Here is a 57,128-nt window from a genome sequence, read left to right as displayed (position 1 = left end):
CTCTGCCAGCGCGGCCGCACTCATCGCCAACGCGGCCGGCCCCCGCGTATGAACCGGTACTACGGCCGTCCCCAGCCGCAACTGCTCGTCCCACTCGGACGCGAGCACCAACGGCGTGAACGCGTCAGCGCCCGCGACCTCCGCCGACCACAGATCGGTGTAGCCCAGCGAAGCCAGCTCGGAGACGAGCGGGCGGTGATCCCGCAGCGGGACCCCGGTCAGTGGAACGGTCAGACCCCAGCGCATTCAGATCATCCTCTTCAGCAGCGGCAGCGGTGCGTACCTGAGAACCCTTGCCATCGGCACCCAAGGCCAGGCCGGCACATGGGCCTTGGCCTTCTCGGCCTCGATCGCCGACACCATCGCCCGGACGCCGGGCACGGTGTCCACGATCAACGGCGTGTTCGCGACATGTTCGTTCAGCTCGGACTTGATGTAGCCGGGCAGGATCGCGCTCACCTTGATCGGCTTGCCGAGCAGCTCCACCTGCAGGCCTTCCGCGAGCGTCGCCACCGCCGCCTTCGTCGCGGCGTACGTCGTGACGGCCTTCGGGAGGCCGCGCACTCCGGCGACCGAGGAGACCAGCACCAGATGCCCGGCGTTCTTCGCCCGGAACAGCTCCATCGCGGCCTCGGCCTGGGCCAGCACCGCGACGAAGTTCGTCTGCGCGGTCTGCAGGTTCGCGTCGAACCGGCCGGTGCCGAGCGGCGCGCCCTTGCCGATGCCCGCGTTCACGATGATCCGGTCCAGCCCGCCCAGTTCGGCATCCAGCGACCGGAACACCTCGAACACCTCGGCGTGATCGTTCACGTCGAGCCGGCGGATCACCACCGTCACCGAAGGATGAGCCGCGGCCAGTTCGTCCTGCAGCGCCTTCAGCCGGTCCTCGCGGCGCGCGGTCAAGGCGAGGTTGTGGCCCTTCGCGGCGAACTGCCGGGCCATCTCCTCGCCCAGTCCCGAGCTCGCCCCGGTGATCAGGATGTTGCGTCGCATCAGGTCGCCCTATCTGTAGGAGAGCAGTTCGCTGCCGTCGAGATGGCCGTGCTCGTTGAAGCTGATCAGCGTCAGCCCGCTGCGTCCAGAGACCAGCTTGGTGATCGCGGTGTTGACCGTCACCGGGTTGAGCCGCAGCCACAGGTCATCGCCACCGCTGAGGAGCCGCCCGACCACGGCCGTGATCGGACCACCCGAGGTGAACACGATCGCGGACTCCCCCCTTGGCCAGGCGATCCGCAGTACGGCGTACTGCGTCGTCCGAGCGGGCGCAGAACGCGGCGAAGGGCTCGGGGTACCCAGCGCCGTCGCTGCGGGCCCATCGCTCGGTCGCCGCGCCGAACATCTCCTGGAACGCGCGCGCAGGATGCCCGGTCCTGGCGAGATCGGCGAGCAGCACCGCGCGCCGTTTGTAGGCCGGCTTGTACGCCACGATCACCTGGTCGTGGTCGAACTCGTTGAACCCTTCGTCGACCTCCACCGGTACGTCGAGCCCGGCCGCGCGCAAGGCGATCTCGGAGGTCTGGGCGTGCCGCCGCATCGCTCCGGTGACGACGAGATCCGGCTTCAGGCCGCGCGTGGCCAGCGCTTCCCCGAGCCGGACGGACTGTTGCTCACCTTGCGGCGAGAGGCGGTCGTAGTCGCTGCGGCCGAACGACGCCTGCGCGTGCCGGATCAGGTAGATGGTCGGCACTCAACGACTCATGATTCTGCGGCAGCGCCGCTCCAGGAGGTTGACCGGCAACCAGAGGTTCTTGAACCGTGGGTTCCGGGTCTGCTTGTGGTGGTAGCGGTAGTAGATCTGCTGGGCGATCACCGCGAGCCGGAACAGGCCGAACACCTCGTAGAACGCCCAGTTCGCGGGTTCGAGGCCGGTCTTCGCGCAGTAGTAGCGGACGATCTCGTCCCGGCCGATCATGCCCGGTACGTCGGAGGGCTGCATCCTGAACCGCCGGAACGCCCAGTCGTCGTCGGCCTGCACCCAGTACGCGAGCGCGCTGCCGAGATCCATCAGCGGATCGCCGAGCGTCGCCAACTCCCAGTCGAGCACGCCGATGATCTTCAGCGGGTCGTCGGGGGCGAGCACCACGTTGTCGAGCCGGAAGTCGTTGTGGATCACGCAGATCCGTACGTCGGTCGGCCGGTTCTCCTCGAGCCAGGCCATCACCTTCTCGTAGCTCGGCACGTTCCAGGTCTTCACCTTGCGGTAGCGGCCGGTCCAGCCGGAGACCTGGCGCTCGACGTACCCTTCGCCGCGGCCGAGATCCGCGAGTCCTGCTGCCTCCGGGTCCACCTGGTGCAGGTCGACGAGCGTGTCGATCAAGGTGTAGCCGAGTTGCTTCGTCTGCTCAGGTGTCAGCTCGACGCCGAGCTCGGACCGCCGCGGGATGGTGCCGGCGATCCGCTCCATCACGTAGAACTCCGACCCGAGTACCGCGTCGTCCTTGCAGTGGGCAACCATCCTCGGCACGTGCGGGAAGACCGGCGCCAGGCCCTGCTGGATCCGGTACTCCCGGCCCATGTCGTGTGCGCCCTTGGCTTTGGTCCCCACCGGAGGGCGCCGCAGGATCAGGTCTCGGTCGGCGTAGCGCAGCAGATAGGTGAGGTTGGACGCACCGCCGGAGAACTGACGGACCTCAGGCAGGCCTTCCGGCAAGACGGTAGACGCCCTAAGCCAGGTGTCGACCGCGGGCACGTCGAAGGCGTCCTCGTCCCGAACCGGTCGTGCGCCTTCCACCGCTGTTTGGTCTACTCCCATCACCGCTCTCCGGCAGCAGCCTCGGCGCTCGGCTGGGGTGCTTCGGCGCGGTCGCGGGCCCGGGCGGCGATCTTGCGCATCTGCCGGTCGTAGAGCGGCCGGGCGAAGCGCTTGGTTCGCCAAGCCAGCAGGGCGGGCCGGTCGGGGATGATCAGGAACTGCTGCTTCTTGATCCCGGCGATCACGTTCGCGGCGATCTCGTCCGCGGTCCGGGGAGACTTCTCGATCAGCCGGCGGGCGCTCGCGCCCATCTCGGTGTCGTCGCCCTGGATCGAGTCCGCCAGGTTGGTCCGGAAGAACGACGGGCAGACGACGGACACGGTCACGCCGTACGGGTGCAGTTCGTGCGACAGCGTCTCGGACAGCGCGACCACGCCGGCCTTGACCGTGTTGTACGAACTCATCATCGGCGGGTGCACCAGCCCGGCCGCCGACGCCGTGTTCACGATGTGCCCTGAGCGCTGCTTCTTGAACACCGGGGTGAACGCGCGGCAGCCGCGGACCACCCCCATCAGGTTGATGTCGACGACCCGGTCCCACTCGTCCAGGGACTCGACGTCGATCCGGCCGCCGGTGGCGATCCCGGCGTTGTTCACCAGGATGTCCAGCCCGCCCCAGTTCTCCTCGCACCACGCGACCGCCGCGTCCCAGTCCGCCGCATCGCGCACGTTCAACTGCCGGTACTGCGCTCCGTCGGGCGCGGCCGACTCCGCCGCCACGTCGGTACTGAGCACTTGGTGGCCCTCAGCAACGAATCGGGCGACGAGGGCGGCGCCGAGTCCGCTGGCTCCACCGGTGACGAGAACCCTGCTCACTGCGACTCCTTCGGCTGATCCCGCGGTTGGTACTTCGCGAGCTCGATCTTCGCGACCACTCCACGATGCACCTCGTCGGGCCCGTCGGCCAGACGCAGCGCCCGGGCACTCGTCCAGGCCGCGGCCAGCGGGTAGTCGTCGGACAGCCCGCCGCCACCGTGCAACTGGATCGCCATGTCGATCACGTCCTGCGCCATCCGCGGCACCGCCACCTTGATCTGGCTGACCTCGCTGAGCGCGCCCGCGAGCCCCTTCGTGTCCAGCAGGTACGCCGTCTGCAGGACCAGCAGGCGGGCCTGGTTGATCGCGATCCGGGCGTCGGCGATCCGCTCGCGGTTGCCGCCGAGGTTGACCAGCGGCTTGCCGAAGGCGGTCCGGCTGGTACCGCGCTGGAGGGCGAGCTCGAGCGACCTCTCCGCGAGCCCGATCAGCCGCATGCAGTGGTGCACCCGGCCCGGTCCGAGCCGGCCCTGCGCGATCTCGAAGGCGCGACCCGGACCGACCAGGATGTTGGCGACCGGGACCCGGACGTCGGTGAAGGAGACCTCGCCGTGGCCGTGCGGTTCGTCGTACCGGCTCATCGCGGGGAGCAGGCGCTCGACCTTCACGCCGGGGGTGTCCCGCGATACGAGGACCATCGTGTGCCGGGCGTAGCGGTGGGCTTCGGGATCGGTGAGGCCCATGAAGATGAGCAGTTCGCAGTCCGGGTGACCGACGCCGGTGCTCCACCACTTGCGGCCATTGATCACCACCTCGTCGCCCTCGACGATCGCGGTCGCTGCCATGTTCGTGGCGTCGGAGGAGGCGACGTCGGGCTCGGTCATGCAGAACGCCGAGCGGATCGCGCCGTCCAGCAACGGCTCGAGCCACCGCTGCTTCTGCTCGGCGGTGCCGTAGCGGAGCAGGACCTCCATGTTGCCGGTGTCGGGCGCGTTGCAGTTGAACACGTACGGCGCGAGGAAGGACCGGCCGGTGAGCTCGGCGATCGGGGCGTAGTCGAGGTTGCTCAGCCCTTCGCCGTACGCCTCGTTGCCGGGCTCGGCGGGCGGGAGGAACAGATTCCACAGCCCTTGCTTGCGAGCCTTCGCCTGCAGTTCCTTGAAGGCGGCCTGCGGCTGCCACGGGTCTTCGGAAGCGCGGATCGCGGCGTGCAGGTCCGCTTCGACCGGCTCGATCTCGGTCCGGACGAACTCGTCGACCTTGCCGATCAACTCCTGCGCCCTGGCGGACGGCTCGAAACCCATCAGCTGCTCCTCGACCTCGGCTGAGCATTGACGGTAGCGCACTTACTGAGCAATGCTCAATAGTGTGAATGCTCTGGATGCGGAGGGCGAGGCCGGTGCGCCGAACGGGCGTCGGCGGCGGCTCACCGCGGACGATCGCCGCCGGCAACTGGTCGGCATCGGGTTGATGATGCTGCGGACCCAGCCGATCCACGACCTGTCGATCGACGCCGTGGCGGCCGAGGCGGGGATCTCTCGCGGGCTGCTGTTCCACTACTTCCCGACCAAGCGCGATTTCTACATCGCGGTGGTCAGCGCGGCCGGTCGCCGCCTGCTGCGGGTCACCAAGCCCGACCCGTCCCTCCCGGCCGACGAGCAACTCCGCCAGATGCTGCTGTCGTTCGTCGCCTTCGTCACCCGCCGCCGCGACTCCTACATCTCCTTCGTCCGCGGCGCCGCCGGCGGCGACATCTACGTCGTCGAGATCTACGCCGAGACCCGCGCCGCCCTCACCACCCGAGTCCTCAATCTCCTGGACCTTCCCCCGGAGACCGACCAGCCCGCCTCACGCGACCGCCTGACCATCCACGCTTGGCTCGCCTACGTCGAGGACCTGACGCTCGAGTGGTCCAGCCTCCCCCCGGCCGACCGCCCGTCAACAGCCGAACAACTCGTAGACCAGTCAGTCGCCGCCCTGCACGCACTCCGCACACTCTGAAGTCAGTGGTTGGGGCCGGCTGTCGAGGCGCGCGGGATGAGTTCGGTGGCTAGTTCCACGTGGAGGGCCTCGAGCTCGTGGCGGTCGAGGAGGCGGATGAGGAGGCTTACGGCCATGCGGCCCATCTCCTGCAGGGGCTGACGGACCGTGGTGAGGGCCGGGAAGGTGGCCCGGCTGAGGTCGATGTCGTCGAAGCCGGCGACGGACAGGTCGCGCGGTACTACGAGGCCGCGGTCGGCTGCGGCTTGGAGGGCGCCGACCGCGGCCTTGTCGTTGAAGGCGACCAAGGCTGTCGGCGGGTGGGCCAGGTCGAGTAGCTGACCGGCCGCCCGGCGGCCTTGGTCGATGGTGGGCTCGACCGGGCGGACGAGGGCCGGGTCCGGCAGGATTCCGACGTCGGCGAGCGCGGCGGCATGGCCGCTGAGGCGGGCGTCGCTGGCGAGCCACTCGCTGGGGCCGCCGATCACGCCGATCCGGGTGTGGCCGAGCTCGACCAGATGCGCGGTCACCTGGCGGGCGCCGGAGAAGTGGGCGGCCGATACCGCGGCGATGTCGCGCGGCAGCGGAGTACGGGGGTCGACGACGACGAAGGGGAAGCGGCGCGAGCGCAGTTGGATCAGTTCGTCGCTCGTCTCCGGCGGCAGGATCAGGATCGCGCCGGCCAGATCGCGCTGCGCGGGGAGCCGGGCGAGGACCTGGTCGTGCTGTGTCGCCTCGCCCGCGTTGAGGACGAGTTGACGTCCGTGCCGGTCGAGCGTCTCGGCGATCGAGGAGACGATCAGGCCGAAGTAGTCGGTCAGCACGTACGGGCAGCGCAGGTAGACGGCTCCACCGACGGGTTTCGGCGAGCCGCCCCGCGGGCTCGGCGCGCGGCCCCCGAGGCGCTGGACGGCCTGCTCGACCAGTTCACGGGTCTGCGGCGCGACGCTTCCGCTCTGGTTCAGCACCCGGGAAACAGTCGCGATCGAAACCCCGGTCTCCGCCGCGATGTCCCGCACGGTGACCCGGCTAGGCATTTGTTACATCGCTCTGTTTCATATCTCGCACTCTAGTTCACCTTGACAGGCCACGGTAGGCGTCGTTTCCTGAGGTCCGGATGTTGCGGACTTGTTTCATTTGTTTCATCGGGGTTGACCGAAGGAGTGCGATGAGGAGACAGGCGATCGGGGCGGCGTTGGCCGGTTCCGCGCTGCTGGTGAGCGGAGTGTTGAGCGGCACCGGCGCGCAGGCCGAACCGGCCGGCAAGTCCACGACGAAGGCGCGGGTCTGGGTGACCACTCCCGACCGGGCCGAACTGCTGCACGAGCGAGCGCCCGTCGCCTTCCAGAAGGGGCAGAGCGCGGAGACGACGATCACGGTCGACCCCGGCACGAAGTACCAGACGATGGATGGCTTCGGCGCCTCGATCACGGACTCGTCCGCGAGCGTGCTCTATCGGCTGACGCCCGCCGAGCGGGACAAGACGATGTGGTCGCTGTTCGACCCGGCTCAGGGCATCGGCGTCAGCTTCCTGCGCCAGGTGGTCGGCTCGTCGGACTTCACCGCGGCCCCGCAGCACTACACGTACGACGACAGGCCGGCCGGGCAGACCGACTTCCCGCTGAGGCACTTCAGCATCGCCCACGACCAGGCCCAGATCCTGCCGCTGTTGCGCCGCGCCAAGCAGCTGAACCCGTCCCTCAAGGTGATGGCGACGCCGTGGAGCCCGCCCGCCTGGATGAAGACCGGCGACTCCCTGGTCGGTGGCCGGCTCAAGGACGACCCGGCCGTCTACAACGCCTACGCGCGCTACCTGGTGAAGTTCGTGAAGGCGTACGAGGCGGCCGGAGTACCGGTGGACTTCCTGTCGGTGCAGAACGAGCCGCAGAACCGCAAGCCGAGCGGCTACCCCGGCACGGACATGCCGGTGCGGCAGCAGGCCGCGGTGATCTCCCAGCTCGGCCCGATGTTGCGCGCGGCCAGCCCGCGGACGAAGATCCTCGGCTACGACCACAACTGGTCGACCCACCCCGGCGACATCGGCACGACGCCGCCCGGTGAGGACCCGGAGACCGACTACCCGTACCAACTGCTCGACAGCCCCGCCGGCAAGTGGATCGCCGGTACTGCGTACCACTGCTACTCCGGGAACCCCAGTGCGCAGACCGCGCTCCACAACACCTTCCCGGACAAGGGCATCTGGTTCACCGAGTGCTCCGGCTCGCACGGGCCCAACGACACCCCGGCGCAGATCTTCCGCGGCACGCTGACCTGGCACGCCCGCACACTGATGCTCGGTACGACGCGCAACTGGGCCAAGTCCGTCGTGAACTGGAACATCGCGCTGGACGACAAGGGCGGTCCGTTCAACGGCGGCTGCGAGACCTGCACCGGGCTCGTCACGGTCCAGCCGGACAACAGCGTCACCACCGACGCGGAGTACTACACGATCGGGCACCTGTCGAAGTTCGTGAAGTCCGGCGCGGTCCGGATCGCCAGTACGTCGTACGGGACGACCGGGTGGAACGGGCAGCTCATGTCATCGGCGTTCCGCAACCAGGACGGCTCGACCGCGCTGCTGGTGCACAACGAGAACGACGACCCGAGGAGCTTCGCGGTAGCGGTCGGGGACGAGTACTTCGAGTACACGCTGCCCGGTGGCGCCATCGCAACGTTCACCTGGCCGCGTTCGCGCTCGCTGGAAGGAAACCTGTCACCCGTGTCGCTGACGGGTGGCACGGCGAGCGCAGTACCGGCTGCTGATGCGGCGCTTGCCTTCGACGCGGACGGTTCTACGGTGTGGCAGTCCAAGGCCGCGCAGGCTTCGGGGCAGTACGTGCAGGTCGACCTCGGTACGGCGAAGCAGTTCCGCCGCGTCGCGATCGACAGCGGCGGCAACGCGGGCGACTATGCGAAGAGTTGGCAGGTGTCGACCAGCTTCGACGGCACCAGCTGGCATCCGCTGGCGAGCGGCACGGGCGCCGGGCAGCTCACCAACGTCGACGTGAAGCCCACGCGCGCACGCTTCGTCCGCATCTCGTCGACCGGTACCAGCGACCACTGGTGGACCGTGGCCGACGTACGCCTCTACAACTGACGTTCGATCCAGGCGGCGACCGCACCGGCCGTTTGGTTGTCTCTGGCAATGATCTGTAGTCCGACCGGGAGCCCGGCCGTCGGTAGAGGGATGCTGACGGCCGGGAAGCCGGTGACGTTGGTGAGGCGGGTGTGGCGCATCAACTGCGCTCTGACAGCCGCCTCGTCGACCAGTGATTCGAGCAACGGGGCCACTACCGGGACTGTCGGCAGCAGCACGCCATCCACTGTCTGCAAGAGGTCGCCGAAAGCAATGGTGAGGTCAGCGGCCTCGGCCTGTGCCTGGACGTAGCGCCAGGCGGGGACCTCGGCAGCGTCGCGCAGCCGTTGCTGGACGTCGGGTTGATAGGTGGCGATAGCCCGGCCCGCATGGTTCGCCACAGCCTCCGGTCCCTGCAGGTCCACTGCCGTCTTGAGTGTCGCGGCCCAGTCAGGGAGCTCCACAGGAGTTGTCTCGAACAACTCCATCGCCTGGGACCAGGCCTTGCCGACCTCTTCGTCGTAGTCGAGGTACTCCGGGTTCGACGCCAGTCCGAGCCGTGGGCGGTCGACTGTCGCAGTTGTACCGCCGGTTAGTGCGTTCACGGCGTAGACGGCGTCAGCCACGGTGCGGGTGAGCACGCCGACGTGGTCCTGGCTCTGGGACAGCGGGAACACGCCATCGACCGGCAGAGTGTCCCGTGCGGGCTTGTAGCCGACTACACCGCACAGTGCCGCCGGAATCCGCACCGAACCTGCAGTGTCCGTGCCGATCGCCAGCGGCACCACGCCGGCCGCCACAGCAGCGCCTGCGCCCGAGCTGGATCCGCCAGTCATCCGGGATCGGTCATGCGGGTTGCGGCAAGGTCCAACGCGGTTAGACGTACCCGTGCAGCCGTAGGCGAACTCGTGGCTGTGGCTGAGCCCGATGATCACCGCTCCGGCGGCTCTCAGTCGGCTGACCACCTCGGCGTCCCGGCCGGCGATCCCGTCCATCGCAGCGGATCCGCAGCGATACGGCATCCCCTCGACCTCGATGATCTCCTTCACCAGCACCGGTACTCCGGCCAGCGGTCCGTGCCTGGCCTGCTTGGCGGCTCGCCGGGCACCCTCGGCATCGAGGTGCACGACGGCGTTCAGCCCGGACGTCTCCTCCGCACGCCGCAGCGCCTGCTCGACCAGCTCGACCGGGTCCAGCTCACCCGCACGGACTTGGGCCGCGATCTGCTCCAGGGACCTCACGCCCCCATCAGATCACCTCGACTGTGGAGCTGCCGCGCGCAGTACGAACCTGGTAGTTGGTGCTCACCGCAGCAGCACCGTTCTGCGGGTGAGGTCAGCCATGCAGAAATGCTGAGAGGTATAACGAATCAGGGAAGACCTCAGCGCGATCAATGGGTGACGGTAAGTAGACCTCACTGCCCTCCGCGGGCCCAGTGAGGAAAGCGAAACAGCAGCGTCACCGCCGATTGCTACCGTCCGGACCATGACCGATGCGCTGGAACTGATGGAGGGCGTCGAACTCCGCCCGGCCGCGCGGACCGACCCGGCCGTGGTCGCGCTGACGACCGCCCAGCAGGCCGAACTCGCCGCGATCTACGGCGAGGACCAGCCCTTGGTCGCCCTCCACCCCGACATCGAGTTCATCGTCCTCCTCGTCGACGGCACCCCCGCCGGCTGCGTCGGCCTGCAACCGATCGGCCCCGGCCTAGGCGAGATCAAACGCATGTACGTCGAACCGTCCTCCCGCGGCTGGGGCCTTTCCCGCCTACTCCTAGCCCACCTGGAGACCCAGGCCCGCGCCCAGGGCCTGACCACCCTCCGCCTGGAAACCGGCACCCAGCAACACGAAGCCATATCCCTCTACACCCGCCACGGCTACACTCCCACCCCGCCCTACCCACCCTTCGAACACGAACCAGCCTCCCTCTGCTTCGCCAAGCAGTTGGGCTAGAGGGCGCTGGAGTAGAGATCCTCGAGCCCGACAGTCAGGACCTCTGAGCCGAGATCTTCCTCGAAACCAGCGCCGCTGTAGCAGGCAAGAATCGTGTCTGCGGTGTCGTAGTCCTTGGAAAGCAACTGGCGTGCCCGCGCGAGCCGATCGAGATGACGCCGCCCCATCACCTCGCCCCACTTGACCTCACCGAGAGACAGGATCTTCCGGCGGCGGCCTGGCTCAGCCGGGGCCAGCACGACCACGCCGACCTCGATCTGGCTCCTGTTGTAGTGATCCGCCACGACGCCCGCACCGATCTCACCCGGGAGCTCCCCGAAGAGTTCGACCGGCGCTGCCGTGGCGTACTCCCGGCAGATCTGCTCGAAGTGTGGACCGACCACCTGCGAAAAGAATCGCGCTCTGGCAGCCTTCCAGACGTTCGCCGCCCGGCCACTCTCGAGCAGACCCCACTGCGGTCGCATGACCACCTGATAGAAGACCACCAGGGGTTCGGCCACTTGGTAGCCCGAGCGACCTGACCTGAACACGTCCTGCTGCCGGCGAAGAAGTCCACTGTCTTCCAGAACCGCCAGATGATGACCGATGTCGGTCGCTTTCCGGCCGACGTAGTTGGCGATCCCGCCTCTCGTACTGTTGCCTGAAGCCACGGCGGCGAGCACGGAGTGGTACAGGGCACTGTCCCGGACGTCCATCTCCTCCTGCAGGAGATACCTCGCCTCCCTGAACAGCGGACTTGCCGGGCTCAGCGCCGTTCGCAGTACCCAGTCGTCGAAGTCCTCCATCGACCGAGGGCTGTCGTCATTGACGAATCTCCGGTACGCAGGGGTGCCCCCGACCACGGAGTGCAGAAGCACGGCAAGACGCGGATCAACTGCTCCCCAGAACTCGGCGGCCAGCAGGTAGTCGAACGGCCGGACCACCAGCTCCAGGGTGGCCCGGCCTCGCAGCGGAGCCGTTCCGGCCAGGAGTCCCCCCATCACCGACATCACCGATCCACAGAGCAGCAGCCTGGTCTGCCGCCCGGCGGATGCCGCCTGGTCGATCTCTCGTTGCAGGATCGAGGGCAGTGCGGGCGACACCGCGCTCAGGTACGGGAACTCGTCGATGACGAACGGGCCGGGCGATCCGTCGATCGAGAAGAGGAAGCGGATGGCGGCGTCCCAGCTGTCGAACCGCGGCGGCGACGGCGCGCGCAGGTGCTCACCGATCGCGGTCGCGAAGAGCGCGAGTGATTCGGTCTCCATCGCCTGGGTCGCGCCGAAGTACAGACCTTTCGTCTGCTGTGCCAGCGCCTCGACGAGATAGGTCTTGCCCTGCCGGCGGCGCCCGCTGACCACACCCAGCTGAGGATGCTCGGACGAGGCCGTCGCGAACCGCTCCAGGTGGGCCCACTCCTGATTGCGAGCGAAGATGCGAGCAGGTTTCCTCATGACATAGAACTATACTTATAATAAATACAGTTCTACAACGTTGGGAAGCTAGTGGGGGAGGTTGAGGACGAGGTTGGGGCCGTCTCGGTGGAAGCCGAGTTTGGTGAGGTAGGGGGTTGAGTCGCGCATGCGGGGTGGGGCCATTACCTGGTGGAAGCCGTGGTCGGTGAAGACGTCGCTGCGGCGGTAGACGAACTCGCCGGGGGTGAAGTCGCGGTATTCCGGGAGCACGTAGTCCAGGTCGATCTGGGCGCGGCCCTCGCCGGCGTCGTGGGCCAGGACGACGCCGACCGTGCGCTCGCCGTGCTGGACCAGGAACGCGTACGGGCTCGCGGCCGAGGTGAAGCCGGGGTTGAACTTCGAGATGTCCTTGTGGTGCGCGGTCAGCACGTGGCCGAGGTACGCGTCGGTCGAGTTGACCTCGAGCACGGCGTACTCCGCGTCGTCGTGCCGGTGCCGGAGCAGCCGCCACAACTGCACCACGTTGATGACGGCCAGGACAGCGTTCATCCCGACCATCGGCCAGACCGGGATGGCGAGGTTGAAGCCGACCAGGACGACGCAACCGACCAGGTTCAGCAGCCGCAGTCGCAGGATCCGGGTCTGCAACAGCGACACCACAACCAGCGCCGATCCGCCCCACCCGATGATGCTCAAGAGGTCCACGCCGTGAGATTAGACCAGGCACCACGCTGGACTGGTTCGTCCAGACTGGCCGTGTGTGACCGACTTCGTGCTGCTCAACGGCGAACCACTGGAGTTCCAGCGGATTTAGCCGTCGCCGCCGCCTCCGCCGCCTTCCATGCCGCCGCCGTAGTCCCCGATTCCGCCGAGGTCGCCGGTGTAGGCGCCGCCGCTGTTCCAGTCGCCCCAGGTTGTCGCACCGGTCTGGCTTTCGAAGGTTGCGATCGCGATGTAGGACGCGCCGGCACCGCTGGCGAAGTAGCCGGCGCCGTACGGCGCGACTGCGGCGCCTGCCTCCCAGTAGGGCACTCGGCGTGAGTGGAAGCGGACGTAGCGCACCTCTGGCTCGTCCCCCGCCTTCAGCCGGGCAGCATCCTGGGCACAAGCCGGCACCTTGCGCGTGCCGTGCCCGGCCTGGGTCCAGAGCACGTCCGTGGTCGACGGGCCGTGCTGCGGATTGAAGAAGCAAGGCACTCTGCGTTCGGGAACCGGCTCACCGGCCACTCGGGCGCGGACACAGATGATCGCGTACCGGCCCGTCGCCAGGGTGTCCGTCACCGTGCTGATCGAGTCGGCGGACTTGATCCCACGCACCGTTCGCTGAGCAGCCTCGTAGGCGTCCAGCCCGCGCTGGTAGTCCAGCCGGGTCTCCGCATCCAGTTCGCGACCGTCCACCGCCTCGCCGAGTCTGCTCAGCTCCTCGCCGAGCAGGGTGACGTCCTCGTCGGCGAGCCGCTTGATCTCCTCGAGTTCCTCGGTGTCACCGCGCTTGGCGGCTCTCCGGTCCCACCAGTACCGCCCACCGAGCGCGATCCCACCGCCGCTCAGCACCGCCAGAAGCCACAACATCTCCTGACGGTACCGCCGCGGAACCGCGCCGGGGAGCGCTCAGGAACGGCTGTTCCACCAAGCCAGCAGCTTCTCCCGGGCCTGCTCCTCGCCGAGCGGGCCCTCGTCTATCCGGAGCTCCATCAGGTAGTTGTAGGCCTGCCCCACGTCACGGCCGGGACCGATGCCGAGGATCTGCATGATCTGGTTGCCGTCCAGGTCCGGCCGGAGCGCGTCCAGCTCCTCCTGCTCCTGCAGCCGGGCGATACGAGTCTCCAGATCGTCGTACGCCGAACGCAGCGAGTCCGCCTTCCGCTTGTTGCGGGTGGTGCAGTCGGCCCGGGTGAGTACGTGCAGCCGGGTCAGCAGCTCGCCGGCGTCGCGGACGTACCGGCGTACGGCGGAGTCGGTCCACTCGCCGGTGCCGTAGCCGTGGAAGCGCAGGTGGAGCTCCACGAGCTTGCCGACCTGGTCGATCTGCTCGTTGCTGAACCGCAGCGCCTTCATCCGCTTCTTCGCCAGCTTCGCCCCGACCACGTCGTGGTGGTGGAACGTCACCTTGCCCGCGCCCTCGAACTTGCGCGTCTTCGGCTTGCCGATGTCGTGGATCAGCGCGGCGAACCGGGTGACGAAGTCAGGACCGTCCACCGTCAGCCGCGGCTCCAGGTCGATCGCCTGCTCCAGCACGGTCAGTGAGTGCTCGTACACGTCCTTGTGCCGGTGGTGCTCGTCCAGCTCCAGCCGCAACGCGGGCAGCTCGGGCAGCACGTGGTCGGCCAGGCCGGTCCCGACCAGCAGGTCCAGCCCGACCCGCGGGTGGTCCGAGCAGACCAGCTTGATCAGCTCGTCCCGGACCCGTTCGGCGGACACGATGGTGATCCGATCGGCCATCGCCGTCATCGCCGCGACCACCGCCGGGTCCGGGGTGAAGTTCAGCTGCGCCGCGAACCGGGCCGCGCGCATCATCCGCAGCGGGTCGTCGGAGAACGAGTCCTCGGGCGATCCCGGCGTCCGGATCACCTTGTTCGCGACGTCCTCGAGGCCGCCGTACGGGTCGACGAAGCGGTGCGACGGGAGCAGCACCGCCATCGCGTTCATGGCGAAGTCGCGCCGGGCCAGATCGCCCTCCAGGCTGTCGCCGTACGCGACGTCCGGTTTGCGCGAGGTGGGATCGTAGGACTCCGACCTGTACGTGGTGATCTCGAGAATCCAGTCACCCTTCCGACAACCGATGGTGCCGAACGCCTTGCCGATATCCCAGACGTGGTCCGCCCAGCCGGCCAGCAGCCGCTCCACCACCTCCGGGTGGGCGGAGGTGGCGAAGTCGAGGTCCTTGCTCCCCCGACCCAGCAGAATGTCCCGGACAGGACCCCCGACCAGGGCGATCTCGTGCCCGGCGGCAGCGAACCGGCTGCCGAGCTCGTCGACCACCGGCGCGATCCGCAGCAGCGACTGGACACCTTGTCGCTGCACCGCGGACAACGATCCGGAAGAGGCTGAGCGGTCGGGAGTAGGGGACACAGGGAACTAGTGTGCCGCTGAGGGGATTGCTCGAGTGACGGGGGTGTCCAGGATGGTGCATCGCAAGGCGGCGGAGCTGCCTCGATGCGGGGTTCATCGCGGCTGCTTCGCCAACGCCGCGAGGTGCCGTCCTGGGCGGCCCCGGCGCCGAGTAATCCCGTCAGCGGCACACTAGGTTACGGTGACGGCGTGTTGAGACGGCGACTGAGGCTCTCCGCGGCTGCGGCGACGGGCCTGCTGCTCGCTGCGGCGTCAGCGGTTTCCGGCCCTTCCGCGGCGGTCGCGGCACCCGCTGCCGAGGATCCGGCGGTGGACGTCAGCATCGATTCGTTCAGCCCGGCGGCCCCGGCCCCGGGCCAGGCCGTGACGATCACCGGGCGTGTCACCAACACCAGTACGACGACCTTCGCCAACCCGCAGGCCGGCGCCTGCATCAACCGCGAGCGGCTGACCACCCGCGCCCAGCTCTCGACCATCGACATCGAGGCGGACGAAGCACTCGACAACCGCAACGACTGCGTCGGCCTGACCACCTCCGAGTCGACCACCTTCCAGTTGCTCGGACCGCCGCTGGCGCCGAAGGCGTCGGTGCCCTTCAAGCTGGTCGTGCCCTGGAACGAGTGGAAGATCGGCAAGAACACCGGCGTCTACACGGTCGGCGTGCGGTTCCGTGGTGACGTCACCGAAAGGGACCGCACCACCGGCGGCCTGAGCCTGACCCTGATGCCGGTGATCGACGCCGGCAAGGCGCGCAAGGTGAGCACCGCGCTGGTGCTGCCGCTGCGGCACCGCCCGACGCTGCTGAAGGACGCCGTCTTCGCCAACGACTCGCTGGCGGAGTCGATGGCGCCCACCGGTCAGCTGGGTCGGCTGCTCCAACTGGGCCGGCAGCGGAAGGTCACCTGGCTCGTCGACCCCGCGATGCTCGAGGAGGCGCGGCTGATCCAGACCGGCAAGTACCAGGTCCAGGACCCCGACGGCCGGACGAAGCCCGGCACCGGACAGAAGGTCGTCTCCACCTGGCTGCGGGAGTTCGAGCTCAGCCACCAGCCCGGCAAGAACCAACTGGTGATGCTTCCCTGGGGTGACCCGGACGTCGCCGGTCTGTTCGCCGCCGGCGACCCGCTGAAGGGCCTGGTCGCCAACTCGCGGTCGTTCACCGAGCAATACGTCGTGGGCGGCCCCCATCCGAACTTCACCCCGGGCCTCTGGCTGGAGAACGGCGCGGCGAACAGCGCCAACCTGGCCCGGGCCTCGACCGGCTACGCGGGCGACTGGGACCTCGACGTCACCCTGGTGAACAGCTCGGCCTGGTCCCCGGCCGACCGGCCGAACCTGCTCGCGTCGCCGCGGTTCAACGTGGCGACGCCGCAGGACCCGGTCAAGTCCGTCGAGACGATCGTCTCGGACGACAGCCTGATCGCAGCCGGTCCGGATCCGGCGACGGCCGACCGGCCGGTGCAGATCCAGCAGCGCTTCGCGGCCGAGACCGCCCTGACGGCCGCCGGCCGGAGCCGCGCGACGGTCGTGGTCGTACCGCCGCGCGGCTGGGACGACGAGGGGACGAAGACAGCCGCGCTGGTCCAGAGCATGGCCCTGCCGTGGATCACGCCGGTCGATCTCCAGCAGGTCAAGACCCTGAGAGCGCTGCCGGCCAAGCCGATCACCCAGAAGCCGGCCGCGGCGCTGCCCGACGGACAGCTCGACCAGCTGAAGAACCTGAGCCAGGCGACCGCGACGTACCGGTCGTTGCTCGCCGACCCGAACCCGGCCGACCAGGACCTGAAGAAGTCGTTGCTCCGGCTGAGCTCGTCCAGCTGGGCCGGGTTCCCCGACGAGGCGCAGCGGTACGGCACCTACGAGCAGGCCGCGATGGCGAACCAGCTCGCCAAGGTTCACCTGGTCAACTCGGCCGTCGACAGCGGCCGGCGCAAAGAGATCAAGGTCAACCTCTCGGGCAGCAAGGGCACCTTCCCGCTCACCGTCGAGAACGAACTGCCGTACTCCGTCCGGGTCCGCATCGAGGTCACCTCGGCGAACCGGACCGACCTGCGGATCGCCCGGCTGGAGACCCGGCTGCTGGCCGCCCGGCAGAAGGCGACCTTCCAGATCAACGCGAGCGCCGAGCAGAACGGCCTGATCAAGGCCAACGCCCAGGTGGTCTCCGCCGAAGGGCTCCCGATCGGCAAGTCGCAGGAGTTGCTGATCGAGGCGGCGCAGTACGGCAGCGTCGGGTGGGTCCTGGTCGGCGCCGCCTGCGCCCTGCTCTTCGGTACTTCGGCCGTCCGCATCTACCGGCGGGTCCGCTCCGAGCGGCGCAACCCGTCGACGCCCGAAGCCGGCGCCGACCCGCTGCACCCGGCACCGCTGGAACCCCGGGACCTGGCCGCGTCCGACTCCGCCGACCCGGTCCAGGCCGGGGCCGGGGCCGAGACCGAGGCCGGGGTCGAGCCGAACCCGCTGGAGCCGGTCGAGCCGCTGCGGGTCACCCCGGACCGGGGCGCCGGCGTACCGGAGAACGGGCACACCGAGCCCGGCGAGAGCCTGAAAGAAGGAGTCGGTACGAAGGATGGCTGACCGCACCCTGCGCTCCGCGGCGGTGATGGCAGCCGGAACGGTGCTGTCACGCCTGCTCGGATTCGTCCGGATCGCCCTGCTCGCGGCCGCCATCGGCACCGCCCTGCGCGGCGACATCTTCACCGCCGCGAACACCATCCCGAACAGCCTCTACATCCTGCTGGCCGGCGGTGTCTTCAACACCGTGCTGGTGCCGCAACTCGTCCGGGCGATCAAGAACCACGACGACGGCGGCCGCGACTTCACCAACCGGCTGCTCACCTTCGGCTTCGTCGTCCTGGCCCTGGTCACCGTGCTCTGCGTGCTGCTCGCGCCGCTGATCGCGCAGCTCTACCTGCCGAAGGAGCTGCAGGACCCGTCCCGCGCCGCCGAGAAGGCGTCGATGGTGATGTTCGTCCGGCTCTGTCTGCCGCAGATCTTCTTCTACGGCGCGTTCGTGCTGGTCGGCCAGGTGCTGAACGCCCGCCGCCGGTTCGGCCCGATGATGTGGGCGCCGATCGCGAACAACGTGGTCGCCTGCGCCTCGATCGTGATCTTCCTGCTGGTCTACCGGGCCGGGGACAACCCGCCCACCTTCAGCCACGGCGAGGAGTTGCTGCTCGGCCTCGGCCACACCGTGGGGATCGCGGTGCAACTGCTGGTGCTGCTGCCGTACCTGAAGGCCAGCGGCCACACCTATATGCCCAAGTTCGGCCTGCGCGGTACCGGGCTCGGGCACACCGCCAGGCTCGGCATCTGGACCGTGCTGTTCGTCGCGGTGAACCAGGTGACCCTGGTGGTCGTCACGCAGCTCGCCATCGCGGGTAGCGCCTCGGAAGATCCCGGCGCCAAGGCCGGTCTGTTCGCCTACAGCACGGCGATGCTCATCATCCTGGTGCCGCACGGCATCGTGACGGTGTCGCTCGCGACGGCGGCGCTGCCGCAGATGTCGTCGCTGGCGTCCGAGGGCGACGTGACGGAGGTGGCCCGCCTGTCGGCGCGGTCGATCCGGCAGACGCTGGCGATCGTCGTACCGGCGGCGGCCGCGATGGTCGCGTTCGCGTATCCGATCGTGACCGTGATCGCCGGCTACGGGTCCGGCAAGAACAACCTGACGCTGATGGCGTACACGCTGATGGCGCTCGCGCTGGGAATCATCCCGTTCACCGTGCAGTACTTCCAGCTGCGCACCTTCTACGCGTTCGAGGACACCAGGACGCCGTTCTTCCTGCAGTGCGTGATCGCGACGACGAACATCGCCGCCGCGATCATCGGCGTCCGGGTGATCCTGGACGAGGAGCACCTGCGGTTCAGCGGCGTGATGCTGGGTGGCGCCTTCGCGCTGTCCTACCTGGTCGCCGTACTGCTGTCCCGGCGGGTCCTGGCCCGGAAGGTGCCGCGGGTCCGCGGCGCGGGGATCGGCCTGCCGCTGCTCGCGATGGTGATCGCCGCGGTGATCGGCGCCGCCTTCGGCCGGGGTGCGCTGCTGCTGCTCGACTCGGCGGTCGACTGGAAGGGCCCGCTCGCCGCGATCCTGCAACTGGCGGTCGCCGCGATCGTGATGCTCCCGGTCTACGTCGGCGTCGCCCGGGTACTGCGAATTCACGAGGTCATCGACGTCGTGTCCATGGTCACATCGAAGCTGCCGGGGCGGCCCCGGCGGTCCTGATCGGGCCGCTTGTGCACTCGTGCACCACTTCTGGGCTGACGGGGGCACTAGCATGGGGCCTGCGATCGGACCGCCAACCGCTCGCAGCCGGGTCCTGCGCGACTGGATCCGGAGCGGAGACGCAGGACGACCAGTGCATCGAGGAGGGCGAGAGACACCGTGTCGAACCAGACCGTCAGTCCTGGTGCCCTGCTCGCAGGCCGCTACCGGATCGCCGAGTTGCTCGCGGAGATCGACGGTGCGCGGGTCTGGCGGGCAGTGGACGAAGTGCTCAGCCGGGCAGTGGTCGTGGACGTCCTGCCGGTCGGCGACCCGCGGACGAACCTGCTCTTCGACGCCGCCCGGCGCGCTGCCGCCGCGGCCGACCCGCGCTTCCTGCGGGTCCTCGACTGCGACATGCACGAGGGCGTCACCTACTGCGTGCGGGAATGGGCCGGAGGCCGTCCGCTCGAGCGCATGCTCGGCGCCGGACCGCTGACCGGCCAGCAGGCCGGCTGGCTGGCCCGCGAGGTTTCCGAGGCCCTGGAGAACCTGCACCGCACCGGCCACTCGCACGGCTCGATCAGCCCGTCCACCGTCGTCGTGACGGACGCCGGCGCGATCAAGGTCGTCGGCCTCGCCACCGAAGCGGCCCTGCGCGGCACTGGCCCCGGTAGTCCGGAAGCTGACGTCCGCGCGCTCGGGGAGTTGCTGTACGCCTCCCTGACCGGCCGGTGGCCCGGTCCCGCTCCAGCGTGGGGGCTCCAGCCCGCACCGGTCGAGCACGGCCGGCTGCTGAGTCCTCGCCAGGTCCGCGCCGGGGTGCCACGCTCGCTGGACGACATCTCCGACCGGCTGCTCGGCAACCCTCCGCGCCACCACGCCGCACCGATCACCAGCGCCGCGGGTCTGTCGGCCGCTCTGTCCGGCGTGATCGGCAGCTCGCACGAGCCGCCGAGCCAGATGGACGAGACGGTGGCCGTCGCCCGGCAGAACGGCAGCGTCGACGACGCCACCCAGGTCGCGCCCGCGCTGCAGGTGCCACCCGCGCTCGATCCGACGCCGCCGGCGCCGCAGTACCCGCCGAACGGGCAGACGGCCCCGCAAGCGGCGTACTCGGTCGCTCCGCCGACGGAGCCGATCCGCCGGCAGGCGCCGAACCAGAACGGCAACGGCCGGCGCAAGCCGCCGGTCGACGAGCCGAGGCCGCGGGGCAGTTGGGGCGGCCGGATCCTGATCCTGCTCGCCATCCTGGCGCTGCTGTCGGTGATCGGCATCGCGCAGTTCCTGGTGAAGGGCGCGATCAACAACGACCAGGGCTCCGACGACACCGGCGCGAGCAACCCGCCGCAGACGAGCGGTCCGCCGCCGGTGACGAACGAACCGGTCAAGATCGTCGCCGCGAAGGACTTCGATCCTGAGCCGGACGGCAACGGCGAGGAGCACCCTGAAGAGGTTCCGAACACCTTCGACGGCAAGGCCGGCACCACCTGGACGACGATGTCGTACAAGCGGCGGCCTGACCTCGGTGGTACCAAGGACGGCGTCGGCATCGTCTACGACCTCGGCGCGCCGACGAACGTGTCGCTGGTGACGGTCAACCTGGTCGGTGACAAGACCAGCCTCGAGCTGATGGTGCCGAAGGGCGACACCGGCAAGTCGCCGGCCGCGGTCAGCGGCTGGACCTCCGTCGCCTCGCTCAAGGATCAGGGTGAGAAGGCGGAGCTGAAGCCGGCCGAGCCGACCCAGACACGGTACGTACTGGTCTGGCTGACCAGCCTGCCGAAGGAAGGCAGCGGCTTCCGCGGCGAGATCTCGGAGGTCACGGTCCAGAAATGACCTCCCTTGACTCGAGCCCCACGCCACCGTCCCGGTCGGGTGTCACCAGGATCGGGCCGGCGGGCGACGGGGCGGCCCGACCGCCCGGGTACGACGCGATGGACGACCACGAACTGCTCCGGCTGCACGTGGCCGGCAACCCGGACACCTTCGGCATCCTGGTCAAGCGGCACCGCGACCGGATGTGGGCGGTCGCGATCCGCACCCTGGGCGAGCCCGAGGAGGCGGCCGACGCGCTGCAGGAGGCGTTCATCTCGGCCTTCCGCCGGGCCGACTCGTTCCGCGGCGACGCCAAGGTGACGACCTGGCTGCACCGGATCGTCGTGAACGCGTGCCTGGACCGGATCCGCCGCCGCCAGGTGCGGCAGGCCGACCCACTGCCGGAGGACGAGGACCGCGCGGCCGAGTTGGCCGGACCCGCCGAGGACGACCCGGCCGAGGTCCGCGAGCGCCGGCTCGACGTCCTGAACGCGCTGAAGCAGATCAATCCCGACCAGCGCAGCGCGCTCGTGCTGGTCGACATGGAGGGCTACTCGATCGAGGAGGCGGCCGCGATCCTCGGCTGCGCGCCCGGCACGGTGAAGAGCCGGTGTGCCCGCGGCCGGGCCCGGTTGCTGCCGCTGCTGCGGCACTGGCAGACCACCCGCGGCGGCTCCGACGTACCGGCGAAGACCGCCGCTGAATCGGTGGGAACCGAATGACCGGGCCGTCCGTCGAAGCGTGGTCGCCATCCTGCGACCTCGCGATCGTCTACCGGAGCACCTCACCGATGACCACACTGCGCACCTCCCGTGAGGAGGCGAGTTCCCGATGACCGAGTCAGGTCTGCCGACCAGTGAGCATCTCGAGCACCTGGACACCGACACCATCGCCGACCTGATCGAGAACCTGCTGCCCGCGCCCGAGGCGCATCGCGCTCGTGAACATGTGAAAGCCTGTCCGGACTGCCAGCAGACCTACGACGCGCTGCTGCAGCTGACCGAGGACCTCGCCGACGAGGGCCGGGCCGACATCCCGATCCCGACCGACGTCGCCGACCACCTCGACGCCGTGATCGTCTCCGAGTCCGTACTGCGTTCCTCCACCGTCGGCGTGCACTCCCTGGTCCAGTTGCGGGAGCAGCCGCGCCGGCACCTGCCGAAGCTGGTGCTCGCCGCGGCCGGCGTGCTCGTGGTCGCCGCGGCCGGCGTGGGTGTCGTCGTCAGCACGGCGGACCACAGCGACGAGGGCGCCGCCGGGATCAACCCGACGATCGTCCCGACCGACGTGCCGAGCCTGACCACCGAACAGGTCGGACCGAGCGTGCAGAAGTGGCTGGAGAACGCCGGCGGATCGGTGCTGAACGGGGACGCGTCCGAGATCGACTGCGCCCGGATCTTCGCCTCCGGCCGGCCGAACCCGCAGCTGCGACTGGTCCAGCCCGCGAAGGTGGACGGCAAGCGATCCACCGTGATCGGGCTGCAGGGCGGGTCGCCGCAGGACATCCAGATCTCCGTCGTCACCGGCTGTAACACCTCCGGTGGCGTCGCTGCGCCGTTCTACGACACCTCCATCACCTTGCGTAACCGCTGAGCCCGCTCGGTGAGCCACCGGCATGGCGCGTACGGGCGGTGGGTACGGTATTCACACTTCCCCCGCCCCACCGCCCCGGTCAGGAGGGAATGGTCGGCCTCTAGGATCCGTTGAGTACGACGTAACCACCGTCTCGACGACACCGAGGAACGCCTGAATGAGCGACGCAGAAGTCCGTAACGTCATCGTCATCGGCTCCGGCCCGGCCGGCTACACGGCCGCGGTGTACGCGGCGCGCGCCCAACTGGCGCCGCTCGTCTTCGAAGGTTCCGTCACCGCGGGTGGTGCGTTGATGACCACCACCGAGGTCGAGAACTACCCGGGCTTCGCCAACGGGATCATGGGCCCGATGCTGATGGACGAGATGCGTACCCAGGCCGAGCGGTTCGGCGCCGAACTGGTCCCGGACGACATCGTCAAGGTCGACCTGACCGGCGAGATCAAGGTCGTCACCGACTCGGGCGGCACCGAGCACCGCGCCAAGACCGTGATCCTGGCGATGGGCTCCGGCTACCGCAAGCTGGGGCTGCCGCACGAGGAGCGGATGTCCGGGCACGGCGTGTCCTGGTGTGCGACCTGTGACGGTTTCTTCTTCCGTCAGCACGAGATCGCCGTCGTGGGTGGTGGCGACACCGCCATCGAGGAGGCGACCTTCCTGACCCGGTTCGCCGACAAGGTGACCATCGTGCACCGCCGCGACGAACTGCGCGCCTCGAAGATCATGGCCGAGCGGGCGTTCACCAACGACAAGATCGAGTTCGCCTGGAACAGCGAGGTGGCCGAGATCCACGGTGACGACAAGCTGACCGGGATCACCCTGCGGGACACCGTCACCGGTGATACCCGCGAGCTGCCCGTCACCGGCCTGTTCATCGCGATCGGTCACGACCCGCGGTCCGAGCTGGTCAAGGGCCAGGTGCACCTGGACGAGGACGGCTACGTGCTGGTCCAGACCGGCGGCACCCACACCAACCTGCCGGGCGTGTTCGCGGCCGGCGACCTGGTCGACCACACCTACCGTCAGGCCATCACGGCCGCCGGGACCGGCTGTTCGGCCGCCCTGGACGCCGAGCGCTACCTCGCGACCCTGGAGCACAACGCCGCCGGCGCTGCTGCGGCGGCCGCCACCGAGCCCGTCTCCGTCTGACCTCACACTCAAACTGAAGGAGTTACGCCCGTGGGCGAGAAGATGAACGCCGTCACCGACGCCGAGTTCGACGCGACCGTGCTGAAGAGCGACAAGCCGGTCCTGGTCGACTTCTGGGCCGAGTGGTGTGGCCCGTGTCGCCAGGTCTCCCCCATCCTGGAGGAGCTGGCCGGTGAGCACAGCGACAAGCTCACCTTCCTCAAGATGAACGTCGACGAGAACCCGGTCACCCCGAGCAACTATCGTGTTACCGGTATCCCTACCATCAACGTCTACGTGAACGGTGAACTGGCCAAGTCCATCGTCGGCGCCAAGCCCAAGGCCGCGCTGCTGAAGGAGCTGTCCGACTTCACTGCCTGAGTGTCCCGGTCAGGACATTCATTTCCGCCGCACGGCAAGGAGCATTGATGGCTAGCCCGACGTCTTCTGGCCCCCACGGCCTGTATCGAGTCGGCGACAGCGGTGAGGCCGTTGCCGAGATCATCGGGAAGCTGCAGCGGTTAGGCCTGCTGCAGCCGGGCGATCACTACGTCTACGACGAAGCGACCGCCCATGCCGTGCGGGGGTTCCAGCAGCAACGCGGGCTGATGATCGACGGCATCGTGGGCCCGCAGACGTACCGGGCTCTCGACGACGCCCGTTGGCGGCTGGGCGACCGGCTGCTGACGTACGTCGTGTCGCACCCGCTCACCGGGGACGACGTGCAGGCCCTGCAGGCCAAGCTGCAGGAACTCGGTTTCGCCGTGGCGCGGGTGGACGGCATCTTCGCCGCCGACACCCAGCGCGCGGTGACCGAGTTCCAGCGCAACATGGGCCTGCCTGCCGACGGCACCTGCGGCCCCTCCACCTTCAAGGCGCTGCAGCGGATCCGCCCGATGGCCACCGGCGGCCGGCCGGACGCGCTGCGCGCCTCGGAGGCCGTTCGCGCCGCCGGGCCGCGGCTGTCGGGGAAGACCGTGGTGATCGATCCGGGTCACGGCGGCTTCGACTACGGCTGGGAGGGGTTCGGCCTGCGCGAGTCCGATGTGGCCTACGATCTGGCCTCGCGGATCGAGGGCCGCCTGGGCGCGACCGGAGTACGGGCTTATCTGTCCCGGGGGCGCGACCAGGGGCCGGATGAGTTGGCCCGGGCCGCGTTCGCCAACGAGACGGACGCGAACCTGTGCGTCTCCCTGCACACCGACGGGTCGATGAACCCGGACGCGCAGGGCGTCGCGACGTACTACTACGGAACGGATCTGCACGGCGCGTCCTCCAGCGTGGGTGAGCAGTTCGCCGGGCTGGTGCAGCGCGAGATCGTCGCGCGCACGGACCTGTTGAACTGCCGCACCCACCAGAAGACCTGGGACCTGCTGCGCCGGACGAAGATGCCCGCCGTACGGCTCGAGATCGGCTACGTGACGAACCCGCACGACGCGTCCCGGCTGGCCGACCCGGCCTTCCGCGACGTGATCGCCGAGGCGATCGTGGTCGCGATCCAGCGCGTCTACCTGCCGCCGGAGCAGGACGCCGCGACCGGCATGCTCCGCTTCGGCCAACTGACCGTCTAGTCGACCGGGTCGTCGCGTTCCAGCGCGACGGCCGGCAGCAGCCGGTCGAGCCAGCGGGGCAACCACCAGGCGCTGTCGCCCATCAGTCGCAGGATCGCCGGCACCATCACGCAGCGGATCAGCACGGCATCCAGCAGTACTGCGACCGCCAGGCCGAGGCCGAACTGCTTCAGCATCCGATCCGGGCTGAGCAGGAAGGCACCGAAGACCACGATCATGATGGCGGCGGCTGCCGTGATGACGCTGCCGGTGTTCGCCAGTCCCTCCCGGACGGCTTCTCTCGCATCGCCGGTCCGCCGCCACTCCTCGTGGATCCGGGAGATCAGGAACACCTCGTAGTCCATCGACAGCCCGAACACGATCGCGAAGATCATCACCGGCACGAACGCCTCGATCGGGCCTTGCTGGGCGCCGAACCAGCCCTGCTGGAAGACCAGCGTGATGACGCCGAGCGAGGCCCCGATGCTGAAGAGGTTGAGCACGGCCGCCTTCAGCGGGATCAGCACCGAGCGGAACACCGCCATCAGCAGCAGGGCGGAGAGACCGACCACGACCAGGACGAAGATCGGCAGCCGGTTGCTGACCGCTCCGGCGAAGTCGTCGGCCGCGGCGGTGGACCCGCCGACCAGGTAGGTCGCATTGGTCTTCGCGGACAACTGCGGCAGGGTGTCGTCCCGCAGCCGCTGGACCAGGTCGCTGGTCGCCGCATCCTGCGGAGCCGACGTGGGGAACGCCATCACGGTCGCGACCTTGCCGTCGGCCAGCAACTGCGGCGGTGTGACCGCCGCGATGCCCGGATCCGCGGCCAGCGTGCGGTTCAGCGCCTCGGCGGCGGCCTCATCGCCTTGTGAGACGACGATCAGCGGACCGTTGAAGCCGGGCCCGAATCCCTGTGCCAGCAGGTCGTAGGCCTTGCGGCTGGTCTTGGCCGGATCGTCCGTCCCGGAGTCCGCGAAGCCGAGACGGAGATCGAGGGCGGGAAGGCAGAGTGCGACGAGCGCCACCGTCCCGAGTACGAGCGGAACCCACGGGCCGCGCTGCACCCGCGCCGCCAGCTTCCGCCAGCCGTCGCCCGGGTGTCGGCGCGACTTGGCGGCGTGCTTGCGAACGCTGCGCTCGATCCTCTTGCCGAACAGGGTGAGCAGCGCCGGCAGCAGAGTGATGGCGGCCAGCATCGTCATCAGCACGGTCACCGTGACGCCGAGGGCGAGACCCTGCAGCGAGCCGAGTCCGAGTGCCAGCAGACCGAGCAGAGCGATCACCACAGTGCAGCCGGCGAAGAGAACCGACCTGCCTGCGGTGTCCAGGGCGATCCGGCCCGCCCTGGGCCGATCTGCTCCCTTGAGGAGTTCGCTGCGGTAGCGCGAGAAGATCAGCAGTGCGTAGTCGATCCCGACGCCGAGCCCGACCAGCATCATCACGGGGGCGGTGTAGTCGGGGATCGTGAACAGGTGCGAGGCCAGGACCAACAGTCCGAGCGTGCTGCCGACCGCGAAGACCGCCGTCAGCAAAGGAAGACTGGCCGCCAGCAGCGAGCCGAACAGGAACACCAGGATCACCAACGCCGCCAGGATGCCCGCGCCTTCGGCGGCCCCGCCCTCGCTCTCCGCGGCGGTGCGGACCAGATCGCCACCGAGCTCGACCTGGAGGCCATCCGTCGCGCTCTCCTGCGCCTTGTGGATGATCGCGCGGACGTCTTCGACCGGCATGTCCGCTGCCGCCACGTCGAGATTCACGGTCGCGTACGCCGTATCGCCGTCCGTCGACACGGAGCCTTGCGCGGTGAACGGGTCCGCCACTGCTGCGACGTGCGGTAGTTTCCCGACCTCGCCGAGCATCTGGCTGATCCTGGTCCGCGTCTCCGGCCGGCCGAGTCCGTCCTCGTCGTGCAGGACGATCTGGATCGACTCGGTGGATCCCTGCGGCTGGTGCTCGCGGAACACGTCGATCACCCGCTGCGAGTCCGTCCCCGGCAGCGAGTTGTCATTCTTGTAGGCGTCGCCGATCACTGTGGAGCCCACCGTCACCGCGACGAGCGCGAGCAACCAGAGGAAGACCGCGATCCCCGCGTTGCGCATCGCCCACCCGGAGACCCGGTGCAGCAGCCCACCGCGCCCTTGATCGCCTCGCGGACCGTCTCCTGGCCGCCGTACCGACGTGTCGACCGTCATTGCGGTCCCTCCCTGCTTCATCTGGCTACATGTAGCGTTTCTACATGTTGGCTATCGACGGTAACAGGTGTATGGGTAGACTGCCTACATGAAGGCAGACGCGCTGCGGGGACACCTGGACCCGATGATCCTGGCGGTGGTCGAGGCAGCACCCCTGCACGGCTACGCGATCATGGAAGCGCTGCTGGAGCGCAGCGGCGGCGAACTGGATCTGCCCACCGGCACGCTCTATCCGGCCCTGCGCAGGCTCGAGCGAGCCGGCTATCTGGCCAGTGAATGGAGCACGGTCGGCGGCCGCAAACGCCGTACGTACCAACTCACGTCAGCGGGCCACAAGATGCTCGCCACCGGCAAGACCGAATGGCAGACCTTCCGCGCCGTGGTCGAAGGCGTACTACGCCCCGACACCCCCTGAGCTGATCAGGCCAGCCGGAGGCAGCGGTGCGCCGAGCGGCTCACCAGCAACAGCGGCGCGACCACGAACACGGCCACCGCGAGCAGACCCTGCGGACCGGAGCCGTCCGCGACCCGGCTGGCCGACGCGAGCACGATCGCGGTACCGCTCACCAGCGCACAACTGAGCAACGCGAACCGCGCCGTCGACCTGGTCGCCCGCTCCCGGACGGCGGGACACCGAAGACCGATGCTGGAGGCAACCAGCGCGAGCACCGAGCCGATCATCGACAGCGTTCCCACCAGCATCACCAGATCGTTGAGGAAGGCAACAAAAGAGTCCGGGGACGGCGGATGCTGGTTCCAGCTCCAGAGGCCTTCCTTCCAGACGATCGGCTGCGCGAGCATCACCGAGACCAGCAGCACCGCGGTACGCCGTCCCTGCGCGATCCCGAGCTCGGCCCGGTACCCCGGGACCACGTCCGCCAGGTCGCCGAAATCCGCGACCGCGCGTTCCGCCGCCTCGGCCGCGCTCATCCCTTGCGCCTCGAACGCCTCGGTGGCGTCCACCAGGCTGTCCCGGGCCTCCGCCAGCAGGTCCGCCTTCCGCCGGCGCGGGCCGTACAGGGCTCGGCTCAACCCCGCGAGGTACACCTCGACCGGGTCCTGGGTGGCGACGCTTCCAGAGCTGGGCACGGCTACCAGTATGGGGAAGAACCCCGCCGAACCACGTCCGGGGGACCACTGAACGATCCCTGGTTGTCCGTCAGGGACTCGTGGTGGCGGGTCGCTTGGCCTTGGCCCTGGACCGGCGCCGCAGTACGAAGAAGCCGATGTAGGAGATCACCAGCAGGGCGAAGCCGACCTTCTCCGCCGTCGGGGTGCCACCCTCGGGCCAGATCGTGCCGTCCAGGTAGTGGTTGATGTAGCCGGTGGAGTACGGCTCCTCGCCGCCTTTGCGGAGGAAGTACTTCTCCACTCCGCTCAGCGGGCAGTCGAAGTCGAGGAGCACGATGGTGATGCTCCACACGCCCACGGCGAGATGAGCCCAGATCACCTTGGGCCAGCGCCAGGCCAGGAAACCGCCGCCCACGAAGAAGAGCAGGAACGCGGCGTGCAGCACCATCACGACATCGGCGAGGAAGCGATACAGCACGCCGGCCACCTTTCGTCGTCAGAGCGGTTTGCGGGTGAGCGCGTCCCTGACCGTGACCGGAGCGGGCGGCGCGGGCTCGGGACGGATCGCGCCCATCAGTCGCTCCACCGCCGCCTCCATCTCACTTCGCCACGTCACCGCCGACCGGAGGTCGAGCCGCAGCCGCGGATGGCGCGGATGGTCCCGCACCACCGCGAACCCGACCGCCTGCAGGAAGTCGGTCGGCCAGACGCACCCCGGACCGTCCCAGCGTGAGTCACCGAAGGCCTCCACGGCCCGGAAACCACGCTTGAGGACGTCCTTGGCGACAGCCTGGACCAGGATCTTGCCCAGTCCCAGGCCCAGGTAACGCGGCTGGATCCGGCCGATCGCCAGTACGACGGCGTCCGGGCTGACCGGAGCGGTCGGAAACGCCTGGATCCTCGGCAGGTACGCGGCCGGCGCGTAGAGGGCGTAACCAGCCGCCTCGTCGTCGACGTACAGGACGACGCCGGCGGTACCCCAGTCGAGCAGCAACTGGGAGAGCCAGGCCTCCTTCTCCAGCCCGATGTCCCCGGTCCGAGCGGCACGCCTCGCGGCGACCGGGTCGAGCTCCCAGAAGACACAGGAACGGCATGGCGCCGGCAGCTCGTCGAGATTGGCGAGCGTGAGCGGTTCCAGCCGTCGCGCCATCAGGGCATCCGCTGGGTCACCGAGCGGAAGCCGGTGCGGGTGCCGGCTTGCGCGCGTCGGGGGTCTCGGCCGCCTCGGGGGCGACGTACCGCTGCTGCACCTTGGCCGCGGGCTGCCGCCGGAACAGCTCACCGGCGAACCCGGCCAGTACGCCGAGCAGTAGCCCGCCGAACGTCCATCCGAACGCCTTGCCCACGCTCATGCCGTCCCCTGCCTTCCGCAGCACTCCGAGTCGTGCCGGGGCGGCGGCCCGTCACGGGCCGTCTCAGCTGCCAGTCGGCAGCATGGTCGAACCTGCCCCTATAAGGCATGGTAGTGAGAGGTGACGCCGATCGGCAGTCCGGGCTCGCGAACACGCTCGGCTACTTCGGCGTAGCCTTGATGTCTTGCCCGTCAAGGCATGCCCCTCGTCCTCCGTCCAAGGAGCCGCTCCGTGAGTGCTGACCTGCCCGACGTCCGGCAGACCCGTCTCGACAACTACGTCGACCGGTACGCAGCACGGACCAAGGGCATGACCGCATCGGAGATCCGGGCCCTGTTCTCGGTGGCCAGCCGCCCCGAGGTGGTGTCGCTCGCGGGCGGCATGCCGAACATCGCCGGGCTGCCGCTCGACGTGGTCGGCGGCGCGGTCCGGGACCTGGTGGTCGAGAACGGCTCCGTCGCGATGCAGTACGGCTCCGGCCAGGGTGATCCGGTCCTCCGGGAGCAGATCTGCGACGTGATGCGGCTGGAGGGCATCGACGCGCATCCCGACGACGTCGTGGTGACGGTGGGTAGCCAGCAGGCGGTGGATCTGGTCACCCGGGTGTTCTGCGATCCCGGCGATGTGGTGATCTGCGAGGCCCCGTCGTACGTCGGTGCGCTGGGCGTTTTCCGCGCGTACCAGTGTGAGGTCGTTCACGTCGCGATGGACAACGACGGCGTCCAGCCCGAGGCGCTGGAGCAGGCGATCGCCGCGGTCCGGGCGGCCGGCAAGAAGATCAAGTTCTTCTACACGATCCCGAACTTCCACAATCCCGCCGGTGTCTCGCTCTCGGCCGAGCGTCGGCGCAAGGTGCTGGAGATCTGCCAGCGGGCGGACCTGCTGGTGCTCGAGGACAACCCGTACGGCCTGCTCGGCTTCGAGGGCGACCCGTACCGGGCGCTGCGCGCCGATGATCGCGAAGGCGTGATCTACCTCGGCTCGTTCTCGAAGACGTTCGCCCCGGGATTCCGGGTCGGCTGGGCGGTCGCGCCGCACGCAGTACGGGAGAAGTTGGTGCTGGCGCAGGAGTCGGCCACGCTGTGTCCGCCGGTGTTCAGCCAACTGGCGGTCTCGTCGTACCTGAGTCGGCACGACTGGCTCGGCCAGGTGAAACAGTTCCAGGAGATGTACCGCGAGCGCCGCGACGCGATGCTCGCGGCGCTCTCCGAAAAGATGCCTGCAGCAACGACCTGGACCCGGCCTGGTGGCGGTTTCTACGTCTGGCTGACGCTGCCGGAAGGTCTGGACGCCAAGGCGATGCTGCCCCGGGCGGTCACCGCGCGGGTCGCATACGTCCCCGGAACCGCCTTCTTCTCCGACGGTTTCGGCTCCCAGTGCATGCGGTTGTCCTACTGTCATCCGACCCCGGCGCGGATCACCGAAGGCGTCGCCAGGCTCGCCGCCGTGATCAACGAGGAGCTCGAGCTCCGAGAGACCTTCGGCCCGCTGAAACCGGGGGCCGGCCGCGACTACGACGCTCCGGGTCCGGAGCTGAGCTAGGGCGCTCCACCCGGGGCGCCTCGGTGCCGGGCCGGTTCTGCTGGGCTCACGCTCGGGCGGACCGGCACTAGCGGTACCTTTCAAATGGGCCTCGGGACCGGCGCCCCGCCGGAGTCGCCCACGAGTGATCGGGAATGTTCTATGAGTGATCTGGGTCGAGTGCTGGTACTGGCCGGCGGACTGTCGCACGAACGGGACGTCTCGCTGCGCTCCGGCCGCCGCGTCGCCGACGCCCTGCGCAGCGTCGGGGTGGAGGTCGAGCAACGCGATGTCGACGCCAGCCTGGTCGAGCGCTTGCGCAACGATCCACCCGACGCGGTCTTCCCGGTGCTGCACGGCGTCACCGGCGAGGACGGCGCCCTCCGCCAGGTCCTCGACCTGTACGGCGTGCCGTACGTCGGCGCCGATGCGGCCGCTTGCCGGACCGCCTTCGACAAGCCGGTCGCCGCGACCATGGTCAGCTCTGCGGGACTGCGCACGCCGGCTTCCGTAGTACTGGGGCATGACACGTTCCGCGAGCTCGGTGCGGCCGCGTTGATGGAGTCCGTGATCGGTCAGATCGGTCTGCCGCTGGTGGTGAAGCCGGCTCGGGGTGGCTCGGCGCTGGGTGCGTCGATCGTACGCTCCGCTGACGAGCTGCCTTCGGCGATGGTGAATTGCTACGCGTACGGGCCGGTGGCGCTGATCGAGCGGTATGTCGATGGGACTGAGGTTGCCGTCACGGTTGTGGATACCGGTGATGGGCCGCGTGCGTTGCCGGCGGTGGAGATCCAGCCTGACTCGGGGTTCTACGACTACGAAGCCCGCTACACGGCGGGGGCCACGCAGTTCGTAGTACCGGCTCGGTTGGAGAGTTCAGTGGCTGCGACCTGTGCCGAGGCTGCGGTCACGGCGCACAAGGCTTTGGGGCTGCGCGATCTGTCTCGCTCGGACCTGGTGGTCGACGCTGACGGCGTGCCGTGGTTCCTCGAGGTGAACGTTGCTCCTGGCATGACCGAGACTTCGCTGGTCCCGCTCGCCGCTGAGGCTGCCGGGATCGAGCTTGGCGTTCTCTGCCGCGATCTGCTGGCCGCGGCCGCTGCGCGTTGAGGTCCTGATGCCCGTCGCGCCACCCACTGAGCCCGTGACCACCGACCCCGCAGCCGCCGCCCCTCCGGTGCGACCGCTCTGGCGGACGATCCTCACTCCGCGCTGGTCGGGGCTCTTGGTGCTGGCGCTGGCGATCGCTGCGGTGATGAGTGTGCTCGGTGTCTGGCAATTGGACGTCTACCAGTCGAAGACAGCCGCAGCGACCGCCAAGCGGGCGCAGGGTGAGCCTGTCACTCTGCAGTCGCTGTTCTCGATCGACAACGGCCTCCCCTCGAAGGCAGTAGGCCGCAAGATCACCGCTTCCGGCACCTGGGGACCTGCCGCGGACCAACTCTTCATCTCCGACCGCCGCCAGGGCGACCGCGACGGCTTCTGGGTTGTCACCCCGCTGATCCTCGACTCCAGCGGAGCAGCCGACGGTTCGACCGGCGCGGTGATGATCATCCGCGGCTGGGTCCCAACAGTCGAAGACCCCGCGTCGAAGGCCCCAACCGGCCACGTAGACCTAAGCGGCGCGGTAATCGCCTCCGAAGCCCAAGACGCCTCCGGTGACGCCGCCAAGGGTCGGGTCCTCCAGTCCCTCCGGATCCCCACCATCGTCCACCTGGTCGACTACCGCATCTACGACGCCTTCGTGATCTTGTCCTCCATCGACAAGTCCACCCCCGCTCCTGGCTCCGCCACCCCCGGGCAACCTTCCCAGCCCGCCTCCACCACAGCCGACCCAGCTCCCGCCCTGGTTCAGCCCCCAAGCCCACCCACCGACCACGCCGGCCTCCGCAACGTCGCCTACGCCTTCCAATGGTGGATCTTCGCCGCCTTCACCCTCTGGATGTGGGGCCGAATGGTCCTAGACGCCCACCGAGACAAGGCAACCCCCCAGCCCGCCGCCCTCGCGGACCAAGCCGACTAGCCCTCCACCCCCGTTGGCCCGAGCGACTACCCCCTGCTGACGCGAGCGACCTGTCTTCACCCCCGCGGACCCGAGCGACTTGTCTTCACCCCCGCCGACCCGGCGACCTGTCTTCCACCTCCGTGGACCAAGCGTCCAGCCCTCCCACCCCGCCGGGCCCAAGCGGCCCCCCGTGGCTGTCCGACGTCGCTTCATTTCGCACTTGTCCTCCGCCCCCGTGCAGCCAAGCACCCAGCCCTCCACCCCAGCGGACCCAAGCACCCAGGCCTCCGCCACCGGAACCAAGCGACCAGCCCTCCGACCCCCTGAAGCCAAGCGGTACCGTTTCAGCGTGACCTCCCCCGCTGACCCCGCCGCTTCCGCCAGCACCACCTCGCCACTCACCCCGGCGATCCAGGGCGCGCTCACCCGCTACCGCGTGATCGCCTACATCGTCGGCGTCATGCTCCTTCTCCTGCTCTTCCTAGCCATGCCCCTGAAGTACTTCGCGGACAACCCAGCGGTGATGAACGTAATCGGCCCCCTCCACGGCTTCCTCTACGTCATCTACCTCCTAGGCGCCTTCGACCTCTCCCGCCGAGTCCACTGGTCCCTCGCCCGCCTAGTCCTGATAGCCCTAGCCGGCACCATCCCCTTCCTCTCCTTCTACGCCGAACGCAAAGTCACCAAAGACCTAACCCACCCATAGCCCCACCCCGCCCCGCCCCCGGACCCCGACCCCACGGCGACCTAGGTCTTCACGACCACCCTCGGCCCTCAGCCCTCGGCCCTCAGCCGCTCGGTCCCCGGTCCCACGCGGCCCCTCGCCCTGACTGCCACATCGATCGCGGCCAGGCAATCTCATACGTTTCGCGGCGCAGCTCGGCTTCACAGCTACTAGGGCGTGTGGATCAAGTCAGATCTGATCCAGGTCAGCGATGAGCGGACCGTTGCAAGTCTCAGCGTCGGTGGCGGGGCGTAATCTCGGCCCGGTGGCAGTGAACAAGACAGGACGACCTCGCGTCGTGATGATGTGCGGGCCAGGTGGTGCCGGCAAGACCACCTACGCCAAGGGCTTGGAGCGCGAGGGCTGGATGCGTTTGTCGTTCGAGGTGGAGTTCTGGGATCGCGGAATGACGACGATGCCTTCCGCCGAAGTGGTCGCCGAGGTGGCTGCAGATCTGAAGGCGCGCTTGCTGCGCCATGTCGCGGCGGGGAACGATGTCGTGCTCGACTTCGGATTCTGGTTCCGGCGACAACGCGATGAGTTCCGCGCACTGCTCGCACCGCAGGGCATCGTGCCGGAGACTGTTTACGTCGCGACGAGTCTTGAGACCATCCTGAGCCGGGTCGGCGAACGACACGGCAGGCGACCGGACGATTGGCCGCTCACCGAGCAGACGGCGACGGAGTACTTCGAGCGGTTCGAGCCGCCGACGCCCGAGGAGGGACCGCTCGAGGTGGTCCGCTAGGCCGTGTGAATCACGTCGGTCTTGATCCAGATCAGCGTGGCGGCGAGGGTGATCGCGGCGCGGTAGGCGCGGGCGGTCTTGTCTGAGCGCATCGCAATGCCTCGCCATTGCTTGAGCTTGTTGAAGCACCGCTCGACGACGTTGCGGCCTTTGTAGCGCTCCTTCTGCTCGTCGCCGAACTCGATCGGTCTGCCCGGCTTCTTCCGGCGGTGCCCGATCTGGTCATCGCGTTCGGGGATCGTCGCGGCGATCTTTCGCTCCCGCAGCCAAGCCCGGTTCTTCTTCGACGGGTAGCCCTTGTCCGCGATCACACGATCGGGACGCTGACGCGGTCGGCCGACCGGTCGCGGCACCCGTATCTGATCGAGCGTGGCGGCCACATCGTCGTGTCGTTGGTGTTCCCGCTGGTGATCACCCAGCTCAACGGGCGCCCGCGGCCGTCGCAGACGAGATGGACCTTGCTCGTCAACCCGCCCCGCGAGCGGCCGATTCCGTGATCAAGCGGCTCTTCTCGCAGATTCTTGTGATTCGACAGAGCCCCCTGTGTCGCGGGCGAGGGTCGCACCGTGCTGATGCACGCGCGCGATGGTCGAGTCGATCGACACCAACCAGTCGAGCTTCCCGGCCGCGTCGGACTGCTTCTGCACCTCGGCGAGAAGCTTCTCCCAGGTGCCGTCCTCAGCCCAGCGCGCGAAGCGCTTATAGATGGAGTTCCACCTCCCGAACCGCTCTGGCACGTCCCGCCAGGTCGCGCCTGTGCGGTACTTCCAGGCCATGCCTTCGACCGCGAGACGATGATCCGTCCACGGTCGCGAACGCCCCACCGGCACCGGCATCAACGGCTCCAGAACAGCCCACACCTCATCTGAGATCTCCTGACGCGTCACACCATCGAGACTCGCCGACCACGAGCCCAGACCTCTTGATCAACACGCCCTAGGACCTGCACCGCCCGCTGAGCGCACTCGCCACCCACCCGCGCGCCTCCACGCACCCGGTCCCGCACGCACCGGCGCCCGCCCGCAGCCCGGTCACCCTCCGGCCGTGCCCGTCCGTCTGCCGTCGGCCCCGCCTGCTGAGCGCACCCGCCGCCCGCCCGCACAACTCAGCGCCCCCTGCAGGGGTCACCCCCCACCCCGACCCGCCCCGACGCGGCGCCGCTGAGGCCCACGGGCGACCCGGTCCGCCGCTGTAGCCGGCCCGCGCCCTCCGCGCCCTCCGCGCTCTCCGCCGCGCCCTCGCCTCAACGCAGGCAGCGCTCACCCACCCGCCGGCGGCGCCCCGCGGCCTCCGGCCGCCGCACCTGTTGTGAACCGCCGCGCGAACACCTACGCCCCAGCGACGGCACCTCCCTACCCCGCCCACCCAGCCACCAAAATTGCCTCGCCACCCCACCGAAGCTGATCTAGCTTGCTCCGCATGACCACCCCGCTGCAGAGCATCACCGAGGCCAACCGCGCCAGCTGGAACCAAATCGCCCCCGCCCGGCACGGCCAACCCGCCGATTTCTTCAAATCCGGTGGCCTCGTCCTAGAAGACTTCGAGCAAGAACTAGCCGGCGACGTACGAGGCAAGCGCATCCTCCAACTCGCCTGCTCCTGCGGCGACGAAGTCCTCTCCTGGGCGAACCTCGGCGCCACCGCAACCGGCATCGACATCTCCGAAGTGGCCATCCAGTTAGCCCAGCAAAAGGCCACCGCAGCAGGCATCGACGCCGACTTCCGCCAAGCCGACATGTATGACCTACCGCCCGACCTCACCAACCTCGACCTCATCTACCTCAGTTGGGGCGCAATCTGCTGGGCACCAGACCTCAACCTCCTGGCCCAATCCCTCACCACCTGCCTAAGCTCCGGCGGCTCCATCCTCATCGCCGACCACCACCCCATCTGGGAAGTCCTGGCAGTCCGCAACGAGAACCACCTAACCGTCACCGCCGACTACTTCGGCCGCACCATCCCCCGCCCCCACATCGACGACGCCAAACTCCCCGTAGGCGCCCGGGGCACCGACGACCCACCACCCTTCACCGCCTTCATCTGGCCAACCAGCGACGTAGTCATGGCACTCCTCACCGCAGGCCTCCGCCTAGACACCTTCACCGAATCCCCCGCTCCCGACCTCTACCCCACCCTCGGCCCCACCGCCTCCCACCTCCCCGCCTACTACGTCATCAAGGCCACCAAACCCTGACTCACCCCACGATGTTTCACATGAAACATCGCACCGCACATCGCCAAATCCCTTTGTCGACAAATTCCGCAGATGGGTTGATGCAGTCGCGACGAGCGGCCGACGCACTGGCAACTGACAAGTGGCGACGCGTATAAGAGCTCCCAAACCCTGTACTGGCATACGAGCCGGCGCGCACCTTTCCCGCAAGACCTGCGGCACCACACGCCCAGAACCGGCAATCGCTCTGGCGCCGGAGCCACCGACGCTCCACAGCGAAGTCCGCTAGGCGTCGGGCCGGCGAGCAGCCGGGCGGGACTGCTGGACCGGACTGCTGGACCGCCGACGGCCGCCTGCCGCCTGCCGCCTGCAAGTAGATCGACCGACCGCAGGCGGCCAAGCCGACTACCGCCAGCTTGAAGCAGACAGACGCGGCCGCGTCGGCTGCCGCCGGCTGCGGGCAGCCATAGGCGGCCGTGCGGATGCCCGCTTCGTACAGGTCGAGGCGCCTCCCGTATGTCGCCAGCTTCGGGCCGATGCGTCTGATGCAGGCGAGTAGCTGCAGGCCGCCCCGGCCAGGACCGCCGCAGCAAGTGGCTCGGAGGCAGCGATAATCGTCGACCCACAGATGCGTCTAGCCCGAAGCACCAGAACTCGTCGAGCACTGGCTGGCTCCGCGAGCTTCGTGCACGCGGCTGCCCAGCCCTCGGCCTGGATGCGTCGAACGGTCGACCGGCACTGACGTTCCCACGTCGATCACACGCCTTCTCCTCCGCCGAGTTGGCCTCTAGCTGGAAGGGCGCGCGGACCCGGGGGCAGACAGCACAGGACGGAGCGGCCAGGTCCGGCCTGAGACCGCGCCAACTGCTCTGACTGCGCCTCAACTGCGGCCTTGGCCACTCGGTGCAGCCAACCGGATGCGTCGCACTGTCGGCTCTGCCCCTCACCGAGGTGGCCGATCTGCAGCTTCACCAGGCCTCGGCCGAGCCGGTCGCGGCCGGCGGAGAGGTAAGGAGGAACGGCGCGTACGGCTTGTGGGTGTACGGCTTGGACTCGATCGAGCGGACGGTGAAGGAGGAGTTCCGCAGCGCCGCGGCCAGCGCGGCCGTCCTGCAGCGGTTCGGTCTGGAGATCGACCGCGTCGTTCTGCGGTCTCGTCAACGGAACGGCAGGAGCGAGTTTGGCTGGGGCGGCTGGGCCTCATCCGCTCTTGGGCTCGTCGGTGCAGTTGGAGCCACCTAGCCTCTGCTCTGTCGCCTCACCGAGCTAGCTGACCTGTGGCCTCACCTGGCAGGACTGTCGCCTCACCTGGCAGGTCGGTGGCTCCACCGGGCAGGCCGGGAGTGGCGGGCCTTGATCGGGTCAGGTCAAGCCGACTGCACGCCTCGACCGCGGGTTGGGCTCGTCGGTTTCGGAGGTGCTGTGCAAGTTGCTCGGTCACCTCGCCCGTGAGTCCCTGGCTGTAGTGGTCACCGCAGAGGTCGTCGTCGTCCGTGCCGCCGAACACGGTGTCGTCACCGTCCTGGCCCCAGATCCCGTCGTCACCGGCTTCGCCGTACAGGGTGTCGTTGCCGAAGGCCCCGGCGCGTCGACCGCGAAAGCGGATGGGGGTTTGCCGGGCAGGTCGAGCAGCTCGCCGTGCGCGCGTCAGGCTGGGGGCTTGTTGGGGTCCATTAGGCCGACGATTCGTTCTAGATCGTCGATGGAGGCGAACTCGACGGTGATCTTGCCCTTGGTTTTGCCGAGGTCGACCTTTACTCGGGTTTCGAAGCGGTCGGAGAGGCGGTCTGCCAGGTCGACCAGGCGTGGGGCGACTGGCTTGTTGCGGCGGCGGGCGGGGGTGGGGTCGTCGGCGGACATGTCGCCCATCGCGACGATCTCCTCGACTGTGCGGACGGAGAGTCCTTCGGCGACGATGCGCTGCGCAAGGCGCTCGATTGCGTCGCCGCTCGGGAGACCTAGGAGGGCGCGGGCATGTCCTGCGGAGAGGACTCCAGCGGCAACCCGGCGCTGGACTGAGGCAGGGAGCTTCAGGAGGCGCAACGTGTTGGAGATCTGCGGACGGGAGCGACCGATGCGCGTGGCGAGGACTTCCTGGGTGCAGCCGAAATCGTCGAGCATCTGCTGGTAGGCGGCCGCTTCTTCCAGTGGATTCAGCTGGCTTCGGTGGAGGTTCTCCAGGAGGGCGTCGCGGAGCATGACGTCGTCGGAGGTCTCGCGGACGATCGCCGGGATGGTGGTTAGCCCGGCCAACTGGGTGGCGCGCCAGCGGCGTTCGCCCATCACCAGTTCGAAGTCGTCCTCGCTGAGCCGGCGGACCACGATCGGCTGCAGCAGGCCGATCTCCTTCACTGAATGGACCAGCTCCTCCATCGCGTCCTCGTCGAAGACGCTGCGGGGCTGCTTGGGGTTGGGGCTGATCTTCTCGACGTCGATCTCGGCGAACTCGGCGCCGGGCACAGTCGCCAGTTCAGGCTCGGCCTTGGCGGGCGGCGCACCCGGAATGGAGTTGGACTTGCTTCCCAGTGTGTTGCTGGTGCCGGGAGCAGGCGTGCTGGGAATCAGCGCACCGAGTCCGCGTCCGAGTCGGGTGTTCATCCGCCGCTCCCTCGAGTTCGACTACCTGGTTCGTTCGACTTCTAGTTCTACCGTCTGGTGCCGCCGACACAGCGCATTCCGGGCAACTGCGCAACCGTAGCCTGTCCCCCGCGAATCTCGGAGATCCGGTCCCCTTCCGCCGAAGTAGCCCGGCCCGTCTCCGAGATCCACGCATCAATTCGCTCGGTCCGTTTCACGTGAAACGCCCACGCTTCGAGCAGCCGTTTCACGTGAAACACGCGTCTCCGTGTCATGAGTCTCCTTCGGGAGTTCGACAGTGGGACTGCCGTCCGGGCCGATGTCACAGGGATCTGCGCGATCCGAGGTCCCCGCCAGACACAAGCCGGGAGACGGCAGCAGCCGGCAAGGAGCGGGTCCAACAGACAGGGTGCGGACTACACGCCCGCCGTGGGGTGGCCGAACTGCCGCTGACTGGTGGGAGAGGACAGCTTCCTCTGGACCGCGCCGAGCTGCCGTCCTCGGGTGACGAGCCACCGTCCGACGGCGCCGCCGACGACAAAGTTGCTGGCGATCACCGTTTGCGGCTCACGCCAGAGTCGCCGGGATCGCCGGGGTCGCCGACGTGTTGGGGCCGGTTGAGCCACCAGGGGTAGGCGGGCCGAAGCGGCGTTGGTGAACTGCCCGCGCGTGGGCATAGGCGGGGAGAGGCGCAGGTGGAGTACCTGCGCAAGCGGAGCGCTGTGTCGGCGGCGCAGTGGGTTGGTGGGTTGGCGGTTGGCCCAGGCCGCCTGAGGCGGTGGAGTGGCCCGGCGGTGGAGTGGCTGGTGCGGCCGGATGGTGGGGTCGTGGGACGGCCGGTGGGCGGGTGGCTGGCGGATGGATGACCGGGGCGGCGGGTGCTAATCGCCGGTCGCAGGTCCCACGTTGCCGGGGGTGGCGGAGTGGCTGAGGTGGCGGAGTGGCCGGGGTGGCAGGGGGTGGCGGAGTGGGGCCGGGTGGCCGGGGTGGCGGGGTGCTCGCGGCCGCAGCCGGGGTCCCAGGACGCCGGGGGTCGCGGGATGCCGGGGGTCGCAGAATGCCAGGGGGTAGCGGGATGCCAGGGGGTAGCGGAACGCCGGGTCGCGGGGTGGGCGCCGGGGCGTCCGGATGAGGGGGGCATAGGCGCTGTGTGGGGAGCGCAGAGGTGTGGGGTGGCGGAGTTGTCGGTGGTCGCGGAGGGCTCCCCCGACGCTGGGGTTCCGCGTTTCATGTGAAACCGCGATGTTCTGGTTGCGGGTATTGGCGATCCCGCAGGTCGTATCCGCCGCGCTGTCGGGCAATCGCCGGCAATCGGCCTCGTGGTTGCTTTGGCCGCGGACATCCGCGTGGCAGTCGGTTGGGGCCGGGGCGGCCAGCCACCGGCGCTGCGCTGGGTGAGTACGACGCCGTGTTGTCGCGGGCGTCGATGCTGGTTGAGAACTGTGCTTGGGATCATCGCTGACCGCGGGCGCGATAGCGGGCCGGGACAGCAGCCTCAGGTAGGCAACTGCGGACGTCGTCACTGGGACCGTGCTTGCTGGGCCGTTCAAGGCCGTGGGTCGGGGCTGTCGTCGTTATGGAACTGGGCTGCCGGGGCCGGTGGCGTGGCGGTTGGTGGTGTTGGGGCGCAGGTGCTGGGCGGCGTGGGTGTGCTGGCGTTGCGGGCGGCTGAGGGCGGGCCAGCGGTGGAGCGGGTGGCTGAGGGCGGGGCCAGAGTGGAGCGGGTAGGGGCGGTGGACGGGTGGGCGGGCGGCAGGCGCGGGAGGCGGGCGGCGGGCGTGGGAGGCCGGCGGCCGGCGGCGGGCGCGGGAGGCGGGGAGCCAAAACGAAACGGCTCGCCGGTTGGGGCGGCGAGCCGTGGGGTGGTGCGGTGGGGGTTAGGAGGCGGTGTTGCGCATGGCTATTTCTCGGGAGGCTTCTAGGTAGGAGAGGGCGCCGGCGGAGGCTGGGTCGTAGGCGAGGACTGTTTGGCCGTGGCTGGGGGCCTCGGAGATTCGGACTGAGCGGGGGACGGCGGTGCGGAGGACCGCGTCCTGGAAGTGGCCTCGGACTTCGGCTGCCACCTCGCCGGCGAGCTTGGTGCGGGCGTCGTACATGGTGAGCAGGATGGTGGAGACATCGAGGGTCGGGTTCAGGTGGGACTTGACCATGTCGATGTGGCGAAGGAGTTGGGAGAGGCCCTCCAGCGCGTAGTACTCGCTTTGGATTGGGACTAGGACTTCCCGGGCGGCGGTGAGGGCGTTCACCGTTAGGAGGCCTAGGGACGGCGGGCAGTCGATGAAGACGTAGTCGTACTTTTCGCCGGCGGCCTCGGTCTCGGCCAGGTGGGTGTCGAGTGCCTTCTTCAGGCGGCTCTCGCGGGCGACGATGCTGACGAGTTCGATCTCGGCGCCGGCGAGGTCGATCGTGGCGGGGACTACGACGATGTCGGGGTGCTCGGCGCAGGGGGCCAGCAGTTTGCTCAGCGGCTCTCCCTCGATGATCGCCTCGTAGATGCCGGGGGTGCCTTCGGTGTGCTCGATGCCCAGCGCCGTCGACGCGTTGCCCTGAGGGTCGAGGTCGATCACCAGGATGCGGGCGCCGTACAGGGCCAGGCCTGCGGCGACGTTGACGGTCGTGGTGGTCTTGCCGACGCCGCCCTTTTGGTTGGCGACCACGAAGACCCGGGTCTCTGCGGGCAGCGGGAACTCGCGGCCCATCGTGCGTCCTTCATTCACCAGCAGGGTCCGTTCGGTGGCGGCGGCGATCGGAGTTTCGAGAAGTCGTCGTTGAAGCTCGTCCGACGTGGCCCGCGCGGCGATCTGTGCGGCAGTCATGGCGCCCATTCCGATAGGTGCGGTACTTGGCCCGAAGAGGATGTCGGTGGGGGTCGGGGCAGGTTTGCCCCCAGGTTCATCCACAGGCCTCTGTGGATGAATTCCCGCGTGAGGAGGTGTGTCCAGGGGATAGTCATCCACAGGCCGGGGTGATTCGGGGAACTCTTCGTCGTCCGGCTGCGGGGTGGTCGTTTCGGGTGAAACGGGCTCTTGGGTTTCACGTGAAACGAGGTTCTGAGGGGAGGCGATTGGGTCGTCTCCGAGGCCGATCGACGCTGCCGCGCGGAGGGGTGACTGAGCTCGTTCGAGCGTTGAAGTGCCGGCGCTCACCGAACCGTCGGAAGTCGACAAGCCGACAGCTGTGGAGGAGGCGGTCAGGTCTGCGGCTTGCGTCTCGGACGCAGGTCCGTGGACGGCGGACGGCTCTGTGGCATAGGGCCGCGCCTCAGGCCTAGACGGTTCAGATGCCGAGGGCTGGACCGCGGGCGCAGGTGGCTCTGTGGCGGCGGTGGGGATGGGGTTTTCTGAGGGACTGGAGGTGACGGCAACCGGGGTGGGCACCTGGGGGGTGGCGGGCGGGTCTGCCGGCCAGCCGATTGCTTGTGATGGCCGGGGTTGACCGGTGCTTTTCTCTGGCCATCCGAGGGCACGACTCACGAACCCGCTCACCTCCCGCGTCTTCTGTGCTGGGATCCCCGCGCAGCACGTCCGGCCACAATACTCACGACTGTCGTCGGCTGGGCCAGTTCATCCACGCCGAGTTGATGAACATGCCATTCATCGGCGCCGAGAGCTTCCAGATCACCTTCGGAGGCAGCGAGTTCCTCCTCCGCGGAGGCGCCCTTCATCGCCAGCATCAGGCCGCCTTCGGCACAGAGCGGCAAGCACCAGCCGGCCAGTTTGCCGAGAGGCGCGACGGCCCGGGAAGCGACTACGTCGTACAGCACGGTTCCGCCACGGGCGGGCGTCAAGTCCTCGGCCCGGGCGCGTACGACCTCCGCGTTGGTACAGCCCAACAGGTCCACGGCTTCCTGCAGGAAGGTGGTGCGCCGGAGCAACGGCTCGACGAGCGACACCTGGAGATCAGGGCGGACAAGGGCGAGCACGATCCCGGGCAGTCCGGCGCCGGTGCCGATGTCGGCAACGGTGGCTTCCTCGGGGATCAGGCGCTCGAGCACAGCACAGTTCAGCAGGTGCCGGTCCCAGAGCCGCGGCACCTCGCGCGGGCCGATCAGGCCGCGCAGAGTTCCTTCGGTCGCCAGCAAGTCGGCGTACGCCGCCAGCCGGTCCGCCGCTCGTGGATAGAGCTTCTCCACGAGCGGCGGTGTTTCACGTGAAACGTCATCGGTCACGAGCAGAACACGGCGATCACGCGGGCTGGACGACGACCCGGCGACGCGGCTCCTCGCCCTCGGACTCGCTGGTCAGGCCAGCGGCCGCGACGACGTCGTGCACGACCTTCCGCTCGAACGGGGTCATCGGGCCGAGCTTCACCGCGGCACCGGAAGCCTTCACTTCCTCTACCGCCTTGAGGCCGACCTGCTCCAGTTCGGCCTTCCGGTTGGCCCGGTAGTTCGACACGTCGAGCATCAACCGGGACCGCTCGCCGGTCTCCCGGTAGACGGCCAGCCGGGTCAGTTCCTGCAGCGCCTCGAGCACCTTGCCGTTCTCGCCGACGAGGTCGGTCAGGTCGGCGCCCACGATCGACACCGCGGCCCGGTCGCCGTCGATGTCCATGTCGATGTCGCCGTCCAGGTCGGCGATGTCGAGCAGTTCCTCCAGGTAGTCGGCCGCGATGTCGCTCTCGGCCTCCAGCGCCTTCAGGCGGTCGCCCGCCTGGTCCGTCGACGGAGCGGACTTCTCCGCTGCCTCGGTGTTCTGCATGCCGTCGCTCACGGCCACTCCTTCACGGTTCGAGATCCGCCCCACGGGGACCCAGTGGTACACAGCAGAGAAAACAGGGGTGCCGGCCTCGGCCGGACTCGATCATCCAGCGTCAGGAACGGCCGGACGAGCCACCGCCGGGCTTCTTCTGCGCGGCTTTCTTCTGGGCTGCCTGACGAGCGGCGCGCGACTTCGCGGCCGGCTGGCGCTTGGTGTTGGAGCCCGAGGTCTGCTTCGCGGGCGTCTTCTTCGCGGCCGGCTGCTGCCCGTTGCTGGCCGACTTCGGCGTCGTCTGTCCGTTGCTCGCCGGCGGGTCGCTCGGAGTGGAGCCGGTCGAGGCGGACGGGGCGCCAGTCTTCCGGTTGCTCCGCGACTGGCGCTTCGGCTGCTGCCGGTTGGCCGGGCGGCGGTCGGTCGCGACCGAACCCTCCTCGCCGTCGGCGCCGGCCAGGCCCTCGTCGGCCGGCTTGCCCGCGCGCAGGTTGTGCTCGCGCTTGCGCGCTTCCATCGCGTCGAACGCCGGGGTACCGGGCGCCGGGTTGCGGCGGATCACGTAGAACTGCTGGCCCATCGTCCACACGTTCGAGACGAACCAGTAGATCAGCACACCGATCGGGAAGTTGAAGCCACCGATCAGGAAGAAGATCGGGAAGACGTAGAGCATGATCTTCTGCATCTGCGCCGCCTGGCCCTCGAGGGCCTCCTTCGGCATGTTCTTGCGCATCAGTTGCAGCTGGGTGATGAACATCGTGGCGGTCATCAGGATGATCAGCACCACCGCGACGATCTTGACGTTGGTGGAGCCGTCACCGTTCGCGCGCAGGAAGGTCTGGGAGATCTCGGCACCGAAGATCTTCGCGTGCCGCAGCGAGTCGACGTGCGGGGCGATGAGGCTGCTGTGCGCCTCACCCTTCGACGCGCCGTCGAGCACCCGGAACAGGGCCAGGAAGACCGGCGACTGCAGCAGCAGCGGAAGGCACGAGGAGAACGGGTTGGTACCCGTCTCCTTGTACAGCTTCATCATTTCCTGACCGAGCTTCTCCCGGTCGTGGCCGTACTTCTTCTGCAGCTCCTTCATCTTCGGCTGCAGCAACTGCATGTTCCGGCTGGACCGGATCTGCCGCACGAAGAGCGGGATCAGCAGGGTCCGGATGACGATGGTCAGGCCGGCGATCGACAGCGCCCAGGCCCAGCCGCTGTCCGGATCGAGCACCTGTGACAGCAGCCAGTGCCATCCCACCAGCAGCGCCGACACCGCCCAGTACAGCGGAGTCATGACGGCGTTGAAAACGTCTACGATCCCGTCCCACAACGCGAGTTCGGGGATGGCCAGATGAATCACTCAAGCACCTCGCTGCACAGGCCCGGCGTCGGCTGACGGCCCGGGCTGGTTGGCGGAGACGGCATCTCCGCGCTGGTCGACATCTGTGGGTGGAACGGGGTCGTAGCCGCCGGGGTTCCACGGGTGGCAGCGGGCGAGTCTCCTCGCCGCCAGCCAGGTACCGCGCACCGCGCCGTGGCGTTCGACCGCTTCCAGGGCGTAAGCAGAACAGCTGGGGTAGAACCGGCACACCTGGCCGTACATCGGGCTGACGAACTTCCGGTACAGCTTGAGGAAGCCGATGATCCCGTACTTGACGGGCGCGATCTTCATCGCACATCTTTCAACGGCACCGTCAGAACCCGCCGCAGCGCGCCGTGCACGTCCGCCACCAGCTCGTCGTACGACGCTGCGGCCGACGCGGGCAGGGCCCGAACCACGGTCAGGCTGCCAGGCGGAAGGCTGGGAAGCTGCGCCGCCATCACGGCACGCAGACGGCGGTGGACACGGTTCCGCAGAACCGCATTGCCCACCGCCTTGTTCACCACGAATCCGACACGAGCGGGTTCGTCAGACGAGCCGGACCCCGGCAACAGATGGACCACCACGGCACGCCGCCCCGCACGCCGTCCCATCCGGACGGCGCGACGGAAGTCGTCGGACCGACGCAGCCGGTTCGACGCGGGTAGCACGAGGTGGTCACCGTCGCCAGCTCAACGGCGTCAGGCCGCGAGGCGCTGGCGACCCTTGGCACGACGCGTTGCGAGGATGGCGCGACCGGCGCGGGTCCGCATCCGAAGACGGAAGCCGTGCTTCTTGTGCCGACGACGGTTGTTCGGCTGGAACGTCCTCTTGCTCACTGGAATGACTCCGGTTACTCGAGATCACATTTGTCGACAAATCCACTGATAGATCTGTCCCTGGTACAGGTCCTGCCTACCGTCGGAGAACCTTCGCAGTCACAGAAGGGTCCTGTAGGGAGCGCAGCACGAAACGGCCGGCTCAACACCGACTGATCCACGGTACGTGGCCGCCTGTGGACAGGTCAAACCAGTCGTCCCCATAGTTTTCCACAGGCTTGTGGATGACGGCCCGTCGGCACACCCTGCCAGAGGCTCGTCACAGACTGGTCATCTCGGCTACCAAGCGCGACAATGCGCTGCCCGCACACCACGACTACGCTCCGACGTCTACCCGACACGCCGGAGGTTGCCCCCAATTTAGGCCCCATAGCCTGTGGATGACGGCTTGAAGCAGTGTGGGCGGACTTGTTAGCGTCAGCCCCTCACACCAGAGGTCCCACACCCCCGCGACCGGTAACCAACTAGCTCCGCGCTTCGTTCACAACTGTGGACAACGATGTGGACAATGAGGAAACCGGTTGAGGAGAACAGCTACTGCGACGTGCGGCCGACCGGCGGCACGAGTGGCAGCCGGGTACCGGGCCCAATGGTCGCGTTGCCTCGGGGCGATCCCCGGAGCGCCGGCCACCGCAGCAGAGGATTCGGGGAGCAACGCGTGGTCGAGGACCAGTCCGGCAGTGCGGAACGCAAGGCGGAAGTGAAGGATCTGGACGAAGCCTGGACCAGGGTCCTCGCCGGGCTGCCACCGAACCAGCGGGCCTGGCTGACGAACTCGCGCCCGGTGACGTTGCACGAGAGCACCGCGATCGTCGCGGTCCCCGACGACTTCACCCGGGGCCAGCTCGAGACCCGGCTCCGGCCCGACCTGGAGCGCATCCTCACCGAGAGCTTCGGCCGCGACATCCGGATCGCCGTCACGGTCGACCCATCGCTGGATCCCGAACTCCGCGAACCGGTCGCGCCGGTGCAGCCCGTAGTACAGGAGTCGGCGCCGGCGCTGCAGCCGCCGAGCCACGCTCTGGGTCAGCCGATCCACCAGCCGTTCGGGCAGCCGCATCAGCCGATCCATCAGCAGCCCCTTCACCAGCAACAACCCAGTCACCAGCAGTCGGCCATCGCGCAGCCGGTCCAGGAGACCTCGCGGCCGCTCGGCTCGGTCGCGCCGCCGCCGAACGGTTCCGCTCCGACCCAGCCGGCCACCGAGGCGCAGGGTGAGGCGCGGCTCAACCCGAAGTACACCTTCGAGACCTTCGTCATCGGCAGCTCGAACCGGTTCGCGCACGCCGCGGCCGTCGCGGTCGCCGAAGCGCCGGGCAAGGCGTACAACCCGCAGTTGATCTACGGCGACTCCGGACTGGGCAAGACCCACCTGTTGCACGCGATCGGGCACTACGTCCGCAGTCTCTACACCGGGGCGCGGGTCCGGTACGTGTCCAGCGAAGAGTTCACCAACGACTTCATCAACGCGATTCGCGACGACAAGGCCGCCCAGTTCCAGCGCCGGTACCGCGACGTCGACGTGCTGCTGATCGACGACATCCAGTTCCTGGAAGGCAAGATCCAGACCCAGGAGGAGTTCTTCCACACCTTCAACACGCTGCACAACGCGAACAAGCAGATCGTGATCAGCTCCGACCGGGCGCCGAAACGCCTGGAGGCGCTGGAGGACCGGCTGCGGAACCGGTTCGAGTGGGGCCTGATCACCGACATCCAGCCGCCCGACCTCGAGACCCGGATCGCGATCCTGCGCAAGAAGGCCGCCACCGAGCGGTTGACCGCGCCGCCGGAGGTGCTGGAGTTCATCGCCAGCAAGGTGCAGACGAACATCCGTGAGCTCGAGGGCGCCCTGATCCGGGTCACCGCCTTCGCCAGCCTGAACCGGCAGCCGGTCGATCTGTCCCTGGCCGAGATCGTGCTGAAGGACCTGATCCCCGAAGGCAGCAAGCCCGAGGTGACGGCCAGCATGATCATGGGCCAGACCGCCTCGTACTTCGGGCTCTCGATCGACGACCTGTGCGGATCGAGCCGCAGCCGCGTACTCGTGACGGCTCGGCAGATCGCCATGTACCTGTGCCGCGAACTGACCGACCTGTCGCTGCCGAAGATCGGCCAGCAGTTCGGCGGCCGCGACCACACCACCGTGATGCACGCGGAGCGGAAGATCCGTCAGTTGATGTCGGAGCGGCGCAGCGTCTTCAACCAGGTGACCGAGTTGACCAACCGGATCAAGCACCAGGCCAAGCAGCAATGACGCGACGTGTGACTGCCCTCGAGAGCGTGTACGCCGAGCGCAACGACGCGGTCACACGAACCACACAGGCTGGGGACAGTCCTGTGGATAACTGTGGGTATCTCGGTGGACACTCTCGTCTCGCCTGTGGATCGCCTGTGTGGAGAAAAATCGTCATCACCAGCCGTCCAGAGCTGGCACCGATTTCATCCACAGTCCGTGCACAGGGCGAAACGGCCTCTGACCTGCGATCTCGCCGCTTTTCCACAGTATCCACCGGTGCGAAGAACCCTATGGAATCTGTAAGGAGTTCCCAGTCCACAAAAGGGTCTGGGCGCCCAACCTGGGGAAAACCCCGATTTCGCACCTCCTGCAGACCCCGCTTGCACGACCTGTCAGGCTGTCCTCAGAACCACAGAAAAGACGGGGACGCGACCCGCCCGAACCGCCACGTCAAGCCCGGTTGGCACACATCACATCTGTCCGTGGCAGGATCTGCCTGGCACACAGCCGAATCAGGAGGCACCCAGCGGTGAAGTTTCGCGTCGAGCGCGACGTACTGGCCGAGTCGGTGGCCTGGGCCGCGCGCAGTCTGCCCAGCCGTCCCAGCGTCCCGATCCTTGCCGGCCTTCTCGTCGAAGCGGAGGAAGGGCAGATCACCCTGTCCGGCTTCGACTACGAGACCTCCGTTCGTGTCACCGTGCCCGCGCAGGTGGCGGACACCGGCAAGTGCCTGATCTCCGGCCGGCTCGTCGCCGACATCTCGAAGAGTCTTCCGAACCAGCCCGTGGACGTCGCCGTGGACGGCGCGAAGGCGCAGGTCACCTGCGGCACCTCGCGGTTCACGCTCCAGACGCTTCCCACAGAGGAATATCCGGCTTTGCCCGACCTGCCGGCGGCCAGCGGCACTGTTCGCAGCGACGTTTTCGCCCAGGCTGTCGCTCAGGTGGTCACCGCGGCGGGCCGGGAGGACACCCTTCCGGTACTGACCGGCGTCCGGGTCGAGATCGAGGGTTCGACGATCTCGCTACTGGCCACCGACCGGTACCGCCTGGCGATCCGCGAGCTCGAGTGGAACCCGCAATCCCCAGATGCCTCTGCTGCAGCCCTTATCCCGGCCCGGGTGCTGTCGGAAACCGCGAAAGCGATGACCGGAACCGACATCATCGTCTCTCTGGCCGCCCCTGGCAGCGGTGACGGCATCGTCGGTTTCGAGGGCGAGGTGTCCGGCGGCAACCGGCGGGCCACCACCCGGCTCCTCGACGGCGAGTTCCCGAAGGTTCGCGGCATCATCCCGACCGACGCCGCGATCGCGACCCGGGTCCGGATCGACACCGCCACCCTGGTCGAGGCGGTCAAGCGCGTCGCCCTGGTGGCCGAGCGCAACGCACCGGTCCGGCTGACGTTCTCCGAGGACACCGTGACGCTGGATGCCGGCAGCGGTGACGAGGCCCAGGCGTCGGAGTCGATTGAGGCGCGCGTCGTCGGGGAACCGGTGACCGTGGGGTTCAACCCGACGTACCTGCTCGACGGACTGAACGCGATCGGCACCTCGGTCGCGCACCTGGCGTTCACCCAGGCGACCAAGCCGGCCGAGCTGACCGGCGTGAAGGACTTCGACGGCGACCCGATCAGCGAGTTCCGGTACGTGCTGATGCCGGTTCGCCTGAACAGCTGAAACCCAGGGAAACGCCAACAGAACAAGGGGATTCACGATGGAGCTCGGCCTTGTCGGTCTCGGCAAGATGGGCGGCAACATGCGCGAGCGGATGCGTGCCGCGGGCCTCACAGTGGTCGGTGTCGACCACAACGCGAGCATCTCCGACGCCACCGATCTGACCGACATGGTCGGCAAGCTGACGGCGGCGGACCAGCCGAAGGTGGTCTGGGTGATGGTGCCGGTGCAGGCCATCGACCCGGTGCTGACCGAGTTGGCCGGGTTGCTGTCCGAGGGCGACATCGTGATCGACGGCGGCAACAGCCGCTGGACCGACGACATCCGCCGGGCCGAGCAGTTGGCCGCGAAGGGCATCAAGTTCGTCGACTGCGGTGTCTCCGGTGGCGTCTGGGGTCTGGAGAACGGCTACGCGCTGATGTGCGGCGGAGACGCCGAGGTCATCGCCACGCTGATGCCCATCTTCGAAGCGCTCAAGCCCGAGGGTGACTTCGGCTTCGTGCACGCCGGCAAGGTCGGCGCGGGCCACTTCGCCAAGATGGTCCACAACGGCATCGAGTACGCGATCATGCAGGCCTACGCCGAGGGCTTCGAACTGCTCGAGGCCGCGGACACCGTCGAGAGCGTGCCGGAGGTGTTCGACTCCTGGCGCGAGGGCACCGTGATCCGGTCCTGGCTGCTCGACCTGATGGTGAACGCGCTGCAGGAAGACACCCACCTGGACAAGATCCGCGGCTACGCCGAGGACTCCGGCGAGGGCCGGTGGACCGTCGAGGCCGCGATCCAGCACGCCGTACCGGTGCCGGCCATCGCCGCGTCGCTGTTCGCGCGGTTCGCCTCCCGGCAGGAGGACTCCCCCGCGATGAAGGCGATCGCCGCGATGCGGAACCAGTTCGGCGGCCACGCGGTCAAGGGCGCCGAGGACCCGTCGTACGCGACGCCGCCGGTCAAGCACTAGCCCTCAGGATCCGCCCAGCAGAGGAATTCCAGGTGTTCGTCACCGCTCTCGGTCTGCTCGACTTCCGGTCGTACCAGCAGGCGGAGGTTCAACTCGAAGCGGGCGTGACCGCTTTCGTCGGGCCGAACGGCCAGGGCAAGACCAACCTGGTCGAGGCGATCCACTACACCGCGACGCTCGGCTCGCACCGGGTGGCGAACGACGCGCCCCTGGTCCGGGCCGGTGCGCCACGGGCGATCGTGCGGACCGAGATCCGGTCCGACCACGACCGCGATCTGGTGGTCGAGCTGGAAATCAATCCTGGGAGGGCAAATCGGGCCCGGGTGAACCGTTCGCCGGTCCCCCGGCCCCGGGAAGTGCTCGGACTGCTCCGGACGGTGCTGTTCGCGCCCGAGGATCTCGCCCTGGTGAAGGGCGATCCGTCCGAGCGGCGCCGGTTTCTGGACGAGTTGCTCACTCTGCGGACACCGCGATTCGCCGGCGTCCGGCAGGACTACGACCGGATCCTCAAGCAGCGCAACTCGCTGCTCAAGAGCGCGGCGGTGGCCCGTCGGCAGAACCGTTCGGGTGGCGCCGTGGAGGGACAGTTGCGCACCCTCGAGGTGTGGGACTCGCACCTGGTCAAGACTGGTTCGGAGCTCCTCGCGGCCAGGCTCGACCTGCTGGAATCCCTTCGCCCGTTGATCTCCGGCTCGTACGATGCTGTTGCCCGAGGCAAGGGTGATGCCCGGCTGGAGTACAAGTCGTCGGTACCGCTGGAGCCCGGGGTGGCCAGTCGGGACCAGCTCGCCGAGGTGCTGCAAACCGCAGTACGGGATCGGCGGACCGACGAGCTCGAGCGCGGGGTCTCGCTGGTCGGGCCGCACCGCGACGACGTCGTACTCGGACTCGGGGACTTGCCCGCGAAGGGGTATGCGAGTCACGGTGAGTCCTGGTCGTTCGCGCTCGCGCTGCGGCTGGCGTCGTACGAGTTGCTCAGGTCGGACGGGGGTGAGCCGGTGTTGATCCTGGACGACGTGTTCGCCGAGCTCGACACGAGCCGCCGCGACCGGCTGGCCGAACTGGTCGCCCCGGCCGAGCAGGTCCTCGTCACCGCCGCGGTCGGCGCCGACGTACCGGCGGAGTTGAGCGGTGCCCGGTTCGACGTCGGCGACGGAGCGGTACGCCGTGCCTGAGGACGGGGATCTCCGTCCGGACGCGGACCTGCTCGGCGGGTTCGGAGCGCAGCCACTGCCCGACCGACCCGAGCCGAAACCGCGCGCGGAGCCGGTCCGGAGCGAGCCGAAACCCCGGAATTCCTCTGACAGCGGCTTCGAGAGCGAGGTCGTCGAGGCTCCGTCGAGCGAAAAGGAGCACGACAAGCAGGGCCTGGATCTGGCGAAATCGCTCGCCGGGCGACTCAAGGGCATGAGTCCGGTCAAGCCTGTCAAGAAGACCCGCCGTCGTCGCCCGAGCGGATCGCACGTCAGCAGTGCCCGACCGGACGATCGCGATCCCCAGTTGCTGACGAACACCCTCGGCCGGCTGATGCGCGAGCAGGGCTGGGAGGTCGACGTCGCGGTGCACGGCGTGATGGCGCGGTGGCCGTCGATCGTCGGTCCCGAGATGGCGTCGCACTGCAAGCCCGAGAGCTACCAGGACACCGAGCTCACCGTCCGCACCGACTCCACCGCCTGGGCGACGCAGGTCCGGCTGCTCGCGCCCGACCTGGTCCGCCGGCTGAACGCCGAACTCGGCGACGGCACAGTCACGAGGGTCAAGGTCGAAGGGCCGAACGCCCCGAGTTGGCGCAAGGGCCCGCGCACGGTCCGCGGCGGCAGAGGTCCTCGCGACACCTACGGCTGAGCACGCCGAAGAGTTACTCTCAGTAGCAATCCGACGACAAATCGGCATGAGGCTTCCCGGGTGGTTGGCGGTGCCTTGCTGGACCCTGGCGGTCCCCTAGGATCGCGCCTGATGGATACGATCGTTGACGGTTTCCGCGAGATGGTCCGCCTCATCGCCGACACGTTTCGGCTGTGGTGGCGGAACCTGCTGCCGCTGGTCACCTGGTTCCTGGCCGGGTACGTCGGCTTCCGGGCGTCCATCATCGGCGCCATCTGGCTGTCCGAGCATCAGCACTCGAGTCTGGGCGTCGGCGTGTTCTCCGCCGGCGTGCTGATCCAGATCGCCGCCTACGTCGGCATGATCCGGACCTGCGCGACCTCGCTGTACCGCTGGCGGGACGCGGCCAGCAACAAGGCCGAGGAGACCTCCGACCCGACTCAGCAAGGCTTGATGGAGTTGCTGGCCGTCACCTTGCTGCCGCTGGTCGCGGTCTGGTCCGCGTGGGGCTTCCTGGACGACCGGGTCTCCGAGTTGAGCGTCAGCAACCTGGTCCAGCGCGGAACCCAGCCGGGCTCCAGCTTCTTCGAACTGGGCAACAACGCCTGGCGCGCCTACCTGCCGGCCATCGTGATCCTGCTCGTACTGCGCCGCGTGGTCGAGGCGGTCGACGACCGCTGGCCGAGCCGGCCGGGCAAGTTCATCCAGGTCTGGGCCGAGGCCTTCTTCCTCCTGCTCACCGTGGTCGTCACCCCGTACGCCGTCGCCGATCTCAAGAACTGGTTCCAGGATCGGACCATCTGGTACGTCTCGGTCGACTGGTGGGAGGGGCTGAAGGACTTCTTCGCCGGCATCAACGTCCCGATCCCGGCTGGCATCGAGTTCCTCTGGGGCTTCTTCTGGGAGAGCCTCTGGCCGCTGTTCAAGCTGGGCGTCGCGGAACCGCTGACCTGGCTGGCGATCACCACCGTCGTCTTCGGGCACCGGGTCCTCAGCAGTGGCGGGGTCTTCCGCGGCACCCGGCTCGAGCGTCGCCTCGGCGCACAGCCGGTCGAGCAGGCCGAGGCCAAGCCGAACCGGCTGGTGAACCTGACCAACCGGGCCCCGAACCTGGTGCTGGGCGGGATCCGGGAGAAGTTCTACCCGACCCTGAACGCGTTCCGGCTGCTGGTCCGGGTCGGGCCGGTCTTCCTCGGTGTGGTCTGCATGGTCTACACGTTCTGGGTGCTCAGCGACGAATGGGCGTTCATCACGCTGCAGCGGCTGATCGGCGACCACGGCGAGCGCTGGGGCCTGATGAACCACGAGATCGCGACAGGCGCCCGGGACGTGGTGTTCGAGACGCTCCGGATCGCCTTGCTGGCGGCGGCGTTCGACCTGTGCATCTCGGTGGGCGCCGAGCGTCGCGCCGAGGCCGCGGCGGCCGAGAAGGCCGAGCAGGAGCGCACCGCGGCGGTCTGAACCCCCGGAACCTCGGCGCCCGTACTCCGGTACGCCGGGTCAGCGGGTGATCAGAACCCGGCGGCGTTCTTCGAGGTTCTCCACCTGGATCCCGCTGATGTGCGCCACCGCCGACTGCGGGATCACGAAGATCTGCGCCACCTCGCCCGGCTTGTTCCGGGTGAACGGGTGGTCCTCGTCGCCGCAGTACGTCGGCAGGGCGAAGCCGTACGCGCTCTGGCCCTTCCACACGTTGCCCCGGTCGTCGCGGAGCCGGGCCTCGCAGGAGAACCCGTTCGAGTTCATCTTCAGCCCGTCGCGCGGGGTGATCGCGATCCTCGCCACGACCACCACCGAGCCGGCCGGCTGGTCCATCGAGATCGGCTTCTTCTCCGCGTCCACCAGTTGGGTCCAGGGCTGCAGCGCCTCGAGCTTCCACTCGACGTTGCCGATCGTCACCGGCCCACCGGTGACCACCTCGGTGATGGCGCCCTCGTTGTAGATCCGTTCCTCGTCGCCGAGGTAGGTGCGCAGCAGCAGGAAGGCAGCGGTCGACAGCAGCGCGAGCAGCAGGGCGATCTGGGCGGTCAGCCGGACCGCGCGGTGCGAGACATTCATTCGGCGACCCGGGTGACGGATTTGGGGAGCACGTACTCGGCGTCGGCCTTGTCGATGTGCTGCTGGGCGATCGTCTCGTCCGGCACGCCGAGGTCGACCGCGAGGTCTTCTGCCAGCACGGTGAAGAACCGGATCGTCCTGACCTTCAGGGTCAGTCCGGAAAGATCCGCCGGGTTCACCTCGAAGACCAGCGCACCGGTCTTGCCGAAGCCCGGTTCGGCGAAGTCGAACCCGTCGGCGATCACCTGCGCGACCGGCGCGTAGACGCTGCCGCCGTCGGCGACCAGGGTGGCGTCGTTGCTCGGGGGGTCCGGGGTGCCGCGAACGGTGTCGTACTCGATCGCGACGAAGATCCCGTTGCTCTCGACCACGTCCTCGTCACTCTCGCGGGCCCGGAGCGACTTGACGAACTTCATCCGGGTCACGGTGACCTGGGAGCCGCCGTAGGTCAGCGTCTCCCCGATGGTGCCGTGCACGATAGCTCGGTTGTCCTCTCCGTAAACCTGGTCCGGGGCAGCGAGCCGAGTCAGGCCGCCGAGCAGGACGAACAGCACGCCGACGGTCACGGTGGCCGGCCGATACAGCTTCACTTGGTCTCCGTAACGGTCGTGGCCGGGACCCGGACCACGGCGGTCGGCTCCTCGAGGTGCCAGTACGGCTTCTCCGACGCACCGAGCAAGCCGTTGTCCGACTCGTACTTCTCGCCCAGGACGCCGAACTCGAGCGTCTCGCCGGTGAAGTCGGCCGGTACCTCGAACTTCGCGGTGCAGGTCTCGGCCGGCAGTCCGTAGACGAAGACGTAGTTGAGTTCGCCGCGGCAGGTCGCCCCGTTCGACTCGATCGGGTCCTGGCCGCCGCCGGGCACCAGTACCAGGAACTTGCCCTGCAGCGAGTCGCTCTCCTGCTCCTCGGAGTCGATGTTCTTGACTTCCATCTTCAGCTCGACCCGGGTCTCGGCGGGCTGGGTGGAGGTCTTCGGCCGGCGGATGATCTCGGCGGTGGAGAAGCCGAACTCGTACCGGCCGGCCTCCACCGTCACCGGTGCGGTGAGCGTTTCGACCGTGCGGCCCTTCTTCTCCTTCCACCCGCCGGTGGCCAGGATGATCAGCGCCGCGACGACCACCAGGGCGAGGGCGATCACCCATTTACGGCGATGCCGGTGGATCACCCGGTCGGCGATCATGGCGTCGATGACGTCGTCGAGACTCTCCACGGCAGCGATCCTAAGGGGCGCCGGGTCCGGCGCCGGTGTTCCGGGCGACGGACAGTCAGGGGCGATCCAGCCAGAAGCCACTGAGCGGCCGTGAGCGCTTTGTGGGACCCCACCCGCGATAGGGGACATGACTCGGTGGCCGAAAAGACGCCCTGACCCGAGTTTCGGGCGCCTCATGGCAGGTTCTGCTTCGGTCGGCAGGTAGACTGGGACCTACGAGAGAGCCGCTCTGCTGGATAACACAGTAGGGGCGGCTTCCATTGTGCATCGATGCCCCGGGGACTCGGGGTCCGAGGAGGACAACAGCCGGTGACCGACGAGCCGACCGAGATCGACGAAACAACGTCCGCCGACAGCACCGGCATCGAAGAAGTACCTCTCAGCGAGATCCAGTCCAGCGCCGTCGAGAAGGAATACGACGCGAGCGCGATCCAGGTCCTCGAAGGCCTCGACGCGGTGCGCAAGCGGCCGGGCATGTACATCGGGTCCACCGGTGAGCGGGGTCTGCACCACCTCGTCACCGAGGTCGTCGACAACGCGGTAGACGAGGCGCTGGCCGGATACTGCGACAAGATCGTGGTCACCCTGCTGCCGGACGGCGCCGTCCGCGTCGTCGACAACGGCCGTGGCATCCCCGTCGACATCGTCGAGTCC

At 68.5% G+C, this 57,128-nt stretch carries 55 protein-coding genes and 2 pseudogenes (2 of these 57 only partly in view); 26 read left to right on the top strand and 31 right to left on the bottom strand.

Annotation, left to right across the window (positions count from 1 at the left end; genetic code table 11):
- The 7 genes in view from ABD255_RS08720 to ABD255_RS08690 are tightly spaced (at most 9 nt apart) and all read right to left on the bottom strand, a layout consistent with a single transcriptional unit that may run on beyond the window.
- Positions 1-246: the 5' end (the start) of an LLM class F420-dependent oxidoreductase gene (locus tag ABD255_RS08720; protein ID WP_344211693.1), read on the bottom strand. The gene continues 699 nt to the left of window position 1, outside the view; the window shows 246 of its 945 coding nt (coding positions 1-246); the start codon lies at positions 244-246; the stop codon falls past the left edge of the window.
- Positions 247-993 carry an SDR family oxidoreductase gene (locus ABD255_RS08715; RefSeq protein WP_344211691.1) on the bottom strand — a complete coding sequence of 249 codons (747 nt, stop codon included), beginning with the start codon at positions 991-993 and terminating at the stop codon, positions 247-249.
- Positions 994-1,002: 9 nt separating this feature from the next.
- Positions 1,003-1,170 (bottom strand): hypothetical protein, encoded by a 168-nt coding sequence (locus ABD255_RS08710; protein WP_344211689.1) that lies wholly within the window; start codon positions 1,168-1,170, stop codon positions 1,003-1,005.
- Positions 1,139-1,687 carry a histidine phosphatase family protein gene (locus ABD255_RS08705; RefSeq protein WP_344211687.1) on the bottom strand — a complete coding sequence of 183 codons (549 nt, stop codon included), beginning with the start codon at positions 1,685-1,687 and terminating at the stop codon, positions 1,139-1,141. Before ABD255_RS08705 ends, ABD255_RS08710 begins: the two co-directional genes overlap by 32 nt.
- Entirely contained in the window at positions 1,688-2,752 is a 1,065-nt protein-coding gene (locus ABD255_RS08700) for a phosphotransferase family protein (protein ID WP_344211685.1), read from the bottom strand.
- A complete protein-coding gene (locus ABD255_RS08695; RefSeq protein WP_344211683.1) occupies positions 2,752-3,567 on the bottom strand; it encodes an SDR family NAD(P)-dependent oxidoreductase in 816 nt (271 codons plus the stop codon). The genes ABD255_RS08700 and ABD255_RS08695 overlap by 1 nt, the downstream gene beginning before the upstream one ends.
- Complete coding sequence (locus ABD255_RS08690; protein WP_344211681.1) at positions 3,564-4,811, bottom strand: acyl-CoA dehydrogenase family protein; 1,248 nt, start codon at positions 4,809-4,811, stop codon at positions 3,564-3,566. The genes ABD255_RS08695 and ABD255_RS08690 overlap by 4 nt, the downstream gene beginning before the upstream one ends.
- Positions 4,812-4,875: 64 nt before the next feature.
- On the opposite strand from ABD255_RS08690, the gene ABD255_RS08685 reads away from it, so the two are divergent.
- On the top strand, positions 4,876-5,508 hold the full coding sequence (locus ABD255_RS08685) for a TetR/AcrR family transcriptional regulator (protein WP_344211679.1): 633 nt from the start codon (positions 4,876-4,878) through the stop codon (positions 5,506-5,508).
- 2 nt (positions 5,509-5,510) lie between these two features.
- Here the strand turns inward: ABD255_RS08685 and ABD255_RS08680 are convergent, their stop codons facing one another.
- Positions 5,511-6,524 (bottom strand): LacI family DNA-binding transcriptional regulator, encoded by a 1,014-nt coding sequence (locus tag ABD255_RS08680; protein ID WP_344211677.1) that lies wholly within the window; start codon positions 6,522-6,524, stop codon positions 5,511-5,513.
- Between the two features lie 131 nt (positions 6,525-6,655).
- On the opposite strand from ABD255_RS08680, the gene ABD255_RS08675 reads away from it, so the two are divergent.
- A complete protein-coding gene (locus ABD255_RS08675) occupies positions 6,656-8,584 on the top strand; it encodes a discoidin domain-containing protein (RefSeq protein WP_344211675.1) in 1,929 nt (642 codons plus the stop codon).
- Here the strand turns inward: ABD255_RS08675 and ABD255_RS08670 are convergent.
- Positions 8,575-9,804, bottom strand: a complete 1,230-nt coding sequence (locus tag ABD255_RS08670; RefSeq protein WP_344211673.1) for an amidase — start codon at positions 9,802-9,804, stop codon at positions 8,575-8,577. The two genes, ABD255_RS08675 and ABD255_RS08670, sit on opposite strands and share 10 nt — an antisense overlap.
- Before the next feature lie 244 nt (positions 9,805-10,048).
- Here ABD255_RS08670 and ABD255_RS08665 point away from each other — a divergent pair, with 244 nt between their 5' ends.
- Positions 10,049-10,516 carry a GNAT family N-acetyltransferase gene (locus ABD255_RS08665; RefSeq protein ID WP_344211671.1) on the top strand — a complete coding sequence of 156 codons (468 nt, stop codon included), beginning with the start codon at positions 10,049-10,051 and terminating at the stop codon, positions 10,514-10,516.
- Here ABD255_RS08665 and ABD255_RS08660 read toward each other — a convergent pair.
- From ABD255_RS08660 to ABD255_RS08645, 4 genes are all read right to left on the bottom strand, one after another.
- Positions 10,513-11,949: an AAA family ATPase gene (locus ABD255_RS08660; RefSeq protein WP_344211669.1), complete on the bottom strand. Its 1,437-nt coding sequence runs from the start codon at positions 11,947-11,949 to the stop codon at positions 10,513-10,515. The genes ABD255_RS08665 and ABD255_RS08660 overlap by 4 nt on opposite strands.
- Positions 11,950-11,997: 48 nt before the next feature.
- Complete coding sequence (locus ABD255_RS08655) at positions 11,998-12,615, bottom strand: hypothetical protein (protein ID WP_344211668.1); 618 nt, start codon at positions 12,613-12,615, stop codon at positions 11,998-12,000.
- Positions 12,616-12,720: 105 nt separating this feature from the next.
- A complete protein-coding gene (locus ABD255_RS08650) occupies positions 12,721-13,482 on the bottom strand; it encodes a hypothetical protein (RefSeq protein ID WP_344211667.1) in 762 nt (253 codons plus the stop codon).
- Positions 13,483-13,521: 39 nt separating this feature from the next.
- Positions 13,522-14,943: a CCA tRNA nucleotidyltransferase gene (locus tag ABD255_RS08645; protein WP_344212332.1), complete on the bottom strand. Its 1,422-nt coding sequence runs from the start codon at positions 14,941-14,943 to the stop codon at positions 13,522-13,524.
- A 228-nt stretch (positions 14,944-15,171) separates the two neighbouring features.
- Here ABD255_RS08645 and ABD255_RS08640 point away from each other — a divergent pair, with 228 nt between their 5' ends.
- From ABD255_RS08640 to ABD255_RS08605, 8 genes are all read left to right on the top strand, one after another.
- The gene (locus tag ABD255_RS08640) at positions 15,172-17,559 is read left to right on the top strand and encodes a DUF6049 family protein (protein ID WP_344211666.1); all 2,388 of its coding nucleotides are present in this window, start codon (positions 15,172-15,174) and stop codon (positions 17,557-17,559) included.
- Positions 17,552-19,207 (top strand): murein biosynthesis integral membrane protein MurJ, encoded by a 1,656-nt coding sequence (gene murJ, locus ABD255_RS08635; RefSeq protein ID WP_344211664.1) that lies wholly within the window; start codon positions 17,552-17,554, stop codon positions 19,205-19,207. The genes ABD255_RS08640 and murJ overlap by 8 nt, the downstream gene beginning before the upstream one ends.
- A gap of 159 nt (positions 19,208-19,366) precedes the next feature.
- The gene (locus ABD255_RS08630) at positions 19,367-21,025 is read left to right on the top strand and encodes a hypothetical protein (protein ID WP_344211662.1); all 1,659 of its coding nucleotides are present in this window, start codon (positions 19,367-19,369) and stop codon (positions 21,023-21,025) included.
- Complete coding sequence (sigM, locus tag ABD255_RS08625; RefSeq protein WP_344211660.1) at positions 21,022-21,726, top strand: RNA polymerase sigma factor SigM; 705 nt, start codon at positions 21,022-21,024, stop codon at positions 21,724-21,726. Before ABD255_RS08630 ends, sigM begins: the two co-directional genes overlap by 4 nt.
- Positions 21,727-21,835: 109 nt before the next feature.
- Positions 21,836-22,597, top strand: a complete 762-nt coding sequence (locus ABD255_RS08620) for an anti-sigma factor family protein (protein ID WP_344211658.1) — start codon at positions 21,836-21,838, stop codon at positions 22,595-22,597.
- A 157-nt stretch (positions 22,598-22,754) separates the two neighbouring features.
- Entirely contained in the window at positions 22,755-23,744 is a 990-nt protein-coding gene (gene trxB / locus ABD255_RS08615) for a thioredoxin-disulfide reductase (RefSeq protein ID WP_344211656.1), read from the top strand.
- 42 nt (positions 23,745-23,786) lie between these two features.
- Positions 23,787-24,104 carry a thioredoxin gene (trxA, locus tag ABD255_RS08610; protein ID WP_425554400.1) on the top strand — a complete coding sequence of 106 codons (318 nt, stop codon included), beginning with the start codon at positions 23,787-23,789 and terminating at the stop codon, positions 24,102-24,104.
- A 47-nt stretch (positions 24,105-24,151) separates the two neighbouring features.
- Positions 24,152-25,294: an N-acetylmuramoyl-L-alanine amidase gene (locus ABD255_RS08605; RefSeq protein ID WP_344211652.1), complete on the top strand. Its 1,143-nt coding sequence runs from the start codon at positions 24,152-24,154 to the stop codon at positions 25,292-25,294.
- Here the strand turns inward: ABD255_RS08605 and ABD255_RS08600 are convergent.
- A complete protein-coding gene (locus tag ABD255_RS08600; RefSeq protein ID WP_344211650.1) occupies positions 25,291-27,465 on the bottom strand; it encodes an MMPL family transporter in 2,175 nt (724 codons plus the stop codon). The two genes, ABD255_RS08605 and ABD255_RS08600, sit on opposite strands and share 4 nt — an antisense overlap.
- 88 nt (positions 27,466-27,553) lie before the next feature.
- On the opposite strand from ABD255_RS08600, the gene ABD255_RS08595 reads away from it, so the two are divergent.
- Positions 27,554-27,880, top strand: a complete 327-nt coding sequence (locus tag ABD255_RS08595) for a PadR family transcriptional regulator (protein WP_344211648.1) — start codon at positions 27,554-27,556, stop codon at positions 27,878-27,880.
- Between the two features lie 5 nt (positions 27,881-27,885).
- Here ABD255_RS08595 and ABD255_RS08590 read toward each other — a convergent pair whose 3' ends face one another.
- The 4 genes from ABD255_RS08590 to ABD255_RS08575 form a co-directional block, all read right to left on the bottom strand.
- Complete coding sequence (locus ABD255_RS08590; RefSeq protein ID WP_344211647.1) at positions 27,886-28,554, bottom strand: permease prefix domain 1-containing protein; 669 nt, start codon at positions 28,552-28,554, stop codon at positions 27,886-27,888.
- A 70-nt stretch (positions 28,555-28,624) separates the two neighbouring features.
- Positions 28,625-29,014: a DUF2784 domain-containing protein gene (locus ABD255_RS08585; RefSeq protein ID WP_344211645.1), complete on the bottom strand. Its 390-nt coding sequence runs from the start codon at positions 29,012-29,014 to the stop codon at positions 28,625-28,627.
- An 18-nt stretch (positions 29,015-29,032) separates the two neighbouring features.
- The gene (locus tag ABD255_RS08580) at positions 29,033-29,686 is read right to left on the bottom strand and encodes a GNAT family N-acetyltransferase (RefSeq protein WP_344211643.1); all 654 of its coding nucleotides are present in this window, start codon (positions 29,684-29,686) and stop codon (positions 29,033-29,035) included.
- Positions 29,687-29,702: 16 nt separating this feature from the next.
- Entirely contained in the window at positions 29,703-29,888 is a 186-nt protein-coding gene (locus ABD255_RS08575) for a hypothetical protein (protein WP_344211641.1), read from the bottom strand.
- 231 nt (positions 29,889-30,119) lie between these two features.
- Between ABD255_RS08575 and ABD255_RS08570 the strand changes: the two genes are divergently transcribed.
- From ABD255_RS08570 to ABD255_RS08550, 5 genes are all read left to right on the top strand, one after another.
- Entirely contained in the window at positions 30,120-31,430 is a 1,311-nt protein-coding gene (locus ABD255_RS08570) for an aminotransferase-like domain-containing protein (protein ID WP_344211639.1), read from the top strand.
- 141 nt (positions 31,431-31,571) lie between these two features.
- Positions 31,572-32,519, top strand: coding sequence for a D-alanine--D-alanine ligase family protein (locus tag ABD255_RS08565; protein WP_344211637.1), 948 nt, complete (start codon positions 31,572-31,574; stop codon positions 32,517-32,519).
- A 34-nt stretch (positions 32,520-32,553) separates the two neighbouring features.
- Positions 32,554-33,432: an SURF1 family protein gene (locus ABD255_RS08560; protein ID WP_344211636.1), complete on the top strand. Its 879-nt coding sequence runs from the start codon at positions 32,554-32,556 to the stop codon at positions 33,430-33,432.
- A 331-nt stretch (positions 33,433-33,763) separates the two neighbouring features.
- Positions 33,764-34,120, top strand: a complete 357-nt coding sequence (locus ABD255_RS08555) for a DUF3817 domain-containing protein (protein WP_344211635.1) — start codon at positions 33,764-33,766, stop codon at positions 34,118-34,120.
- Between the two features lie 283 nt (positions 34,121-34,403).
- Positions 34,404-34,883 carry a P-loop nucleotide/nucleoside kinase family protein gene (locus tag ABD255_RS08550; RefSeq protein WP_344211633.1) on the top strand — a complete coding sequence of 160 codons (480 nt, stop codon included), beginning with the start codon at positions 34,404-34,406 and terminating at the stop codon, positions 34,881-34,883.
- On the opposite strand, the pseudogene ABD255_RS08545 reads toward ABD255_RS08550, so the two are convergent.
- Positions 34,880-35,770: pseudogene (locus ABD255_RS08545) on the bottom strand (IS5 family transposase). The gene ABD255_RS08550 and the pseudogene ABD255_RS08545 sit on opposite strands and share 4 nt — an antisense overlap.
- 532 nt (positions 35,771-36,302) lie before the next feature.
- Between ABD255_RS08545 and ABD255_RS08540 the strand changes: the two are divergent.
- Both ABD255_RS08540 and ABD255_RS08535 read left to right on the top strand, forming a co-directional pair.
- The gene (locus ABD255_RS08540; protein WP_344211631.1) at positions 36,303-37,076 is read left to right on the top strand and encodes a class I SAM-dependent methyltransferase; all 774 of its coding nucleotides are present in this window, start codon (positions 36,303-36,305) and stop codon (positions 37,074-37,076) included.
- Positions 37,077-38,006: 930 nt separating this feature from the next.
- A complete protein-coding gene (locus tag ABD255_RS08535) occupies positions 38,007-38,297 on the top strand; it encodes a hypothetical protein (RefSeq protein ID WP_344211629.1) in 291 nt (96 codons plus the stop codon).
- Positions 38,298-38,313: 16 nt separating this feature from the next.
- Here ABD255_RS08535 and ABD255_RS43650 read toward each other — a convergent pair whose 3' ends face one another.
- From ABD255_RS43650 to rpmH, 9 genes and pseudogenes are all read right to left on the bottom strand, one after another.
- Positions 38,314-38,661 (bottom strand): hypothetical protein, encoded by a 348-nt coding sequence (locus tag ABD255_RS43650; RefSeq protein WP_425554399.1) that lies wholly within the window; start codon positions 38,659-38,661, stop codon positions 38,314-38,316.
- A 41-nt stretch (positions 38,662-38,702) separates the two neighbouring features.
- Positions 38,703-39,653: a ParB/RepB/Spo0J family partition protein gene (locus ABD255_RS08530; protein WP_344211626.1), complete on the bottom strand. Its 951-nt coding sequence runs from the start codon at positions 39,651-39,653 to the stop codon at positions 38,703-38,705.
- Between the two features lie 1,856 nt (positions 39,654-41,509).
- Positions 41,510-42,448, bottom strand: coding sequence for a ParA family protein (locus tag ABD255_RS08525; protein WP_344211624.1), 939 nt, complete (start codon positions 42,446-42,448; stop codon positions 41,510-41,512).
- Between the two features lie 665 nt (positions 42,449-43,113).
- Complete coding sequence (gene rsmG / locus ABD255_RS08520; protein ID WP_344211622.1) at positions 43,114-43,764, bottom strand: 16S rRNA (guanine(527)-N(7))-methyltransferase RsmG; 651 nt, start codon at positions 43,762-43,764, stop codon at positions 43,114-43,116.
- Positions 43,765-43,816: 52 nt separating this feature from the next.
- Positions 43,817-44,332, bottom strand: coding sequence for a Jag family protein (locus tag ABD255_RS08515; protein ID WP_344212330.1), 516 nt, complete (start codon positions 44,330-44,332; stop codon positions 43,817-43,819).
- A 355-nt stretch (positions 44,333-44,687) separates the two neighbouring features.
- Positions 44,688-45,608, bottom strand: a pseudogene (gene yidC / locus ABD255_RS08510) (membrane protein insertase YidC); the annotation flags it as partial.
- A 66-nt stretch (positions 45,609-45,674) separates the two neighbouring features.
- On the bottom strand, positions 45,675-45,986 hold the full coding sequence (gene yidD / locus ABD255_RS08505; RefSeq protein WP_344211618.1) for a membrane protein insertion efficiency factor YidD: 312 nt from the start codon (positions 45,984-45,986) through the stop codon (positions 45,675-45,677).
- Positions 45,983-46,345: a ribonuclease P protein component gene (gene rnpA, locus ABD255_RS08500; RefSeq protein ID WP_344211616.1), complete on the bottom strand. Its 363-nt coding sequence runs from the start codon at positions 46,343-46,345 to the stop codon at positions 45,983-45,985. The genes yidD and rnpA overlap by 4 nt, the downstream gene beginning before the upstream one ends.
- A 30-nt stretch (positions 46,346-46,375) precedes the next feature.
- Positions 46,376-46,513, bottom strand: a complete 138-nt coding sequence (gene rpmH, locus ABD255_RS08495) for a 50S ribosomal protein L34 (RefSeq protein WP_083933330.1) — start codon at positions 46,511-46,513, stop codon at positions 46,376-46,378.
- Between the two features lie 508 nt (positions 46,514-47,021).
- Here rpmH and dnaA point away from each other — a divergent pair.
- The 6 genes from dnaA (at position 47,022) to ABD255_RS08465 (ending at position 54,664) form a co-directional block, all read left to right on the top strand.
- Entirely contained in the window at positions 47,022-48,767 is a 1,746-nt protein-coding gene (dnaA, locus tag ABD255_RS08490) for a chromosomal replication initiator protein DnaA (RefSeq protein WP_344211614.1), read from the top strand.
- Between the two features lie 511 nt (positions 48,768-49,278).
- Positions 49,279-50,424 carry a DNA polymerase III subunit beta gene (dnaN, locus tag ABD255_RS08485; RefSeq protein ID WP_344211612.1) on the top strand — a complete coding sequence of 382 codons (1,146 nt, stop codon included), beginning with the start codon at positions 49,279-49,281 and terminating at the stop codon, positions 50,422-50,424.
- A gap of 37 nt (positions 50,425-50,461) precedes the next feature.
- Complete coding sequence (gene gnd, locus ABD255_RS08480) at positions 50,462-51,379, top strand: phosphogluconate dehydrogenase (NAD(+)-dependent, decarboxylating) (RefSeq protein WP_344211610.1); 918 nt, start codon at positions 50,462-50,464, stop codon at positions 51,377-51,379.
- A 32-nt stretch (positions 51,380-51,411) separates the two neighbouring features.
- Positions 51,412-52,554 (top strand): DNA replication/repair protein RecF, encoded by a 1,143-nt coding sequence (gene recF, locus ABD255_RS08475; protein WP_344211608.1) that lies wholly within the window; start codon positions 51,412-51,414, stop codon positions 52,552-52,554.
- Positions 52,511-53,224, top strand: a complete 714-nt coding sequence (locus tag ABD255_RS08470; protein WP_344211606.1) for a DciA family protein — start codon at positions 52,511-52,513, stop codon at positions 53,222-53,224. Before recF ends, ABD255_RS08470 begins: the two co-directional genes overlap by 44 nt.
- Positions 53,225-53,335: 111 nt before the next feature.
- On the top strand, positions 53,336-54,664 hold the full coding sequence (locus ABD255_RS08465) for a hypothetical protein (protein WP_344211604.1): 1,329 nt from the start codon (positions 53,336-53,338) through the stop codon (positions 54,662-54,664).
- Between the two features lie 39 nt (positions 54,665-54,703).
- Here ABD255_RS08465 and ABD255_RS08460 read toward each other — a convergent pair whose 3' ends face one another.
- Genes ABD255_RS08460 through ABD255_RS08450 form a run of 3 tightly spaced genes read right to left on the bottom strand, consistent with a single transcriptional unit; the run spans position 54,704 to position 56,474 of the window.
- A complete protein-coding gene (locus ABD255_RS08460; protein WP_344211602.1) occupies positions 54,704-55,261 on the bottom strand; it encodes a hypothetical protein in 558 nt (185 codons plus the stop codon).
- Complete coding sequence (locus ABD255_RS08455; RefSeq protein WP_344211600.1) at positions 55,258-55,851, bottom strand: hypothetical protein; 594 nt, start codon at positions 55,849-55,851, stop codon at positions 55,258-55,260. The genes ABD255_RS08460 and ABD255_RS08455 overlap by 4 nt, the downstream gene beginning before the upstream one ends.
- Positions 55,848-56,474 carry a hypothetical protein gene (locus ABD255_RS08450; RefSeq protein ID WP_344211598.1) on the bottom strand — a complete coding sequence of 209 codons (627 nt, stop codon included), beginning with the start codon at positions 56,472-56,474 and terminating at the stop codon, positions 55,848-55,850. Before ABD255_RS08450 ends, ABD255_RS08455 begins: the two co-directional genes overlap by 4 nt.
- Positions 56,475-56,744: 270 nt before the next feature.
- Between ABD255_RS08450 and gyrB the strand changes: the two genes are divergently transcribed.
- Positions 56,745-57,128 carry the 5' portion of a DNA topoisomerase (ATP-hydrolyzing) subunit B gene (gene gyrB, locus ABD255_RS08445; RefSeq protein WP_425554393.1) on the top strand. 1,695 nt of this gene lie beyond the right edge of the window, so only the first 384 of its 2,079 coding nucleotides appear in the window; its start codon is at positions 56,745-56,747; its stop codon lies off the right edge, out of view.

The sequence above is a fragment of the Kribbella sancticallisti genome (genome assembly GCF_039530625.1).
Taxonomy (GTDB): domain Bacteria; phylum Actinomycetota; class Actinomycetes; order Propionibacteriales; family Kribbellaceae; genus Kribbella; species Kribbella sancticallisti.
The sequence above is the reverse complement of the archived record's forward strand: the minus strand, read 5'-3'. Positions and strand labels throughout refer to the sequence as shown.

Excerpts from the sequence above, each read along its gene's own strand:
- ABD255_RS08715 (WP_344211691.1), bottom strand. The coding sequence starts at position 993 with ATGCGACGCAACATCCTGATCACCGGGGCGAGCTCGGGACTGGGCGAG.
- ABD255_RS08700 (WP_344211685.1), bottom strand. The coding sequence starts at position 2,752 with ATGGGAGTAGACCAAACAGCGGTGGAAGGCGCACGACCGGTTCGGGAC.
- ABD255_RS08690 (WP_344211681.1), bottom strand. The coding sequence starts at position 4,811 with ATGGGTTTCGAGCCGTCCGCCAGGGCGCAGGAGTTGATCGGCAAGGTC.
- ABD255_RS08680 (WP_344211677.1), bottom strand. The coding sequence starts at position 6,524 with ATGCCTAGCCGGGTCACCGTGCGGGACATCGCGGCGGAGACCGGGGTT.
- ABD255_RS08675 (WP_344211675.1), top strand. The coding sequence starts at position 6,656 with ATGAGGAGACAGGCGATCGGGGCGGCGTTGGCCGGTTCCGCGCTGCTG.
- ABD255_RS08665 (WP_344211671.1), top strand. The coding sequence starts at position 10,049 with ATGACCGATGCGCTGGAACTGATGGAGGGCGTCGAACTCCGCCCGGCC.
- ABD255_RS08660 (WP_344211669.1), bottom strand. The coding sequence starts at position 11,949 with ATGAGGAAACCTGCTCGCATCTTCGCTCGCAATCAGGAGTGGGCCCAC.
- ABD255_RS08650 (WP_344211667.1), bottom strand. The coding sequence starts at position 13,482 with ATGTTGTGGCTTCTGGCGGTGCTGAGCGGCGGTGGGATCGCGCTCGGT.
- murJ (WP_344211664.1), top strand. The coding sequence starts at position 17,552 with ATGGCTGACCGCACCCTGCGCTCCGCGGCGGTGATGGCAGCCGGAACG.
- sigM (WP_344211660.1), top strand. The coding sequence starts at position 21,022 with ATGACCTCCCTTGACTCGAGCCCCACGCCACCGTCCCGGTCGGGTGTC.
- ABD255_RS08620 (WP_344211658.1), top strand. The coding sequence starts at position 21,836 with ATGACCGAGTCAGGTCTGCCGACCAGTGAGCATCTCGAGCACCTGGAC.
- trxB (WP_344211656.1), top strand. The coding sequence starts at position 22,755 with ATGAGCGACGCAGAAGTCCGTAACGTCATCGTCATCGGCTCCGGCCCG.
- trxA (WP_425554400.1), top strand. The coding sequence starts at position 23,787 with ATGAACGCCGTCACCGACGCCGAGTTCGACGCGACCGTGCTGAAGAGC.
- ABD255_RS08605 (WP_344211652.1), top strand. The coding sequence starts at position 24,152 with ATGGCTAGCCCGACGTCTTCTGGCCCCCACGGCCTGTATCGAGTCGGC.
- ABD255_RS08600 (WP_344211650.1), bottom strand. The coding sequence starts at position 27,465 with ATGACGGTCGACACGTCGGTACGGCGGCCAGGAGACGGTCCGCGAGGC.
- ABD255_RS08595 (WP_344211648.1), top strand. The coding sequence starts at position 27,554 with ATGAAGGCAGACGCGCTGCGGGGACACCTGGACCCGATGATCCTGGCG.
- ABD255_RS08580 (WP_344211643.1), bottom strand. The coding sequence starts at position 29,686 with ATGGCGCGACGGCTGGAACCGCTCACGCTCGCCAATCTCGACGAGCTG.
- ABD255_RS08575 (WP_344211641.1), bottom strand. The coding sequence starts at position 29,888 with ATGAGCGTGGGCAAGGCGTTCGGATGGACGTTCGGCGGGCTACTGCTC.
- ABD255_RS08565 (WP_344211637.1), top strand. The coding sequence starts at position 31,572 with ATGAGTGATCTGGGTCGAGTGCTGGTACTGGCCGGCGGACTGTCGCAC.
- ABD255_RS08540 (WP_344211631.1), top strand. The coding sequence starts at position 36,303 with ATGACCACCCCGCTGCAGAGCATCACCGAGGCCAACCGCGCCAGCTGG.
- ABD255_RS08530 (WP_344211626.1), bottom strand. The coding sequence starts at position 39,653 with ATGAACACCCGACTCGGACGCGGACTCGGTGCGCTGATTCCCAGCACG.
- ABD255_RS08525 (WP_344211624.1), bottom strand. The coding sequence starts at position 42,448 with ATGACTGCCGCACAGATCGCCGCGCGGGCCACGTCGGACGAGCTTCAA.
- ABD255_RS08515 (WP_344212330.1), bottom strand. The coding sequence starts at position 44,332 with ATGCAGAACACCGAGGCAGCGGAGAAGTCCGCTCCGTCGACGGACCAG.
- yidD (WP_344211618.1), bottom strand. The coding sequence starts at position 45,986 with ATGAAGATCGCGCCCGTCAAGTACGGGATCATCGGCTTCCTCAAGCTG.
- dnaA (WP_344211614.1), top strand. The coding sequence starts at position 47,022 with ATGAGGAAACCGGTTGAGGAGAACAGCTACTGCGACGTGCGGCCGACC.
- gnd (WP_344211610.1), top strand. The coding sequence starts at position 50,462 with ATGGAGCTCGGCCTTGTCGGTCTCGGCAAGATGGGCGGCAACATGCGC.
- ABD255_RS08465 (WP_344211604.1), top strand. The coding sequence starts at position 53,336 with ATGGATACGATCGTTGACGGTTTCCGCGAGATGGTCCGCCTCATCGCC.
- ABD255_RS08460 (WP_344211602.1), bottom strand. The coding sequence starts at position 55,261 with ATGAATGTCTCGCACCGCGCGGTCCGGCTGACCGCCCAGATCGCCCTG.